Origin of the sequence: Amycolatopsis sp. NPDC049252, from assembly GCF_043197175.1 — a bacterium.
Taxonomy (GTDB): Bacteria; Actinomycetota; Actinomycetes; order Mycobacteriales; family Pseudonocardiaceae; genus Amycolatopsis.
Genome location: NZ_JBICSQ010000019.1, coordinates 56,238 through 109,793 on the forward strand (window position 1 = coordinate 56,238; position 53,556 = coordinate 109,793).

General features: G+C 72.2%; 63 protein-coding genes (2 of these 63 running past the window's edge). 36 read left to right on the forward strand and 27 right to left on the reverse strand.

Annotated features, from left to right (window positions below; translation table 11 throughout):
* From ACGFMK_RS21930 to ACGFMK_RS21945, 4 genes are all read left to right on the forward strand, one after another.
* Positions 1-320 carry the final stretch of an FAD-binding oxidoreductase gene (locus ACGFMK_RS21930; protein WP_392765988.1) on the forward strand. 1,063 nt of this gene lie to the left of the window's left edge, so the window shows 320 of its 1,383 coding nt (coding positions 1,064-1,383); its start codon lies beyond the left edge, outside the window; its stop codon occupies positions 318-320.
* Positions 317-1,756 carry a carboxylesterase/lipase family protein gene (locus tag ACGFMK_RS21935; RefSeq protein ID WP_392765990.1) on the forward strand — a complete coding sequence of 480 codons (1,440 nt, stop codon included), beginning with the start codon at positions 317-319 and terminating at the stop codon, positions 1,754-1,756. Before ACGFMK_RS21930 ends, ACGFMK_RS21935 begins: the two co-directional genes overlap by 4 nt.
* Before the next feature lie 133 nt (positions 1,757-1,889).
* A complete protein-coding gene (locus ACGFMK_RS21940) occupies positions 1,890-3,173 on the forward strand; it encodes a sensor histidine kinase (protein WP_392765993.1) in 1,284 nt (427 codons plus the stop codon).
* Between the two features lie 170 nt (positions 3,174-3,343).
* Entirely contained in the window at positions 3,344-3,778 is a 435-nt protein-coding gene (locus tag ACGFMK_RS21945; protein WP_392765995.1) for a hypothetical protein, read from the forward strand.
* 1 nt (position 3,779) lies between these two features.
* Here the strand turns inward: ACGFMK_RS21945 and ACGFMK_RS21950 are convergent, their stop codons facing one another.
* The 5 genes from ACGFMK_RS21950 to ACGFMK_RS21970 all read right to left on the reverse strand — a co-directional run bounded on the left by ACGFMK_RS21950 (position 3,780) and on the right by ACGFMK_RS21970 (position 7,558).
* A complete protein-coding gene (locus ACGFMK_RS21950; protein ID WP_392765998.1) occupies positions 3,780-4,457 on the reverse strand; it encodes a GNAT family N-acetyltransferase in 678 nt (225 codons plus the stop codon).
* A gap of 93 nt (positions 4,458-4,550) precedes the next feature.
* A complete protein-coding gene (locus ACGFMK_RS21955) occupies positions 4,551-5,198 on the reverse strand; it encodes a hypothetical protein (RefSeq protein WP_392766001.1) in 648 nt (215 codons plus the stop codon).
* Between the two features lie 88 nt (positions 5,199-5,286).
* Positions 5,287-5,691 (reverse strand): VOC family protein, encoded by a 405-nt coding sequence (locus tag ACGFMK_RS21960; RefSeq protein ID WP_392766004.1) that lies wholly within the window; start codon positions 5,689-5,691, stop codon positions 5,287-5,289.
* Between the two features lie 70 nt (positions 5,692-5,761).
* Positions 5,762-6,319: a hypothetical protein gene (locus ACGFMK_RS21965; protein WP_392766006.1), complete on the reverse strand. Its 558-nt coding sequence runs from the start codon at positions 6,317-6,319 to the stop codon at positions 5,762-5,764.
* 234 nt (positions 6,320-6,553) lie between these two features.
* A complete protein-coding gene (locus ACGFMK_RS21970; protein ID WP_392766009.1) occupies positions 6,554-7,558 on the reverse strand; it encodes an NAD(P)-dependent alcohol dehydrogenase in 1,005 nt (334 codons plus the stop codon).
* Positions 7,559-7,648: 90 nt separating this feature from the next.
* On the opposite strand from ACGFMK_RS21970, the gene ACGFMK_RS21975 reads away from it, so the two are divergent.
* From ACGFMK_RS21975 to ACGFMK_RS21995, 5 genes are all read left to right on the forward strand, one after another.
* Positions 7,649-7,975: an ArsR/SmtB family transcription factor gene (locus ACGFMK_RS21975; protein ID WP_392766012.1), complete on the forward strand. Its 327-nt coding sequence runs from the start codon at positions 7,649-7,651 to the stop codon at positions 7,973-7,975.
* A 79-nt stretch (positions 7,976-8,054) separates the two neighbouring features.
* Complete coding sequence (locus tag ACGFMK_RS21980; protein ID WP_392766015.1) at positions 8,055-8,495, forward strand: MarR family winged helix-turn-helix transcriptional regulator; 441 nt, start codon at positions 8,055-8,057, stop codon at positions 8,493-8,495.
* Positions 8,492-9,295, forward strand: coding sequence for an ABC transporter ATP-binding protein (locus ACGFMK_RS21985; RefSeq protein WP_392766018.1), 804 nt, complete (start codon positions 8,492-8,494; stop codon positions 9,293-9,295). The genes ACGFMK_RS21980 and ACGFMK_RS21985 overlap by 4 nt, the downstream gene beginning before the upstream one ends.
* Positions 9,255-10,076 (forward strand): ABC transporter permease, encoded by an 822-nt coding sequence (locus tag ACGFMK_RS21990; protein ID WP_392766020.1) that lies wholly within the window; start codon positions 9,255-9,257, stop codon positions 10,074-10,076. The genes ACGFMK_RS21985 and ACGFMK_RS21990 overlap by 41 nt, the downstream gene beginning before the upstream one ends.
* A 36-nt stretch (positions 10,077-10,112) precedes the next feature.
* The gene (locus tag ACGFMK_RS21995; protein ID WP_392766022.1) at positions 10,113-12,233 is read left to right on the forward strand and encodes a transglycosylase domain-containing protein; all 2,121 of its coding nucleotides are present in this window, start codon (positions 10,113-10,115) and stop codon (positions 12,231-12,233) included.
* A gap of 343 nt (positions 12,234-12,576) precedes the next feature.
* On the opposite strand, the gene ACGFMK_RS22000 is transcribed toward ACGFMK_RS21995, so the two are convergent.
* Positions 12,577-13,005 (reverse strand): nitroreductase/quinone reductase family protein, encoded by a 429-nt coding sequence (locus ACGFMK_RS22000; protein ID WP_392766025.1) that lies wholly within the window; start codon positions 13,003-13,005, stop codon positions 12,577-12,579.
* A gap of 160 nt (positions 13,006-13,165) precedes the next feature.
* Between ACGFMK_RS22000 and ACGFMK_RS22005 the strand changes: the two genes are divergently transcribed.
* Entirely contained in the window at positions 13,166-13,576 is a 411-nt protein-coding gene (locus tag ACGFMK_RS22005; RefSeq protein WP_392766028.1) for a zinc-ribbon domain-containing protein, read from the forward strand.
* 16 nt (positions 13,577-13,592) lie between these two features.
* Here ACGFMK_RS22005 and ACGFMK_RS22010 read toward each other — a convergent pair whose 3' ends face one another.
* Positions 13,593-14,186, reverse strand: a complete 594-nt coding sequence (locus ACGFMK_RS22010; RefSeq protein WP_392766031.1) for a phosphate uptake regulator PhoU — start codon at positions 14,184-14,186, stop codon at positions 13,593-13,595.
* A gap of 126 nt (positions 14,187-14,312) precedes the next feature.
* Between ACGFMK_RS22010 and ACGFMK_RS22015 the strand changes: the two genes are divergently transcribed.
* The 3 genes from ACGFMK_RS22015 to ACGFMK_RS22025 all read left to right on the forward strand — a co-directional run bounded on the left by ACGFMK_RS22015 (position 14,313) and on the right by ACGFMK_RS22025 (position 16,283).
* Positions 14,313-14,753, forward strand: coding sequence for a single-stranded DNA-binding protein (locus tag ACGFMK_RS22015; RefSeq protein ID WP_392766034.1), 441 nt, complete (start codon positions 14,313-14,315; stop codon positions 14,751-14,753).
* Positions 14,754-14,937: 184 nt separating this feature from the next.
* Entirely contained in the window at positions 14,938-15,228 is a 291-nt protein-coding gene (locus tag ACGFMK_RS22020) for a hypothetical protein (RefSeq protein ID WP_392766037.1), read from the forward strand.
* Positions 15,229-15,293: 65 nt separating this feature from the next.
* Complete coding sequence (locus ACGFMK_RS22025; RefSeq protein ID WP_392766038.1) at positions 15,294-16,283, forward strand: pirin family protein; 990 nt, start codon at positions 15,294-15,296, stop codon at positions 16,281-16,283.
* Positions 16,284-17,098: 815 nt separating this feature from the next.
* Here ACGFMK_RS22025 and ACGFMK_RS22030 read toward each other — a convergent pair.
* Positions 17,099-17,776: a GntR family transcriptional regulator gene (locus ACGFMK_RS22030; protein WP_392766040.1), complete on the reverse strand. Its 678-nt coding sequence runs from the start codon at positions 17,774-17,776 to the stop codon at positions 17,099-17,101.
* Between the two features lie 2 nt (positions 17,777-17,778).
* On the opposite strand from ACGFMK_RS22030, the gene ACGFMK_RS22035 reads away from it, so the two are divergent.
* Complete coding sequence (locus ACGFMK_RS22035) at positions 17,779-19,446, forward strand: thiamine pyrophosphate-dependent enzyme (RefSeq protein ID WP_392766043.1); 1,668 nt, start codon at positions 17,779-17,781, stop codon at positions 19,444-19,446.
* Here ACGFMK_RS22035 and ACGFMK_RS22040 read toward each other — a convergent pair.
* Together ACGFMK_RS22040 and ACGFMK_RS22045 are read right to left on the reverse strand one after the other, a co-directional pair.
* Positions 19,443-20,828, reverse strand: a complete 1,386-nt coding sequence (locus ACGFMK_RS22040; RefSeq protein ID WP_392766046.1) for a pyridoxal phosphate-dependent decarboxylase family protein — start codon at positions 20,826-20,828, stop codon at positions 19,443-19,445. The genes ACGFMK_RS22035 and ACGFMK_RS22040 overlap by 4 nt on opposite strands.
* Before the next feature lie 256 nt (positions 20,829-21,084).
* Complete coding sequence (locus tag ACGFMK_RS22045; RefSeq protein ID WP_392766049.1) at positions 21,085-21,990, reverse strand: phosphatase PAP2 family protein; 906 nt, start codon at positions 21,988-21,990, stop codon at positions 21,085-21,087.
* A 110-nt stretch (positions 21,991-22,100) separates the two neighbouring features.
* On the opposite strand from ACGFMK_RS22045, the gene ACGFMK_RS22050 reads away from it, so the two are divergent.
* From ACGFMK_RS22050 to ACGFMK_RS22060, 3 genes are all read left to right on the forward strand, one after another.
* Positions 22,101-22,790, forward strand: coding sequence for a response regulator (locus ACGFMK_RS22050; RefSeq protein WP_392766054.1), 690 nt, complete (start codon positions 22,101-22,103; stop codon positions 22,788-22,790).
* Between the two features lie 65 nt (positions 22,791-22,855).
* Positions 22,856-24,196 (forward strand): ATP-binding protein, encoded by a 1,341-nt coding sequence (locus ACGFMK_RS22055; protein ID WP_392766190.1) that lies wholly within the window; start codon positions 22,856-22,858, stop codon positions 24,194-24,196.
* Complete coding sequence (locus ACGFMK_RS22060) at positions 24,193-24,681, forward strand: hypothetical protein (RefSeq protein ID WP_392766057.1); 489 nt, start codon at positions 24,193-24,195, stop codon at positions 24,679-24,681. The genes ACGFMK_RS22055 and ACGFMK_RS22060 overlap by 4 nt, the downstream gene beginning before the upstream one ends.
* A 50-nt stretch (positions 24,682-24,731) precedes the next feature.
* Here the strand turns inward: ACGFMK_RS22060 and ACGFMK_RS22065 are convergent, their stop codons facing one another.
* The gene (locus ACGFMK_RS22065) at positions 24,732-25,322 is read right to left on the reverse strand and encodes an NADPH-dependent FMN reductase (protein ID WP_392766060.1); all 591 of its coding nucleotides are present in this window, start codon (positions 25,320-25,322) and stop codon (positions 24,732-24,734) included.
* A 98-nt stretch (positions 25,323-25,420) separates the two neighbouring features.
* Here ACGFMK_RS22065 and soxR point away from each other — a divergent pair, with 98 nt between their 5' ends.
* Entirely contained in the window at positions 25,421-25,900 is a 480-nt protein-coding gene (gene soxR, locus ACGFMK_RS22070) for a redox-sensitive transcriptional activator SoxR (RefSeq protein ID WP_392766063.1), read from the forward strand.
* On the opposite strand, the gene ACGFMK_RS22075 is transcribed toward soxR, so the two are convergent.
* The 3 genes from ACGFMK_RS22075 to ACGFMK_RS22085 all read right to left on the reverse strand — a co-directional run bounded on the left by ACGFMK_RS22075 (position 25,888) and on the right by ACGFMK_RS22085 (position 27,898).
* A complete protein-coding gene (locus ACGFMK_RS22075) occupies positions 25,888-26,403 on the reverse strand; it encodes a DUF664 domain-containing protein (RefSeq protein ID WP_392766193.1) in 516 nt (171 codons plus the stop codon). The two genes, soxR and ACGFMK_RS22075, sit on opposite strands and share 13 nt — an antisense overlap.
* Positions 26,404-26,477: 74 nt before the next feature.
* A complete protein-coding gene (locus ACGFMK_RS22080; RefSeq protein WP_392766065.1) occupies positions 26,478-27,107 on the reverse strand; it encodes a hypothetical protein in 630 nt (209 codons plus the stop codon).
* A 2-nt stretch (positions 27,108-27,109) separates the two neighbouring features.
* Positions 27,110-27,898 (reverse strand): hypothetical protein, encoded by a 789-nt coding sequence (locus ACGFMK_RS22085; protein WP_392766068.1) that lies wholly within the window; start codon positions 27,896-27,898, stop codon positions 27,110-27,112.
* Between the two features lie 256 nt (positions 27,899-28,154).
* Between ACGFMK_RS22085 and ACGFMK_RS22090 the strand changes: the two genes are divergently transcribed.
* A complete protein-coding gene (locus ACGFMK_RS22090) occupies positions 28,155-28,895 on the forward strand; it encodes an SDR family oxidoreductase (protein WP_392766071.1) in 741 nt (246 codons plus the stop codon).
* 29 nt (positions 28,896-28,924) lie between these two features.
* The gene (locus ACGFMK_RS22095; protein WP_392766073.1) at positions 28,925-29,818 is read left to right on the forward strand and encodes an SDR family oxidoreductase; all 894 of its coding nucleotides are present in this window, start codon (positions 28,925-28,927) and stop codon (positions 29,816-29,818) included.
* On the opposite strand, the gene ACGFMK_RS22100 is transcribed toward ACGFMK_RS22095, so the two are convergent.
* A complete protein-coding gene (locus tag ACGFMK_RS22100; RefSeq protein WP_392766076.1) occupies positions 29,799-30,239 on the reverse strand; it encodes a DUF6314 family protein in 441 nt (146 codons plus the stop codon). The genes ACGFMK_RS22095 and ACGFMK_RS22100 overlap by 20 nt on opposite strands.
* Positions 30,240-30,321: 82 nt before the next feature.
* On the opposite strand from ACGFMK_RS22100, the gene recQ reads away from it, so the two are divergent.
* Complete coding sequence (recQ, locus tag ACGFMK_RS22105) at positions 30,322-32,160, forward strand: DNA helicase RecQ (RefSeq protein WP_392766079.1); 1,839 nt, start codon at positions 30,322-30,324, stop codon at positions 32,158-32,160.
* A 1-nt stretch (position 32,161) separates the two neighbouring features.
* Here the strand turns inward: recQ and ACGFMK_RS22110 are convergent, their stop codons facing one another.
* The 3 genes from ACGFMK_RS22110 to ACGFMK_RS22120 all read right to left on the reverse strand — a co-directional run bounded on the left by ACGFMK_RS22110 (position 32,162) and on the right by ACGFMK_RS22120 (position 33,551).
* Positions 32,162-32,386, reverse strand: coding sequence for an antitoxin (locus ACGFMK_RS22110; RefSeq protein WP_392766082.1), 225 nt, complete (start codon positions 32,384-32,386; stop codon positions 32,162-32,164).
* Between the two features lie 377 nt (positions 32,387-32,763).
* On the reverse strand, positions 32,764-33,099 hold the full coding sequence (locus tag ACGFMK_RS22115; protein ID WP_392766085.1) for an ArsR/SmtB family transcription factor: 336 nt from the start codon (positions 33,097-33,099) through the stop codon (positions 32,764-32,766).
* On the reverse strand, positions 33,096-33,551 hold the full coding sequence (locus tag ACGFMK_RS22120) for an SRPBCC family protein (protein WP_392766088.1): 456 nt from the start codon (positions 33,549-33,551) through the stop codon (positions 33,096-33,098). The genes ACGFMK_RS22115 and ACGFMK_RS22120 overlap by 4 nt, the downstream gene beginning before the upstream one ends.
* A 132-nt stretch (positions 33,552-33,683) precedes the next feature.
* Here ACGFMK_RS22120 and add point away from each other — a divergent pair, with 132 nt between their 5' ends.
* Positions 33,684-34,658 carry an adenosine deaminase gene (gene add / locus ACGFMK_RS22125; protein ID WP_392766091.1) on the forward strand — a complete coding sequence of 325 codons (975 nt, stop codon included), beginning with the start codon at positions 33,684-33,686 and terminating at the stop codon, positions 34,656-34,658.
* Here add and ACGFMK_RS22130 read toward each other — a convergent pair.
* Both ACGFMK_RS22130 and ACGFMK_RS22135 read right to left on the reverse strand, forming a co-directional pair.
* Complete coding sequence (locus tag ACGFMK_RS22130; protein ID WP_392766093.1) at positions 34,636-35,997, reverse strand: VWA domain-containing protein; 1,362 nt, start codon at positions 35,995-35,997, stop codon at positions 34,636-34,638. The two genes, add and ACGFMK_RS22130, sit on opposite strands and share 23 nt — an antisense overlap.
* Positions 35,994-36,875, reverse strand: coding sequence for a MoxR family ATPase (locus ACGFMK_RS22135; RefSeq protein WP_323331340.1), 882 nt, complete (start codon positions 36,873-36,875; stop codon positions 35,994-35,996). Before ACGFMK_RS22135 ends, ACGFMK_RS22130 begins: the two co-directional genes overlap by 4 nt.
* A 78-nt stretch (positions 36,876-36,953) precedes the next feature.
* Between ACGFMK_RS22135 and mgrA the strand changes: the two genes are divergently transcribed.
* The 4 genes from mgrA to ACGFMK_RS22155 all read left to right on the forward strand — a co-directional run bounded on the left by mgrA (position 36,954) and on the right by ACGFMK_RS22155 (position 39,896).
* A complete protein-coding gene (gene mgrA, locus ACGFMK_RS22140) occupies positions 36,954-37,982 on the forward strand; it encodes an L-glyceraldehyde 3-phosphate reductase (protein ID WP_392766097.1) in 1,029 nt (342 codons plus the stop codon).
* Positions 37,983-38,071: 89 nt separating this feature from the next.
* Positions 38,072-38,770 (forward strand): TetR/AcrR family transcriptional regulator, encoded by a 699-nt coding sequence (locus tag ACGFMK_RS22145; RefSeq protein ID WP_392766100.1) that lies wholly within the window; start codon positions 38,072-38,074, stop codon positions 38,768-38,770.
* Entirely contained in the window at positions 38,752-39,621 is an 870-nt protein-coding gene (locus tag ACGFMK_RS22150) for a TIGR03564 family F420-dependent LLM class oxidoreductase (RefSeq protein ID WP_392766103.1), read from the forward strand. The genes ACGFMK_RS22145 and ACGFMK_RS22150 overlap by 19 nt, the downstream gene beginning before the upstream one ends.
* On the forward strand, positions 39,618-39,896 hold the full coding sequence (locus ACGFMK_RS22155) for a cyclic-phosphate processing receiver domain-containing protein (RefSeq protein WP_392766106.1): 279 nt from the start codon (positions 39,618-39,620) through the stop codon (positions 39,894-39,896). Before ACGFMK_RS22150 ends, ACGFMK_RS22155 begins: the two co-directional genes overlap by 4 nt.
* A 62-nt stretch (positions 39,897-39,958) precedes the next feature.
* Here ACGFMK_RS22155 and ACGFMK_RS22160 read toward each other — a convergent pair whose 3' ends face one another.
* The gene (locus ACGFMK_RS22160; protein ID WP_392766108.1) at positions 39,959-40,516 is read right to left on the reverse strand and encodes a sigma-70 family RNA polymerase sigma factor; all 558 of its coding nucleotides are present in this window, start codon (positions 40,514-40,516) and stop codon (positions 39,959-39,961) included.
* A gap of 58 nt (positions 40,517-40,574) precedes the next feature.
* On the opposite strand from ACGFMK_RS22160, the gene ACGFMK_RS22165 reads away from it, so the two are divergent.
* Positions 40,575-41,273: a zf-HC2 domain-containing protein gene (locus tag ACGFMK_RS22165; protein WP_392766111.1), complete on the forward strand. Its 699-nt coding sequence runs from the start codon at positions 40,575-40,577 to the stop codon at positions 41,271-41,273.
* Between the two features lie 496 nt (positions 41,274-41,769).
* Here the strand turns inward: ACGFMK_RS22165 and ACGFMK_RS22170 are convergent, their stop codons facing one another.
* A complete protein-coding gene (locus ACGFMK_RS22170; RefSeq protein ID WP_392766114.1) occupies positions 41,770-42,282 on the reverse strand; it encodes a PadR family transcriptional regulator in 513 nt (170 codons plus the stop codon).
* Positions 42,283-42,357: 75 nt separating this feature from the next.
* Here ACGFMK_RS22170 and ACGFMK_RS22175 point away from each other — a divergent pair, with 75 nt between their 5' ends.
* Positions 42,358-42,933 (forward strand): hypothetical protein, encoded by a 576-nt coding sequence (locus tag ACGFMK_RS22175; protein ID WP_392766117.1) that lies wholly within the window; start codon positions 42,358-42,360, stop codon positions 42,931-42,933.
* A 4-nt stretch (positions 42,934-42,937) separates the two neighbouring features.
* Complete coding sequence (locus ACGFMK_RS22180) at positions 42,938-44,236, forward strand: carotenoid oxygenase family protein (RefSeq protein WP_392766120.1); 1,299 nt, start codon at positions 42,938-42,940, stop codon at positions 44,234-44,236.
* A gap of 4 nt (positions 44,237-44,240) precedes the next feature.
* Here ACGFMK_RS22180 and ACGFMK_RS22185 read toward each other — a convergent pair whose 3' ends face one another.
* Positions 44,241-44,981, reverse strand: coding sequence for a DUF427 domain-containing protein (locus tag ACGFMK_RS22185; RefSeq protein WP_392766122.1), 741 nt, complete (start codon positions 44,979-44,981; stop codon positions 44,241-44,243).
* 87 nt (positions 44,982-45,068) lie between these two features.
* Between ACGFMK_RS22185 and ACGFMK_RS22190 the strand changes: the two genes are divergently transcribed.
* On the forward strand, positions 45,069-46,268 hold the full coding sequence (locus ACGFMK_RS22190) for an ROK family protein (RefSeq protein ID WP_392766125.1): 1,200 nt from the start codon (positions 45,069-45,071) through the stop codon (positions 46,266-46,268).
* Between the two features lie 136 nt (positions 46,269-46,404).
* On the opposite strand, the gene ACGFMK_RS22195 is transcribed toward ACGFMK_RS22190, so the two are convergent.
* Positions 46,405-46,866 carry a pyridoxamine 5'-phosphate oxidase family protein gene (locus tag ACGFMK_RS22195; RefSeq protein WP_392766128.1) on the reverse strand — a complete coding sequence of 154 codons (462 nt, stop codon included), beginning with the start codon at positions 46,864-46,866 and terminating at the stop codon, positions 46,405-46,407.
* On the opposite strand from ACGFMK_RS22195, the gene ACGFMK_RS22200 reads away from it, so the two are divergent.
* Positions 46,865-47,347, forward strand: a complete 483-nt coding sequence (locus tag ACGFMK_RS22200; protein ID WP_392766131.1) for a MarR family winged helix-turn-helix transcriptional regulator — start codon at positions 46,865-46,867, stop codon at positions 47,345-47,347. The genes ACGFMK_RS22195 and ACGFMK_RS22200 overlap by 2 nt on opposite strands.
* 51 nt (positions 47,348-47,398) lie before the next feature.
* Positions 47,399-47,725 (forward strand): nuclear transport factor 2 family protein, encoded by a 327-nt coding sequence (locus tag ACGFMK_RS22205; RefSeq protein ID WP_392766134.1) that lies wholly within the window; start codon positions 47,399-47,401, stop codon positions 47,723-47,725.
* On the opposite strand, the gene ACGFMK_RS22210 is transcribed toward ACGFMK_RS22205, so the two are convergent.
* Positions 47,722-48,222, reverse strand: a complete 501-nt coding sequence (locus tag ACGFMK_RS22210) for a PaaI family thioesterase (RefSeq protein WP_392766136.1) — start codon at positions 48,220-48,222, stop codon at positions 47,722-47,724. The two genes, ACGFMK_RS22205 and ACGFMK_RS22210, sit on opposite strands and share 4 nt — an antisense overlap.
* A 127-nt stretch (positions 48,223-48,349) precedes the next feature.
* On the opposite strand from ACGFMK_RS22210, the gene ACGFMK_RS22215 reads away from it, so the two are divergent.
* The 3 genes from ACGFMK_RS22215 to ACGFMK_RS22225 are packed head-to-tail and all read left to right on the forward strand — an operon-like array spanning position 48,350 to position 51,885.
* Positions 48,350-48,748: an ArsR/SmtB family transcription factor gene (locus ACGFMK_RS22215; RefSeq protein ID WP_392766139.1), complete on the forward strand. Its 399-nt coding sequence runs from the start codon at positions 48,350-48,352 to the stop codon at positions 48,746-48,748.
* A gap of 9 nt (positions 48,749-48,757) precedes the next feature.
* Positions 48,758-49,489: an HAD family hydrolase gene (locus tag ACGFMK_RS22220; protein ID WP_392766143.1), complete on the forward strand. Its 732-nt coding sequence runs from the start codon at positions 48,758-48,760 to the stop codon at positions 49,487-49,489.
* A complete protein-coding gene (locus ACGFMK_RS22225) occupies positions 49,486-51,885 on the forward strand; it encodes a glycoside hydrolase family 65 protein (RefSeq protein WP_392766146.1) in 2,400 nt (799 codons plus the stop codon). Before ACGFMK_RS22220 ends, ACGFMK_RS22225 begins: the two co-directional genes overlap by 4 nt.
* A 108-nt stretch (positions 51,886-51,993) precedes the next feature.
* Here the strand turns inward: ACGFMK_RS22225 and ACGFMK_RS22230 are convergent, their stop codons facing one another.
* Positions 51,994-52,176, reverse strand: a complete 183-nt coding sequence (locus tag ACGFMK_RS22230; RefSeq protein ID WP_392766148.1) for a hypothetical protein — start codon at positions 52,174-52,176, stop codon at positions 51,994-51,996.
* Between the two features lie 48 nt (positions 52,177-52,224).
* Entirely contained in the window at positions 52,225-53,184 is a 960-nt protein-coding gene (locus tag ACGFMK_RS22235; protein ID WP_392766151.1) for a Ppx/GppA phosphatase family protein, read from the reverse strand.
* A gap of 252 nt (positions 53,185-53,436) precedes the next feature.
* Between ACGFMK_RS22235 and ACGFMK_RS22240 the strand changes: the two genes are divergently transcribed.
* A protein-coding gene (locus tag ACGFMK_RS22240) for a class F sortase (RefSeq protein ID WP_392766154.1) crosses the window boundary here: on the forward strand, positions 53,437-53,556 show its beginning. Its footprint extends 486 nt past the window's final position; the window shows 120 of its 606 coding nt (coding positions 1-120); it begins with the start codon at positions 53,437-53,439; its stop codon lies off the right edge, out of view.

Below are 53,556 nucleotides of genomic sequence, written 5' to 3' on the forward strand. Positions count from 1 at the left end.
CGGCGCTGCGCCACGACGTCGTGATCGCCAACATCGCGCACATCGGCGACGGCAACCTGCACCCGCTGCTGGTGACCCCGCCCGGTGACGAAACCGCGCGGAAGAACGCCCAGGCGGCGTTCGAGGACATCATCTCCGACGCGCTCGACCTCGGTGGCACGGTCACCGGCGAGCACGGCGTCGGCCTGCTCAAGCAACCCGGCCTGACCCGGGAGCTCGGCCCGGCGGTGCTCGAGCTGCACCGCGCGGTCAAGCGGGCGCTGGACCCGCAGCAGATCTTCAACCCCGGCAAGGTTTTCCACGAAGGAGCCCCCGCATGACCGAGGCGATCGTCCCCACCACGTCCGGCGCGGTCCGCGGGGAGCTCACCGCGGACGGCGTCGCCCGGTTCCGCGGCATCCCGTACGCCGCCGCGCCCGAGGGCGAACTGCGCTTCGCCGAGGCCGTGCCGGCCCCACCGTGGGAGGACGTCCGCGACGCGCGGAGACCCGGGCCGACCGCCCCGCAGCGCCACCGTGACCTGCCGGGCTTCGACCTCGACCCGATCGTCGGCCCCGGCTGGCGACCGGGGCCGGAGTACCTGACGGCCGACGTCTGGACGCCGGACCCGGGCGCGGCCGGGCTGCCGGTGCTCGTGTTCGTGCACGGCGGGGCGTTCATCGGCGGCACCGGCTCGGCTTCGGTCTACGACGGCACGGCGTTCGCGCGGGCCGGGGCGATCCTGGTGACCGTGCAGTACCGGCTCGGGATCGACGGGTTCCTGCCGCTGGAGGGCGGCGCGACGAACCTGGGCCTGCGCGACCAGCTGGCGGCCCTGCGCTGGGTGCGGGAGAACATCGCGGCGTTCGGCGGCGATCCGGAGAACGTCACGCTCTTCGGCGAGTCCTCCGGCGCGGTGAGCGTCGCGTGTCTGCTCGGCTCCCCGCTCGCGACCGGGCTGTTCCGCCGGGCGATCGTCCAAAGTGGACATCCGGACATGGTCCGGGGCGTCGTCGAGGCGAAGCGGCTCGCGCGCGTCATCGCCGACGAGCTGCACGTCGAGGCGACGGCGGAGGCGTTCCGCAAGGTGTCGACCGAGCAGCTGCTCGACGCCCAGGACGCGGTGCTGCGCCCCGGCGGCGCGCCCGACCTGCGTGACGCGCTGGGCTACGACCGCGGTTACGGGCTCAGCCCGTTCCTGCCGATGGTCGGCGACGACGTGCTGCCGCAGCACCCGGGCAAGGCGATCAAGGCGGGCGCGGGCGCCGCCGTCGACCTGATCGTCGGCAGCTGCCGCGAGGAGATGCGGCTCTACCTGGTGCCGACCGGCGTGCTCGAAGCCGTCACCGACGACCAGGCCGTCGCGTCGCTGGCCGTGTCGCACCCCGACCCGGCCGGTGTCCTGCACCGCTACGGCCTCGGCGGGGAGCGCGTGGCCGGCGAGGTGCTCGTCGACGCGCTGACCGACCTGGTCTTCCGCGACTCGGTGCGTGACCTGGCCGAGAACCACGCCGGCCGCACCTTCCGCTACGAGTTCGAGTGGCGCTCCCCGCTGCTCGACGGCCGGATGGGCGCCTGCCACGGCCTCGAGCTGCCCTTCGTCTTCGACGCGCTCGACGTGCTGTCCGGGCCGCGCGGCCTGCTCGGCGAGGACGCGCCGCGGCGGCTGGCCCACGACCTGAACGGCGCCTGGTACCGCTTCGCCACCACCGGCTCGCCGGGCTGGCTGGAGTACACCGGCGAGGACACGACGTTCCACGCGGGGGCCACCTACTGATCACCTCCCGGCCGTCCGCCCGTACGGCGGGCTTTGGTCCACCAGGGCAGACTTGTCACCCTGGCGGTTGACCTTGCCCCTGCCGCGCTGCGAGGCTCAGACCGCCCGGACGGCCGGATGAATGGGGACACCGATGCCCGAGGCGGGCTTTGGCGCGCCGCCGCGCGCGTTCGTCCGCACGCTGTTGCGCCGCGGCACGCCCGCGGAGGCCCCCGAACCGGACGGCGACGACGACGACGGTGACCTCACCGCGGTCGGCGACGCGACGCTCGCCCGTGCCGCGCGCTACTGGGTGGTCGTGCCGCTGGCCTACCGGATCGCGGCGTTCATCAAGGTCTTCATCGGGTTCACCGCCGCGAACGGCAGCCTCGGGCTGGGGCCGGTCCTCGCGGCCACGGTGTTCGCCGTCGCGGCCAACACCGTGGCGGCGGTCTGGGTGCTGCGGAGCGGCGGCCTGCGGGCCCGGTTCACCGGCCGCGCGCTGGCGCTGGACCTGGCCGTCGGCGTCGCGCTCAACTTCGCCGTCGCGGCCACGGCCCCGGCCGCGGTGCAGCCGTTCGCCGTCGACGTCACCTGGACCTGGCTGGTCGGCGCGGTCGCGATGTGGGCGGGCACGTCCGGCGTGCCGTCGGCGCTGTGGCTGTTCGCCGCGGCCCTCCCCCTCCGCTCGGCCCTCACCCTCGCCGGTGGCCTCCCGCTCGACCACCAGCTCGCCCTGACCCGCTCGGTCGGCTGCATGGTCGCGCTCGCCGTGGCCATCGTGCTCGCCGCGGGCATCCTCATCCTGCTCGGCGTCGGCACCCGGTTCGCCCTCGACATCGGGCTGCGGCGCGGGCGTGAGGCCGAGCGCCGCCGGACCCGGCGCATCATGCACGACAGCGTCCTGCAGACGCTCGAAGCGCTGGCGATCTCGGCTCCCGGCGACGACGCCCAGGCCGTCGCCCGGCTCAAGGAGCTGCGCTCGATCGCCAAGGCCGAGGCGGGCGAGCTGCGCCGCAAGATCACCGAGCCGGTCGAGACCGGTTCCGTGCGCGGCTTCGCCGTCGAACTCGCCGACGTCGCCACCGAGATGACCCGCGACGGCCTGCGCACCCAGCTCGTCGCCGCGGACTTCGCCGACGACGACAAGCTCTCGCAGGACCGGCGGACCGCGATGTGCGAGGCGGTCCGGGAAGCGTTGCGCAACACCGTGAAGCACTCCGGGACCAAGCAGGTCGTGCTGCGGGTGGAGGAGCGCGACGGCGGGATCGCGGTGGTCGCCCGGGACCAGGGCCAGGGCTTCGACGTCCGCGACCGGCCGCCGGGCTTCGGCATCAGCCAGTCGATCAAGGCGAGACTGGCCGAGGTCGGCGGCCACGGCACGGTCGACTCCCAGCCGGGCCGCGGCACCCGCGTCACCCTGTGGGTACCGAGCTAGCCGTTCCCCGCGTCGCAACCGTCCGACGCTGAACCGGCCCCTCCGCAACGAACAGGCGACGGACCCGGGACGGTGGAAGCCGCTGGCCGGATCCCGGCGCTATCTGGCATTCCAGCCACTCCCGGCGCCGCGGCCGAGCCGATAGCTTCCTCCTCGAGGAGAGGAGTTCCGTGTCGAAGTTCCTGCTTTCGGTGCACGTCCTGGCGGCGATCCTGGCCGTCGGCCCGGTCGCCGTCGCGGCCAGCATGTTCCCCGCCGCGGCCCGGCGGGTGGCGGCGGGCGGCGACGTCACCACCGTGACCGTGCTGCACCGCATCTGCCGCGGCTACGCGCTCGTGGCCATCGCCGTGCCGGTGTTCGGGCTCGGTGTCGCGGGCACCATGCACGTCATGGGCGACCCGTGGCTGATCGTGTCCATCGGCCTGACCGCGGTCGCGGCGGCCGTACTGGCGTTCGTGGTGCTGCCGGGCCAGAAGAGCCGGCTCGCCGAACCCCAGCCGGGCACCCTGGGCCGGCTGGGCATGACGACCGGCGTGTTCAACCTGCTGTGGGCCGCGGTCACCGTGCTGATGATCGTGCGGCCCGGCTCGTCGACCGGCGCCTGAGTCAGGCCGGGACCCGCACCGCCACGAAGTTCGGCCGCCGCCGCACGACGAACCCCAGCGACTCGTACAGCCGGATCGCCGAGGTGTTGCCGGCGGCCGCGTGCATCATCGGCGTCTCGCCCCGCTCACGGATGCCCGCCGCGACGGCGTGCACGAGCCGCGTCCCCAGGCCCTGCCCGCGGAAGGCCGGATCGGTGCAGACGGCGCTGATCTCCGTGTGGCCGGGCGGGTGCAGCCGCTCCCCGGCCATCGCCACGAGCGCGCCCTCGCGCCGGATCCCGAGGTAGGTGCCGAGCTCGACGGTGCGCTTCCGGAACGGCCCCGGCTTCGTCCGCGCGACGAGGTCGAGCATCTCCGGCACGTCCGCGGGCCCGAGCCGCACGGCGTCGGAGTCCGGCGCGGCCGCGACCCCCTCGTCGACGAGCTGGACGCCCGGGAGCACCTCGAGCACGTCCCAGCCCGCCGGCGGCCGGTCGGAGCCACCGGCGACGACGACCGTCGCCCCGGGGCCGGCCAGCGCGGCGACGTCCCGCCAGTCCTGCTCGCCGGGGTCGTCGGGCAGGCCCAGGAAGGGCGCGACGTCCTCGGGGTAGCGCAGCACGCGGCCGGCTCGCTCGGCGAACCGGGCGTGCGGCCCGGCCAGCGACGTCCAGGTCGGGTTGTCCAGCGGGGAAGACATGGCGCTACCTCGGGGTCGGCCTCGGGTGATCACCCGCCAGGATGCGTCGAAAGCGCCATCCCGCGCCGCGGCTCCCACATCGTGAGCGGGCGCTCAGCCGGTGGTGGTCAGCTCGTCGTCCGAGAGCACCTGGCCGCCGTCCGACACCACGAGCCTGCCGCCGCCGATCTTGTAGCTGTAGGCGCCGTTCACCGCGACGTAGCCGTCACCCGAAGGCTGCGCGGGCAGCATGATGTGGGTGTCGTCCGAGGCTCCCTGCCCGCGGGCCTGGCCGTCGTAGAAGATCCGGCCGTCGGGGGTCTTGCAGACCGTGATGACGGACTTCGCGGTCTCCCCCACCAGCAGTGCCGTCCCCGTGCCGCCCGGCAGGTACCGGGCGGCGTCCCCCGGGCACGGCTTCTCGGCCGGGGTGGACGACGGAGCCGAACTGGAGGTGGACGTCGGCGGCGCGGCGGGCGGGGTGACGCCGGCCGCCGTCGTGACGACGGTCTTGGTCGTCGGCAGCGCCGGCGTCGTGTACTGCGGGAACGGCCCGGACGCCGCGGGCGGGGACTTCGAGCCCCCGGCGAACAGCACGACCCCGGTCACCGCGACCCCGGCGACCAGCATCAGGGTCAGCAGCACCCACAGCGCCCGCTTGCGGGCCCGGCCCGGGGCCAGGTTCGCGCAGGTGCCGCAGCGCCCGGCGGCGCCGTCGTTGACCGCGCCGCACTGCGCACACGTCCACGGGGAACCCGCCATCGGGCCTCCTTCGGGCCCGGCGCGGTCTCGGTCACGCCGGTCCTCCATCGTCACCGACGGAGGCCGGGGCTGCAACGCCCGGAGCGGGCTAATGGCCGATGTTCACCATCCACGGGATGCCGAACTTGTCGATGCAACACCCGAATTCGTCGGCCCACGCCTGCTTTTCGAACGGAACCGTCACGGTGCCGCCCGCACTCAGTTTTTCCCAGTAGCCCCGCAGGTCGTCGGCGTCGTCCCCGCTGAGGCTGACCGTGATGTTGGTGCCCGGGTTGTGCTCCATGCCTTCGGGGGTGTCGGACGCCATCAGCGTGTAGCCGCTGTCGGTGTCCAGCTGGGCGTGCATGACCTTGTCGGCTTCCGGCCCTTCGGGTGCCCCGAATGACCCGAACGTGTGCACCGTCAGCTTTCCGCCGAAAACGGTCTCGTAAAACTCCATGGCCTGGCGGGCGTTGTCCTTGAAGCTCAGATACGGGTTCAACCGGGAAGCCACAGCGATCTCCTTCGCTCGGACGAGAGCAGCATCCTCGCAGAAGCCCGTGACCACGACAAACGCGGAAATATCAGACGACGAAACGCCGGTGTGCGTCCGGTTCCAACGGCAGCGAGCCGTGCAGCGCCGCGCGGGCCCGCAGCTCCAGTGCCCGGTCCAGGCTGCCGGTGCCGGGCGACGCCGCCGCGTGGAAGGTGCCGCGCCCGAACAGGTACACGAGCATCAGCTTCCCGTCCCGGCGCCCGTCCGGGGCGGCGAACTCCACGCTCGCGAACCGCAGCGCGCCGCCGTAACCGGCCCTCGTCAGCCGGTCGGCGACGTCCACGAGGTCACCGGTCAGCACGCGCAGGTCGCGGTTGCGGCGCCAGCAGCGGACCGTCGAGCGGCCGTAGAGGTCCTGGGTCACCAGCGGGTGCACCGGCAGCTTGGCCGACGTCGCGGCGAGCAGCTCCGCCTCGGTGCGGTCCAGCGCGTCGCCGTCCACCTTGAAACTCAGCGTGCCGCCGCCGGTCGGCGCGAGGCCGAGCGAGGCGCGCACGCGCGGGGCGGCCGCGGCGAGGCTGTAGAGGGACTGCAGGTTCGGGCGGGATGTCCAGCAGCGGACGAGCTTGCTGTCCAGCAGGGTCACGACATTTCCTATTCTCCGGCGTCCGTTCTCCGGTCGAGATGACCGCCGGGCCGGGCACGCTGGCAATGTCCACAGTGGACGTCAGGTGCGGGGACGCGGGGTCGGAAAGGACAGCATGCTCCCGGCCCGGCGATTCCGGACCGGAATCGGCCGATCACGCGGCGAACGGCGCCGGGGTGCCGCCGAACGGTCGACACCACAGCAGTTCAGCCGATCAGCGGTATCCCTTTCGCCTCACGCGGTGATGACGACCTTCCCGAAGTTCCCGCGGCCCCTGAAGTGCCGGAACGCCGCGTCGGCCTCCCCGAACGGGTGAACGCTGTCGATGACCGGTTCGATCGGGCGGACGGTCAGGCGCCGCAGGAGGTCCTCGGTGTCGTCCCGGCTGCCGACCCAGGTCTTGCGCACGGTCGCGCCGCTGCGGAACAGGTCCATGAACTCGATCGGCGCCCCGCCCGCGCCGACGAACCCGACCAGCGCGATCTCGGCGTGGTGCGTCCCGGCCGCGACCAGCGACTGCGCGAACGTGCCGGGTCCGCCGACCTCGACGATCCGGTCGGCACCCCGGCCGCCCGTCGCGTCGAGCACGGCCTTGCCCCACTCGGGCGTCGCGACGTAGTCGACGACGACGTCCGCCCCGAGGTCCGTCAGCTTGGCCGCCTTCTCCGCGCTCGACGTCGTCGCGACCACCCGCGCTCCGTGCGCCTTCGCCAGCTGCAGGGCGAACAACGAAACGCCGCCGGTGCCCAGGGTGAGCACGACGTCCTCCGGACCCAGCGGGCGGCCGCCGTTGAGCGCCGTCCAAGCCGTGACGGCGGCGCACGGCAGCGTCGCGCCCTGCTCGAAGGTAAGCGAATCCGGCAGCGCGGCGAGCGCGTGCTCGGAGACGGCGCGGTACTCCGCGAGCCAGCCGTCCTGGGCGTTGCCGTACCCGCGCAGGGTTTCCGCGGCCGGCAGCCGGCCGCCGATCCAGTTCGCGTGGAAGGTGCCGATCACCCGGTCTCCGGCGGCGAAGCGCGTGACACCCTCGCCCACCGCGGCGACCTCGCCGGCGGCGTCGGACACCGGGATCAGGTTCCCGGGCCCGTTGGTGAAGTGGTCGCCGTCGAGGATGAGCAGGTCGCGGTAGTTCAGCGACGTCGCGCGGACCCGGACCAGCACCTCGCCGCGCTGCGGCTCGGGCACGGGTTCTTCGTACTGCACCAGGCTTCCGGCCGGACCGGGACGGTAGACGCGCACTCCGACGCACTCCTTCATGTTAACCAATCAGCTAACATCGACCATGGCACAAGTTCCGGCGAACCCGCAACCACGAGGGATACTCGGCCCATGGCCAGCCGCACCGCGACCCCGCTCGAGCACCCGGCGCTCGAGGACGTCTCGTTCAGCGAGGCACTCGAAGCGCTGCGCGACCCGCACCGGCTGACCATGATCGCCGCGCTGGCCCGCGAACCCGGCCAGTCGTGCGGCGCGATCATGCCACCGGTCAGCAAGCCCGCGGCGTCCCGGCACTTCAAGATCCTCCGCGCGGCCGGCCTGCTGAAGCAGTGGGACAGCGGCACACAGCGGCTGAACGCGCTGCGGCGCGAGGAGTTCGACGCGCGGTTCCCCGGCCTGCTCGACCTGGCCCTCGCCGAGGCCGCGCGCCTCCGCTGATCCGGACCTTCCCGCCACTTTCCCGCCAACCAGACATTTAGCGTTGCTAATAGTTCTGAGTCAGAGCTACCTTGAGGCCATGACCGAACTCGCCGAACGGCTCCTGGGCACCGTCCAGGGCATCCGCCGGGTCGTGCGCCGCCGGGTCCGCGCCGACGTCCCCGGCTTTTCCCTGCCGGGCGCCCAGGTCGAGGTCCTGCGCGTGGTCGCCGACCACCCCGGCGTCGGCGTCGCGGCCGCCGCGCGGGAACTGCACCTGGCGGCCAACTCCGTCAGCACCCTGGTCAACCAGCTCGTCGAGGCCGGGCTGCTGCACCGCGAACCCGACCCCCTCGACCGGCGCGCGACCCGGCTGGAGCTCACCCCCGCGGCCGCCGCCCGGATGGCCGCCTGGCGCCGCGCCCGGACCGGCCTGGTCGCCGACGCCCTGACCGGACTGTCCGAAGAGGACAAGGCCGTGATCGAACGAGCGCTGCCGGCACTGGAAAAGCTCATGGGCATCCTGAAGGAGCAGCCATGACCGAACCCGCGGTGCGGTGCACCGATCTCACGCACTCCTTCGGCGCGACGCGCGCGGTGGACGGCGTCGACCTGGAGATCCACCCCGGCGAGGTGTTCGGCCTGCTCGGCCCGAACGGCGCCGGCAAGACCACCACGCTGCGGATGATCACCACGCTGCTGCCCACCGGACCCGGCCGGATCACCGTCTGCGGGCTCGACGTCGCCCGCCGGAAGATGGCCGTGCGGCGGCTGATCGGCTACGTCCCGCAGCAGCTGTCGGCCGACGGCGCGCTGACCGGCCGCGAGAACGTCTCCCTGTTCGCCCGGCTCTTCGACGTCCCCCGCGCCCGGCGCGCCGAAGAGGTCCGGCGCGCGCTGGACCTGGTCGGCCTGACCGGCGACGCCGACCGCACTGCGAAGGGTTACTCCGGCGGCATGATCCGCCGGCTCGAGCTCGCCCAGGCCCTGGTCAGCTCCCCGCGGCTGCTGATCCTCGACGAGCCGACGATCGGGCTCGACCCGGTCGCCCGCTCGGCGGTGTGGGAGCGGATCTCGCAGATCCGGGCCGAGACCGGCATGACCGTGCTCGTCACCACCCACTACATGGACGAGGCCGAGCAGTACTGCGACCGTGTCGCCCTGATGCACACCGGCAAGATCCGCGCGCTGGGCACACCCGCCGAGCTCGAGGCCGACCTCGGTCCCGAGTCCACTTTGGACGACGTGTTCCGCGCGGTCACCGGTGACCGGCTCGCAAGCGAAGAAGGAGGGATCCGCAGTGTCCGTGCCACTCGCCGCACCGCCCGCCGTCTCGGCTGACCCCGGCCCGCTGCGGCAGCTGCGGATCCTGGCCGCGCGCGTCGGCGCCATGTGCCTGGTGGAGCTGCAGAAGCTGCGCCGCGACCAGACCGAGCTGCTCACCCGGGCCATCCAGCCCGCGCTGTGGCTGCTGATCTTCGGCGAGACGTTCACCCGGATCAAGGCGATCCCGACCGGCTCGACGCCCTACCTCGACTACCTGGCGCCCGGGATCCTCGCGCAGTCGGCGTTGTTCATCTCGATCTTCTACGGCATCCAGATCATCTGGGAACGCGACGCGGGCGTGCTCGCCAAGCTGCTCGTGACACCGACCCCGCGCGCGGCCCTGGTCGCCGGGAAGGCGTTCGCCGCCGGGGTCCGCGCGCTCGTCCAGGCCCTGATGGTGCTGATCCTCGCCGCGGTCCTGGGCGTCGGCCTGACGGTGAACCCGCTGAAGCTGCTCGCGATGGCCGTCGTGCTGGTGCTCGGGTCGGCGTTCTTCTGCTGCCTGTCCATCGTCATCGCGGGCGTCGTGCTGTCCCGCGAACGGCTGATGGGCATCGGGCAGGCGATCACGATGCCGTTGTTCTTCGGCTCGAACGCGCTCTACCCGGTGGACCTGATGCCGGGCTGGCTCAAGGTGCTCAGCCACGTCAACCCGCTGAGCTACCAGGTCGACGCCCTGCGCGGGCTGCTCATCGGCACGCCCGCCCACCTCGGCCTCGACTTCGCCGTGCTCGTGGTGGCGACGGTGGCCGCGATTTCGGTCGCTTCGGCGCTGCTCGGCAGGTTGGCCCGGTGAGGCACATGTCTCACCGAACGGAGGCCTTATCCGGTAATGGCTAATCTCGATTCCGTGAATCGTGGCCGGGGCGTGCTCCCCTTTGTCGGTTTTTGTGTCCTCGCCGGAATTCTGGCGGCCGGCACGGTGGCGCCCGCCGCCATCGGTGCCGGCCTGCTGTCGAATGAGGTCAGCGATTCCGTCGACGCCATTTCCGCGCAGCTCGCCGCCGCCGATCCGCCGCTGACGACGACGGTGACCGACCGCGACGGCGCCCCGATCGCGACGCTCTGGTCGCAGTACCGGCTGCCGGTCACCGCGGCCGGGATCGCGACGACCATGAAGGCCGCGATCATCGGCGTCGAGGACCGCCGCTTCTACACCGAAGGCGGAGTCGACCTGCAGGGCATGGCGCGCGCGGCGGTCAACGACAGCGCCGGCGGCTCGCTGCAGGGCGCGTCGACGATCACGCAGCAGTACGTCAAGAACTACCTCGTGAACGTCGTCGACCGGACCGATCCGGTGGCCCAGCAGGCCGACCGGGAGGATTCGCTGGCGCGCAAGCTGCGCGAGGCGAAAATGGCCGTCCAGCTCAACGACACGATGAGCAAGGACGACATTCTGGCCAGTTACCTCAATGTGGTCGAATTCAGCGGAACCGTGTACGGGGTCGGTGCCGCGGCAAAAGCGTACTTCGGGACGACCGCGGACAAACTGACCGTGCCGCAGGCGGCGCTGCTCGCCGGAATGGTGAACAACCCGAGCATCTACAACCCGTACTCGCACCCGGACAAGGCGACCCAGCGCCGCAACACGGTGATCGACGACATGGTCACCAACGGCTCGATCCCCGCGTCCTACGCCGCGTCGGCCAAGGCGGCTCCGCTCGGCCTCCTCCCCGGCGGCCCGGTGACGCCGTCCGGCACGTGCATGGGCGCGGCCCCGGACGCCGGGTTCTTCTGCGCCTACGCGGAAAGCTACCTCGCGCACGCCGGCTTCACGCCGGACCAGCTGGCGACCGGCGGGTACACGATCAAGACCACTTTGGACCCCCGCGTCTCACAGGTGACGAAGGACGCCGTCGACGCCAACGTGCCGACCACCCAGGACGGCGTGGCCAACACCTTCGCCGTCGTCCAGCCGGGCGCCAGCGGGCACCAGGTGCTCGCCATGGTCGCCAACCGCAACTTCGGCACCGACCCGGCGAAGGGCGAGACGTCGACGGACATCGTCGCCGACGCGAGCAACGAGTTCGGCGCGGGCTCGTCGTTCAAGATCTTCACCTCGGCCGCGGCGCTCGTCACCGGCAAGGCGGGCCTGCAGACGCCGCTGCCGAACCCGGACAGCCAGTGCTTCGCGCCGCCGAACGCGAACAGCCACACGGCTTGCTACACCGTCCACAACGACGGCCACTACGCCGATCCGATCACGCTGGCCGACGGGCTCGCGACGTCGCCGAACGTCGCGTTCGTCGGGCTCGAGAACGAGGTCGGCATGCCGACGGTGCTCGACATGGCGCGGAAACTGGGGCTGCGCACCACTCTCGCGACCAACGACGCGGGCGCCGCGCCCGACCCGAAGTCGCCGAGCCCGCAGTACAACGAGCCGCAGTCGCAGTACTTCCAGAACCTGCTGTCGTTCACCCTCGGCAACAGCCCGGTCAGCCCGCTGGAGATGGCGAACGTCTCGGCGACGCTGATGAGCGGCGGCGTCTGGTGCCCGCCGAACCCGATCCTGTCGGTGACCGACCGGAACGGCAACGCCGTGCCGGTGCCGCAGCAGGCGTGCGAGCAGGTCATCCCGACCGGTGTCGCGAACACGCTCGAAGCGGGCCTGAGCAAGGACACCACGGAGGGCACCTCGGCCCAGGCCGCCCACGCGGCCGGCTGGACCCGTCCGGACATCGGCAAGACCGGGACGACCCAGCAGAGCGAGTCGGTCGCGTTCGTCGGCGGCGTCGACGGCTACGCCGTGTCGTCGATGGTGTTCGCCGACGGCTCGCACCCGCGGGAGATCTGCCCGGGCACGCCCGTGCACCTGGGCAACTGCGGTCACGGCGCGTTCGGCGGCACGGTCGCCGCCCCGCCGTACTTCCACGCGATGAGCCAGCTGCTGGCCGGGGTGCCGGACCAGCCGATCCCCGGGCCGGACCCGGCCTACCTGACCGCGCGGTCGTGAGCTGAAGGGTCAGCGTTCCCGGCGGTGTCCTTCGGCCTACCGCAGGAGATCGTCGTGGGTCCGCTGCTCGCCGTGGAAGAACTCGTCGCGGACGTTCCGGTGGACCGTGCCGACACCGGTGATCGGGCTCAGCCGGTTCCGCACCGGCACCGCGCCGGGCGGGCTCGCGCTCGCCCAGGACCGCCCGCGAGCACACGGCCGACCTCAGGCTGACGCCCGACGCCGGCGTGCGGAGTGTGCTTCTCCGACGCGTCGCCCACCAAGAGCCGCGTCCGGCACGACACACCACAACGTTGCGAAACTCCGAGCCTCCCGAGGCTCCCGGCCCTGGAAGCAGGAGCCGCTACCGCGGTTCGAGGAACACGAGCGGGATCTCCCGCTCGGTCTTCGTCTGGTAGTTCGCGTAGTTCTTGTAGTCGGCCGTGATCTTCGGCCACAGCCGCGCCCGCTCCTCGGCGTCGGCGATCCGGGCGAGCATCGGCCGCCGCGGCGCGCCCTTCACCGAGACCTCGACGTCCGGGTTGTCGCGCAGGTTCAGGAACCACGCGGGGTGCGTGTCGTCGCCACCGCGTGAGGCGACCACGACCAGCGCGTCACCCTCCTGGTGCGGCGAGGTCAGCATGACCGACCGCTGCTGCCCGCTCTTGCGGCCGACGGTCGTCAGCTCCAGGACCGGCATGGCGGCGACGTTCCAGCCCCGCCGCCCGCCGGTGAGCTTGACCAGACCGCGGTGGACGGCGTTCATCATCTTGAGGCTGAAGTCGCTCGGCATGGTCGTGAATCTAGTCCCGTGCACCGTCGCACCCGCAGTACGGGTCGAATGTCCGCTTCGTCCGGAACCTGGCCGGACGGGTTTGCCGAAACCACCACGGATCGGCCCGCCGGTGTGCCACGCTCCCCCGCGAACGCAGGACCGACAGGAGAGATGACCGATGCTGATCTGGGGCTACCGCACGAGGATCTTCGTGCTGGCGATGACGACGTTCCTCTGCGGCCGCTGCGGCAACCCCGCCTCGCACGCCGTCCGCAAGTCGGTCACGAAGTTCACGCTCTTCTTCATCCCGCTGTTCCCGATCCACGTCAAGTACACCGCGCAGTGCACGTTCTGCGGGATCGAGAACCGGATCCCGAAGGAGGACGCCGTCCGGCTGCAGGCGCAGGAGGAGCAGGCGCAGCAGCAGGCCCAGCAGCCCTACCCGCAGCACCCGTCGCAGCCGCAGCACCCGTCGCAGGGGTTCCAGCAGCCGCAGGGCTTCCAGCCGCCGCACCCGTCCCAGCCGCAGGGCTTCCAGCAGCCGGGCCAGTACCCCCAGCAGGGCGAGTTCCCGCAGCAGGGCCGCTGAGCTTTACGCGCGAGATTCAGGCGCTGACGGGCGCGAACCCGCGGACCCGGCGCGCGATCCCGGCGGCGGTCGCGGCGAACCGGCCGTGGACCGCGGCCAGCAGCACGACGTCGACCGCCGCGCCCGCGCCGTAGGGCCGGTCGCGGCCACCAGCCCAGGCGCGCAGTTCCCGCTCGGCCGCCTCGACCTCCGCGACGGCGTCGTCGAGCTCGCTGTCCGCGCCGGGCTCGGCCAGGATCCGCCGCAGTTCCCGGGCGGCGGTCACGGCGTGCGCGCCCAGCCGCGCGAGCGCGGGCCGCGCGTCCGTCGGCACCCGGCCCGTGAGCTCGGCGGCAAGACCACCCATCCGAGTGAGATCCGCGGCGGTGTGCACGGCGGCCACGACCGCCTTCACGTCCGCCTCGTGCGGCGCGTGCAGCGCCAGCAGCGCGCACGCCTGGTCCTCGCACGCGGCACCGAGCGCGGCCGCCGCTTCGGCCTGTTCGCCCAGCGTGCAGCCGTTTTCGAGCAGGGCGCGCGAGGCCTCTTCGAACGCGCTCGCCACCAGGGTGCACAGGTCCGCCAGCCGGTGGGCCAGCGTGACGAGCTCCTTCTCAAACGCCGTCGGCATGGCGGCACCCAACCACCCCGGACCGGCGACGGCATCTCGTCGCCCGGCCCGGAACTGTCGGTCCCCTGTGCTCTCCTCGTCGGCGAGAGCGGTGCACCCCCGCACCCCGAGGAGACGGAGGAACAGATGGCAGGCGAAACGCTGGTCACGGTGGTCGGCAACCTGACGGCGGACCCGGAGCTGCGGTTCACGCCCGCCGGCGCCGCGGTCGCGAACTTCACGGTGGCTTCCACGCCCCGCACGTTCGACCGCGAGTCCGGCCAATGGCGCGACGGTGACGCGATGTTCCTGCGCTGCAGCCTGTGGCGGCAGTACGCGGAGAACGTCGCGGAGTCGCTCGGGCGCGGCACGCGCGTGGTCGTCCACGGCCGGCTGAGACAGCGGTCGTTCGACACGAAGGAGGGCGAGAAGCGCACCGTGCTGGAACTGGAGGTCGACGAGATCGGCCCGTCGCTGCGGTACGCCACGGCGAAGGTGACCAAGGCCGCCCGGGTCACCGGCGGTGACGCGAGCAGCGCCTGGACGCCGGAACCGGTGGCCGCCGGCGTGGGAGAGCCTCCGTTCTGACCCCATCCGCACCCGGTCCCCCTCCGAACGACCGTCGACGCGGGATCGAGCCCGTCTGGACCGGCGCGAGTGACCATGAGGTGAACGCTCTGGCCGGGCCGCCGCCGGACGAGATGTCGAATTCCCGTCATCTGGTTCGACGCGTGAGTGAGACGAGGCCGAACCACGAGCGGGAGGGACCGAGATGGACGGGAACGAGCAGCCACCGGTGACGGTCACACGCCCCTTGGTGAACCACCGCATGCTGGCGATGCTCCGGGCGGTCGGGGCCGGGCGGGGCCTGGTGTCCTGCAGCAGCGAACCCGACCTCTTCATCGACGGGCTGTCGTGCGGTGACCAGTTCGCCGCGCACACGCTCGCCCACCTGGGCCTGGTGCGCGCGGCCGGCCCGGGGCTGCCGGGCGAGCTGGTGCCGGCGGTGCTGACGGCGGCGGGCCAGGCGATCATCAGCGGAGAACAGCGGCCGGCTGCCTGAAGTGGCCGAGGTGTTTGACAACTCCAGAACGCGAAGAATCAGCGGCCGCGACTACCGTGGCGGGCATGAGCAACATCGAGGCCGACCCCGCCGAGCTCGCCTGCGGCGACCGGCCCGCGACGGCCGACCCGGACCGCCCGGCCGTCGAGGTCCTCACCCCGCGCGAGGTGCCGCTGGGCGGCCCGCGGGCGATGCGGGTCCGGCGGACGCTGCCCCAGCGGGCCCGCTCGCTGATCGGCGCCTGGTGCTTCGCCGACCACTACGGCCCGGACGAGGTCGCCGGAGCCGGCGCGATGGACGTCGCCCCGCACCCGCACACCGGCCTGCAGACGGTGAGCTGGCTGTTCGCCGGCGAGATCGAGCACCGCGACAGCATGGGCACGCACGCGATGGTCCGGCCCGGCGAGCTCAACCTGATGACCGGCGGCCACGGCATCTGCCACTCGGAAGTCTCGACGGCGGCCACGAAGACCCTGCACGGCGTCCAGCTCTGGGTGGCACTGCCCGAACGGCACCGCCACACGGCCCGCGACTTCCAGCACTACGTGCCGTCGGTGAACCGGATCGAGGGCGCCGAGATCCGGGTGTTCCTCGGCTCGCTGGCCGGGCGCACGTCCCCGATCCCGACGTTCACCCCGTTGCTGGGCGCGGAACTGGTGCTGAACCCGGACGCCCACATGTCCCTGGGCGTGGACCCCGGCTTCGAGCACGGCGTCCTCGTGGACACGGGCGCGGTGACGGTCGGCGGCACCCCGGTCCGCGCGGCGGAGCTGGGCTACGTCGGCACCGGCCTGCGCCGCCTGACGTTGAGCAACAACGGGTCTGCGCCCGCGCGCTTCCTCCTGCTCGGCGGCACCCCGTTCGACGAAGAGATCCTGATGTGGTGGAACTTCGTCGGCCGCACGCACGAGGAGATAGCGGCTTTCCGCGAAGCGTGGCAAGCGGAATCCGACCAGTTCGGCAGCGTCACGGGCTACACCGGCACCCCGCAGCGCCTGCCGGCCCCGGAACTGCCCGCCGTCCGCATCAAACCCCGCCACAACCCGCCCCGCTGACCGCGGCCCCCGAGGTGGCAGAGGCCCTTGCACCCGCTCGACGCCACCGCCGAAGTCAGCCACCCCGCACCCACCACCGGCCGCCTTCAGCAACATCGTCCAAGCCACAACCGCTGGCCACGGCAAGCATCGTGCTACCCGGCGACCATCGCCTCACCACGGCACCCGCTGCCACAGCCACGGCGAGCTGCACCCGAAGCGACGAGCCGTAACCGCGGCGCCCATCGCCTCACAGGAAGCACAACGGCGTGGCCACCGATGGCAAGCACCGCCCGAAGCAATCACCCGGCCACCTACGGCAAGCACCGCCCGGGGGCACGAGCCCACCGCCCACGGCAATCACCACCAAAGGCAACCCAGCAACCACGGCGAGCACCACCACACGGGCCACCGCCGGCGAGCACTGCCGGAGCAAACACCCGCCGCCCTTGGCGAGCACCGCATCACAGGAAGCACCCGCTGCTGCAGCCCCCCAGGGCGAGCACCCCTCGCCGCAGCCACCCACCACCCAGGCCGAGCCAGCGACCGGACCTGCGTCATGGTGCCCGCCGCGCCCGACTTCACGATCATGGCGATCGGGTTGTCGTCCGGCGGCGCCGTCTCCATGATCTTGTGGACCTCTTCGGTGGCCGCCGCCCCTCGGAGAACACCAGGGCCCGGCCCCCGCGGCGATCCCGCACACCGGCCACCGCCAGACGCGGCGATCACCAGCGCCCCTGCCACATCCCACGACGCAGCGCCACAACCCCCGGCGCCACAACGGAAATCGGCCTCAACGCAGCCCCCACGAGCGCCAGCGCACCGGCCTCCAGCTCTCACCGCTCCCGAGCCAGATAAGCCTCCAGCGTCGCCAGCCGGTGCCCCCGCGCGAACTGCTCGACCTCCGCCGGATCGCCCCCGGTCTCGATCAGGTCCAGCAGCCGGTCGTGCTCCGCCACCGACCGCGGCGCCCGCCCCGGCACGGACGAGAACGTGCTGTCGCGGACCGCGGCGAGCCGGGTCCAGCAGCGCTGCACCAGCTCGACCAGGTTCGGGTTCGGGCAGGCGCTGAAGAGCACCTCGTGGAACTCGGCGTTCAGCGCGGTGAACGCGAGCGGGTCGAACTCGGCGAGGCTGCGGCGCATCCGGTCGTTGAGCACGCGGGCCCGCGCGAGCGTTTCGGGCGTCAGCAGCGGCGCGGCAAGGCCGGTGGCCGCGCCTTCGACGATCGCCACCGTCTGCATGGCGTGCCGGTAGGCGGCCGGATCGATGGCGATCACCCGGGCCCCGACGTTCCGCTCGAACTCGATCAGCTCCTCGGCCTCGAGCCGGCGCAGGGCCTCGCGCACCGGCACCGCGCTGACGTCCAGTTCGCGGCCGATCTGGTCGAGCACCAGCCGGTACCCGGGCCCGTACCTGCCGTCGACGATCCGGGCCTTGATCGTCTCGTAGGCCAGCTGGGACTTGGTGACGGCGGGCCTTCCCGGCGACGCGCTGATCATGTAGGAAACCATATATGGTCCTGCCCACGGACGACGCCCAGGAGGCCGTGCCGATGCCGATGTCCCCGCCTTCCCCGACCGCGGCCGACCTGATCGTCGGCGGGCTGCGCGCCCACGGCGTCGACACCGTGTTCGGCCTGCCCGGCGTGCAGACCTACGACCTGTTCGACAGCCTGGCCCGCACCGGCGGCATCCGGGTGATCGGCGCGCGGCACGAGCAGACCGTGGCGTACATGGCGTTCGGGTACGCGCAGGCAACCGGCCGGACCGGCGTCTACACCGTGGTGCCGGGTCCCGGCGTCCTCAACGCGTCGGCGGCGATGCTCTCGGCGCACGGGGCCAGCGCGCCGGTGCTGTGCCTGACCAGCGAGATCCCGCGCGCCTACCTCGGCCGTGGGCTCGGGCACCTCCACGAGATGCCCGACCAGCTCGCCACCCTCCGGACGATCACCAAGTGGTCGGCGCTGGTCGAGCACCCGGCCGAGGTCCCGGACGCGGTGGCGACGGCGTTCCGGGAGGCCGCCGGCGGGCGACCGCGGCCGGTCGCGCTGGCCGTCCCGTGGGACGTGCTGGGCCTGCGCGCCCCCGCCGAGGTGGCCGGCCCGCTGGCGTTGCCGCGCCCGATCGTCGACCCGGACGCCGTCGACGCGGCCGCCGAACTGCTGGCCGGCGCGAAGAACCCGATGATCATGGTGGGCGGTGGCGCCCGGCACGCGGCCGCCGCGGTCCGGGCGCTGGCCGAGCGGCTGCAGGCGCCGGTGGTGCCGTTCCGGGGCGGGCGCGGCATCGTCGGCGACGACCACCCGCTCGGCTTCACCTGCGTGTCCGGATTCGAGCGGTGGCCCGAGACCGACGTCGTGATCGGCATCGGGTCGCGGATGGAGCTGTCCTGGTTCCGCTGGCCGGAGAAGCCCGCGGGCCTGAAGACGATCCTGCTCGACATCGATCCGCGGCAGGCGACCCGGCTCGAGGCGGACGTCGCGATCGTCGCCGACGCGGGTGCCGCCGCGGCGGCGCTGGCCGGCGCCGTCGGTCCACAACGGACGGACCGGACCGAGGAGTTCACCGCGCTGAAAGCGGCGGTGGCCGAACGGTTCGCCGACGTCGGCCCGGAGCTGGAGTACCTCCGCGCGATCCGGGACGTGCTGCCCCGCGACGGTTTCTTCGTCGAGGAGATCTGCCAGGTCGGCTTCGCGTCGTACTTCGGGTTCGAGGTCTACGCACCGCGCACGTTCGTCACGTGCGGCCACCAGGGCACGCTCGGCTTCGGCTACCCGACGGCGCTCGGGGTGCAGGCCGCGTTCCCCGGCCGTCCGGTGGTTTCGGTGGCCGGTGACGGCGGCTTCATGTTCGCCGCGCAGGAGCTCGCCACAGCCGTCCAATACGGACTCAACGTCGTGGCGGTGGTGTTCGACAACGGCTACTACGGCAACGTCCACCTCGACCAGGAGCGGCTGTTCGAGGGCCGGGCGCTGGGCGGGCGGCTGCGCAACCCGGACTTCGCCCGCCTGGCCGAGACGTTCGGCGCGCTCGGCCTCACCGCCCGCACCCCGGACGACCTGAGGAGCGCGCTCGACAAGGCGTTCGCCTCGGGCCGCCCGGCACTGGTGCACGTGCCGTGCGAGCTGGGCGTCGGCGCTTCGCCGTGGAAGTACCTGATGCCGAAGTCGGACCGCAGCTAGCCGGCGGCCACCCGCTCCAGCGCGCCGAAGACCCGCTCGACGTCGGCCGCGGTCGTCCGCCAGTTGCTGAACGCGGCGCGCAGGGCCGGGCGGCCGTCGTAGACCGTCGGGGTCAGGAAGGTGGTGCCGTCCTCGGCGATCCCGTCGACCAGCGCGTCGATCCGGGCCTGGGTGACGTCCCCGGCCAGGGTGAAGCAGACGACGTTGAGCCGCACCGGCGCGAGCAGCCGCCAGCGCGGCGAGCCGTCGAGCCGCCGGCCGAGGTCGCGGGCCAGTGCGACACAGCGCTCGACGATCTCGCGGTGCCCGTCACGGCCGTAGGCCACGAGCGAGAACCAGGCGGGCAGGGCGCGCAGCCGCCGGGAGTTCTCCGGCGTGAGGTGCAGGAAGTCCGGGGTCTCGCCGATCTCGCCGAGGTAGGCCGCGTTGTTGCTGAACACCCGCAGCTGCAGGTCGCGGCGGCGGGTGAACTGGACGGCCGAGTCGTAGGGCACGTTGAGCCACTTGTGCAGGTCGACGACGACGGAGTCGGCCTGCTCGAGGCCCGCGGTCAGCGCGGCGTGCTCCGGTGCCAGCGCGGCGAAGCCGCCGAACGCGGCGTCGACGTGCAGCCAGAAGGCGTGCCGCTCCTTGAGCGCCGCGATCGCGCGCAGGTCGTCGAAGTCGACGGTGTTGACCGTGCCCGCGTTGGCGACGACGATCGCCGGCCCGTCCAGCGCACCGAGCAGCTCGTCGAGTTTCGCGACGTCGACGGCTTCACGCCCCGGCAGCACCGGCACCTTCCGCAGGGCGGAGCGGCCCATCCCGAGGAACGACAGGGCTTTCGAGATGCTCGAATGCGGCGAGCCGGACAGCACGGTGACCGGCCCGAGCGCCGCGGCCCCTTCTTCCGAAACGACCACCCCGGCCCGCTCGCCGAGCCACTCGCGCGCGATGGCCAGTCCGGTCACGGTGGACATCGTGGCGCCGGTGACGAACGCGCCGGAGAACTCCGCGCCCAGCCCGAAGAGCCCGCCGAGCCACCCGACGGTCTCGCGTTCCAGGTCCTGCGCCGAGGAGTCCATCCCGCTGGCGGGATTCTGGTCGTAGGCCGAGGTGAGCCAGTCCCCCGCGAGCGACGCGGGTGTCGCCCCACCGGTCACGAACCCGAGGTAACGAGGCCCCGCACTGGCGGCGAACCCGGGTTCCCACCGCTGCGCGAACTCCTCCAGCGCGCCCCGGCCCCCGACCCCCGCACCGGGCAACGGCGCCGGCGCCACCGCACCGGGCGGCACGGCAGCCGCCCGGTCCCCTAGCCCGGCCAGCGCCTCTCCGGCGAGTTTCCTGGTGGCATCGAGCAGATCGGGCAGAAAACGCAAGTCGTCGGCAAGCCTCGGGTCCATTCCCCCGACGCTAGGCGTTTCCCGGAACCCCTGTCGCGGACCAATCCCCCGAAACTGGCCCCTCACCCCGCGTCGGCTCCCCCATCACCCGTGTCGACCCTCCAATCACGCGTGTCGGCTCCTCAATCACCTGCGCCGACCCTCCACACACGAGATGCCCGGCCAATCACACGAGATGCCTCTCCAGACACACACGATGCTCCAGCAGCACAGGCGCACAAGATCCGAAACCACCCGGCGCACCGAACCAGAACCGTCAGCGGCGCAGAAGCCGACGAACCCGTCCCTCGGCCGGGTCGAAGGTGACCCGGCGCAACGGCCCGGTCAGCAGCACTACCACCACCATCGCGGCCAGCGCCGCCATCACCATCGCCGCGACGAACTGGGCCGCGCCGGAGGTCGCCGTCGCCAGTACCGCGTAGCCCGCCAGTACCAGCGCGAGCGGGGCCGACAATCCGATCAGCACCGGGACCAGCGGCACGCGGTCACCGTCGGGGCGGCGGGCGGACACCACCGCCGCCCCGGCGCAGGTGACCGCGGCGACCAGGAGACAGCCGCCGACGGTGTCGCTCAGCCGGTGCCAGCCCAGCGCCACGGCCGCGGCCGAGACCCAGGCGACGCCGAGCCCGCCGGCCAGCAGGACCTGGGGGCGGAACCGGCGGGGCAGAACGATCGCGAGCGCCACCAGCACGGCCATCGCCGCGCTGACGTGCCCGCTGGGAAAGCTGTTGTGGCTCGCCACCCCGAACCGGTCACCGGTGAGGGGCCGGTCCAGGACGTACAGCTTGAGCAGCTGCGCCACCACCAGCGGGGCCGCGAGCAGCACCAGGGCCGTCACGCCGAGCGCGAACCGGCGCCGCACCAGGGAGATCACCACGAGCAGCACCGCCACCCCGCCGAGCGCGACCACCAGGTCCAGGTCGCGCAGCGGGGCCGCCCAGGCCACCGTCGCGCCCGCGGACTGGGCGCTGTGGACGACGCCGTTCTCGACGCCGCGGCCGGCTTCGGTGCGGACGAAGAGCAGGTAGGCCGCGACGAAGGCGAGGGCGAACCCGGCCGCGCCCGCGACGAGCACGGCGGTGCGGGACGCGGCCCGCGTCACGAGCGCGTGACGGGCGGAACCGCTGGTGGTCGTGGGTGCCTCGGAGAAGATCACTGCCATGTCTCCGAGTCTGGAGCCGGCATTTCGAGATCCCGTCAGCACGATGTCATGGTTTTGCTACAAGATCGGCCCGGGTCGCCACGACGTGCGCTTTTCCGAATAATGGCGCCGTGGCCGAGGTACTGGTGGTAGAAGACGACGCGGCGGTGCGGGAAGGACTGGAACTGGCCCTGCGCCGGCAGGGACACGTCGTGCACACCGCGGAATCCGGCGAGGCCGGCATCGAGCTGCTCGTGCTCCGCAGACCCGACATCGTCGTGCTCGACCTGATGCTCCCCGGCATGGACGGCTTCGAAACCTGCCGCCGGATGCGGGCGTCGGGGCCGATCCCGATCGTCATGCTCACCGCGCGCAGCGACGACTTCGACATCGTCGCCGGGCTGGAGGCCGGCGCGGACGACTACGTGGTCAAGCCGGTCGAGCCCCGGGTGCTGGACGCGCGGATCCGCGCCGTGCTGCGCCGCGCGGTCAGCGAACGGCCTGCCGAACAGCCCGAACCCGAGGAGCGCCACGGCGACCTGGTGATCGACCGGGCCGGGCTCGAGGTGACGAAGGGCGGCACGCCCGTCTCGCTGACCCCGACCGAGCTGAAGCTGCTGCTGGAGCTGTCCCGCACGCCCGGGCAGGTGTACAGCCGCCAGCAGATCCTCACCGCGGTGTGGGACCACGACTACCTCGGCGACTCGCGCCTGGTCGACGCCTGCGTGCAGCGGCTGCGCGCGAAGATCGAGGACGTGCCCGCCAAGCCCGAGCACGTGCAGACCGTCCGCGGGTTCGGCTACCGGTTCGGCCGGTCGTGACGTCGCGGATCCGGGCGTGGCTCGCCGGGCTGAGACCCCGGCTGGTCGCGTCCTTCGCCGTCATCATGATCATCGGCGCCACCGCGGCGGCGGGCGCCAGCTACGTCTCCGCGCGCAACGCCATCCTGGGCGGCTTCCAGGACCAGACGATGCTGAACCTGCGCGACCAGATCGCCGCGTACCTGCCGACCGTGACCCTGCCGCCGACCCAGGCGACGCTCGACGCGTTCGGCACGGCGCTCAAGTCCAGCAACGCCGTCGTCGTCTACCACGGCATGCGCTCGAGCGTGGGCATCGATCCGCGCAGCGTGCCCGCCGGCCTGCGCCAGGCCGTGGCCGCCAGCACCAGGATCCAGTTCCAGCGGGTCGACGACCAGGGCTACCCGCAGTTCTTCGTCGGGATCCCCGTGCAGACCGGGACGGCCGGCCGGGTGAGCGGCATCGAGGTCTACACGATGGCGACGCTGACCCAGCAGCAGGCCTCGATCGACGCGCTGTCCACCACGGCCTGGCAGACCTCGGCACTCGCGCTCCCGTTCGCGGTGGTGCTGGCGCTGCTCGCCGCGCGCCAGGTGCTGCGGCCGGTGCGCGCGCTGAACAAGGCAGCCGGGGAGCTCGGCCGGGGCAAGCTGGACGTGCGGCTGCGCGTCACCGGGTCCGACGAGCTGGCCCAGCTGGTCACGACGTTCAACAACACCGCCGCGGAGCTGGAGCGCACGGTCGGCACGCTGCGCACCATGGAGGCCGACGCGCGCCGGTTCGTCGCCGACGTTTCGCACGAGCTGCGCACCCCGCTGGCCGCGATGAACGCCGTCACCGACGTCCTCGACGAGGACGCCGAGCAGCTGCCGCCGGACACCGCGGTCGCGGCGCGGCTGGTGTCGGCGGAGACGCGGCGGCTGACCCGGCTGGTGCAGGACCTGATCGAGATCTCCCGGTTCGACGCCGGGCGCGCGGAGCTGCGACGGGAGGAGCTGGACGTCGCCGCCGCGGTCACCGACAGCCTGGCCGCGCGGGGCTGGGCACCCGGCGCCGACGTGGCCGCCGACCTGCCCCCCGGCGTCACAGCACGGCTCGACCGGCGTCGGCTCGACATCGTCGTCGCGAACCTGGTCGGCAACGCCCTGCGCCACGGCGCGCCGCCGGTCGAGGTGCTCCTTCGGGCGGCGGGCGGTGACGTCGTCCTCACCGTCACCGACCACGGGCCGGGCATCCCCGAAGCGATGCTCTCGCAGGTGTTCGACCGCTTCACCAAGGCCGACACGGCACGCGCCCGGTCGGAGGGCAGCGGGCTCGGGCTGTCCATCGCGCGGGAGAACGCGCGGCTGCACGGCGGGAACATCGTCGCCGCCAACACCGGCGCCGGCGCCCGGTTCGAGCTGCGCCTGCCCCGGGAGGCGTGGTGAAGAAGCTCCTCGTCCTGGCCGCGGTGCTCCTGGTGAGCGCGTGCGGGGTCAAGCCGACGCCGGTGGTCGCCGCCGGGCCCGCGCCGACGCTGCGGAACCCCGCGGCCGACGGCCGCGGCGGCGACCTGGTCCTCTACTTCGTCCTCGACGGGCGGGTGGCGCCGGTGTCGCGGACGACCGGCGCCCCGGCGAGCGTCACCACGGCGTTGACGACCCTGCTCCGCGGCCCGTCCTCCGCCGAGTCGTCCGACGGGTACGCGACCATGCTCCCGCCGGAGTCCGGGCCGATCGGGCTGAGTCCCGGGTCCCCGACGGTGATCACCTTCTCGTTCCCGCTGAAACGGCTGACGCCGATCGCGACCAACCAGCTGGTCTGCACGGCGCTCGCGGCGCTGGCCGCCGAAGGCAGCTACGTCGACGGCGGCGCCCTCTCGCTCGGCGGGTCGGACGTCCAGCTCCCGTCGCAGACCTGTCAGGCCTTCTGAACGTCCCCGGCGAGCACGACGACCTGCCCGCCCTTCCGCACGCCGGTGGCTCAGCTCGGATAAGGCCGGGCCGCGCGGGCCTCGGCCAGTGAGCGCGCCCACCACTCGAGCTGGTCCAGCAGCGCCTTCGCCGCGACGGCCGCGCCTTCGCCGGTCGGGACGCCGTCGGCGCCGAACCGCGTGTGCGCGCCGTGGAAGCTGACCGTCTCGCGGATGGTGACCGCGTGCAGCTCGGCGAAGACCGCCCGCAGGTGCTCGACCGCGCGCAGGCCACCGGAGATCCCGCCGTACGAGACGAATCCGACCGGCTTGGCGGCCCATTCGCCCCGGTGCCAGTCGATGGCGTTCTTGAGCGAGGCCGGATAACTGTGGTTGTACTCCGGGGTGACCACGACGAACGCGTCGGCCGCCTCGAGCCGCGGCGTCACCTTCGCGACCTCGGCGACGACCTTCGCCGCGGGCACCGTCCCGAACGCCGGCATCGCCAGCGGCAGGTCGGGTTCCGCGAGATCGACGACCTCGACGTCGAACCCGCCGTGGTCGCGCGCGACGCCGGCCAGCCAGTCCGCCACCACCGGGCCGAACCGTCCTTCGCGGACACTTCCCACGATCACCGCGACCCGTACGGGGGCTTCGGACACGCGTCCTCCTTGACACAGCGGCGTTGTCACCGTCCGGGCCAGGATGGGACTTCAAGCTCGCTTGAAGTCAAGCGCGTGGCTGTGGTTGGCTGGAGCGCATGGTGAACGCCACGGCCAGGAAGCTGCCCGACCTCACCGTCGGCGAACTGTCCCGGCGCAGCGGAGTGCCCGCGTCGGCTCTGCGGTTCTACGAGGACGAGGGGCTCATCCGCAGCCGGCGCACCGCCGGCAACCAGCGCCGCTACTGCCGCGACGCGCTGCGGCGGGTGACCTTCATCCGGATGTCCCAGCGGGTCGGGATGCCGCTGTCGGCGATCCGTGAGGTGCTCGCCCTGCTGCCCGACGACCGCACCCCCACGCGCGCCGACTGGGCTCGCATCTCCCGCTGCTGGCAAGAGGACCTGAACGCGCGGATCCGCCAGATGGAACAGCTGCGCGACCAGCTCGGCGACTGCATCGGCTGCGGCTGCATGTCCCTGTCGAAGTGCCGGCTCGCCAACCCCGGCGACCGGCTGGGCGCCGAAGGTCCGGGGCCGCAACGGCTCCCGGACCACCGCGGTGACGGCTACGCGGACTGACGCTCCAGCACCCCTCGGACGAACAGGGCCTGCCCGGCGTGCTGGATGTCGTCGTCGATCACGCTGACCAGCCGTACGCCGAGCGTGACGGGCGGGTCCCAGGCCTCGTCGACGACCCGGTCGAGCGCCTGGCCGTCGAGCCCCTGGACGTACTTGAGGGTCTGCTCGTGCACCGCGTCGTAGTACCCGGTGAGCAGCTCGGCGTTGGCGACCCGGACCGCTTCGACGTCTTCCGGGCGGTGCCCGTAGCCGGTGTCGCCCGCCGGGAACGGCAGGCCGAACCGGGTGACCCAGTCCTGGCCGGTCCACACCTGCTCGACCCCGGCCACGTCGGCGACGTGGTCGTCCTGGACCCGGGTCAGGTGCCAGACGAGCCAGGCGATCGAGTTGGCCCCCTCGTCAAGGCGGGCCCCGAGCTGCTCGGCGGTGAGACCCTCCACCGCCGCGTGCACGGAGCCCTGGACCCTGCTGAAGCCGTCTGTGAGCAGATCGGCCACGTTCATCGGCTTGCCCTCCACGTTCGCGGACACCGGTGTGCCGGCGTGCCATCGATCATGCACGCCGGCACCGGTGGTGGCTAGCGGGGCAGCAGCTGGTCGAAGAACGAGCGGTACCGCCGCAGCGCGAGGCGCAGGTCCTCGGTGGCCGGCTCGCCGTGCCGCCACTGGCCTTCCAGCTCGCTCTTGTGCTCGGCGAACGTCGTGGCCAGCGCGCTGATCACGCCGGCGACCAGCTCGTCGGCCTCGCGGACCGCCTTCTGCGGGTCGTCGACGAACCCGACCTGAACGCTCTGCCAGCGATCGCGGAAACCGGTGACCTTCTCCTCGTCGATCAGCGGCTGCTCGTCGTCGCCGGTGTCGTTCGACGGCCGGGCAGACTGGGGAGCGGCACCGGTGTCCACTGTGTCCGTGGTGGCGCTGGTGTCGGCGTCGGCGTCCGTGGCGGTGCCGGTGTCCGTGACGGTGTCCGTGTCCGTGTCGACGGCGGTGTCTGTGTCGTCCGTGCCGTACGCCGGCCGGCTCGAGGCCGACGCCAGGTCGGCGGTGCTCAGGGCGTGGTCGCCTTCGTGCTCCCCGGCCACCGGCTCGCGGAAGTCCGCGCCGCCGTCGTGCTCGGGGAGCCCGCCGGTGTCGGTCTCGCGCACGTCACCCTCGTGGGCGAAGTCGTCATCGTGTTCGGCGCTGTGCCGGGTCAGGTGTTCGGTCATGGTCAGCGTCCTCCGTTCCACTCGGTCCGCGGCTGCGCGGCTGCTTCACGCTCGGGCAGTACGCCGTCGCGGTCTCGTACCTTGTCGCCGCGGACGTGCTCGCGGTCGTGCTCAGTGCTGTCGTGCGCGGCGCTCTCGTGCTCGGCGCGCTCGCTGTGGTCGTGACCGTTGGTGTGGTCGTGACCGTTGCGGCGGTCGTGGTGGTCCTCGTCGCGGCGGACGTCGTCAGTGCTGTGAGCGCTGTCGGTGCGGTCGGCGCCGTCCGAGCCGTCGGTCAGCAGGTCCTCGAACACGGTGCGGTAGTGCACCATCGCGTCGCGAAGCTCCTCAGTGGACGCTCCGCTGCGCTCGTGCTGCGTCGCGTGGGCGGCGCGGTAGTGCTCGAGCGTCTTGGCGTGCCGGACCGAAAGGTCGGACAGCTGCTGCTCGTAGCCTTCGGTCGGGTAGCCGCGCTCGGACATCAGGGCGACCAGGAGCTGGTCGGCCTCGGTGACCGCGCTGGACGGGTGGTCGACGAACTTTTCCTGTACCTGAGCCCATTCCCGGGTGTACCGCTCGCGCGCCGACGCCGAGAGGGGCCGGATGTCGAGCTCCTTGTGGCGGCGTTCCCGCTCGGCCAGTTCACGCTGGGCGGCCCGCGGGCTGTCCTTCTCCTCGACCGTCCGGTCGTACTCCGGTCCGAACCGCTGCTGCAGGCGTTTCCGCTGCATCTCCTGCGTCACCAGCCAGATCACGGCGCCGAGCACCGCGACGGCCACGACGACGATCACGACGATCAGCCATGTGGGCATCGCACAAAACTCCTTAAAGGATGTCGAGCTCCCCGATAGGCCAAGGGTTCCCGCCCGCAGAGCTCCGAAACCCGTTGGCACGCCCGGACTTCCGGATTCGGCCGTCCGGCGGTGCCGGTACCGCCGGATGCCGCCCAGCCCGGATGTAACGCCGATAACACAAGCCCACTAGCGCCGTTAACGCCATGGTGCTATCGTCGATAACAGCAAGACGGAAGCGGCGCTACTAGCGCCACCCGAGAGGAAGAAGGCACCGATGAGCACCACCGAACCCCGCGTCGCGATCGTCACCGGCGGCTCCCGTGGCATCGGCCGCCAGGTCGCCGAGCGCCTGGCCGCCGACGGCATGGCGGTCGTCGTCAACTACGCGGGCAACCAGGCCGAGGCCGACGCCGCCGTCGCGGCCGTCACCGGGCGCGGTGGCCAGGCGATCGCGGTCCGGGCCGACGTAGCCGACCTGGACGCGGTCGCGAACCTGTTCGACACGGCGGAGCGCACCTTCGGCGGCGTGGACGTCGTCGCCCACCTGGCCGGCGTGATGACCGCGCCGACGCCGATCGCGGACACCGACTTCGACGTCCTGGACCGGGTGCACCGCACCAACATCCGCGGCACGTTCGCCGTGGCCCAGCAAGCCGCGAAGCGGGTGCGCGACGGCGGCGCGGTGATCACGACCTCGACGTCCGTGCTCGGGCTGAACCTGCCCGGCTACGGCGTCTACAACGCCACCAAGGGCGCGGTCGAGGCGATCACCATGATCCTGGCGCGCGAGCTGCGCGGCCGCGACATCACCGTGAACACCGTCGCCCCCGGGCCGACCGCCACCGCGCTGTTCCTCGACGGCAAGGACCAGGAAACCATCGACCGGATGGCCAAGCAGCCGCCGCTCGAGCGCCTCGGGCAGCCCGAGGACATCGCCGAGGTCGTCGCGTTCCTCGCCGGCCCGGCCCGCTGGGTCAACGGCCAGGTGCTGCGCGCCAACGGCGGAATCGTCTGAGAAACCCCTGTCCCGGAAGGAAAGCAACCATGTCCAAGATCATCGTCGTCACCGGCGCCTCCAGCGGGATCGGCGCACTCTCCGCCCGGGCGCTGGCCCGCGCCGGCCACACCGTCTACGCGGGCATGCGCGCCACCGCCGGCCGCAACGCGCCGCAGGTCGAAGCCGCCGCCGCGTTCGCCCGCGAACACGACGTGGACCTGCGGTCGGTCGAGCTGGACGTCTCCAGCCAGGAATCGGCCGACGCCGCCATCGCGTCGATCGTCGACGAGCACGACCGGCTCGACGTCGTGGTGCACAACGCCGGGCACATGGTGCTCGGCCCGGCCGAGGCGTTCACCCCGGAGCAGTACGCGCAGCTGTACGACACGAACGTGATCGGCACCCAGCGCGTCAACCGCGCCGCCCTCCCCCACCTGCGGGCCCGGCGCGACGGGCTGCTGGTGTGGGTGTCGAGCAGCAGCGTCCGCGGCGGCACACCGCCGTACCTGGCGCCGTACTTCGCGGCGAAGGCGGCGATGGACAGCCTCGCCGTCTCCTACGCCGCCGAGGTGGCCCGCTTCGGCATCGACACCGCGATCATCGTGCCCGGCGCGTTCACCTCGGGCACCAACCACTTCCCGAACTCCGGGCACCCGGCCGACACGGACGTCGCGGCCGCCTACGAAGAGCGCTACGCGGGCCTGACCGACCACGTCGCCGGGAAGCTGGCCGAGATCACCCCGGCCGACGCCGACGTCGCGACGGTCGCCGAAGAGCTGGCGCGGGTCGTGGACCTGCCCAAGGGCGGGCGGCCGTTCCGGACGCACATCGACCCGTCCGACGACGGCGGCCGGCTGGTCGCGGAGGTCGGCGACCGGATCAGGAGCGAGTTCCTGCGCCGGATCGACCTGGCCGACCTGCTCAGCCCGGCGGCCGGCTGAACCGGGTGACGATCACGTGGTCCTTGGCCGGGCCGCGGACCGCCCACTCCTGCCGCCAGCGAAGCGCGTCCAGCACGCGGTAACTGCCGCGGTAGAGGTCGTCGCGGCAGGGGTGGTCGGTCCGCCAGTGCCCGGAGCGCAGGTCGAGCTCGTGGAAGAACCCGCCGTGGTCGAAATGGACGTCGGCGCGGCCGGGCGCGGCGGGCCGGTAGTGCAGCGTGCGCGTCACGGGGCCGGTGTAGCTGCCGAGGCGCATCTCGCCCTCCTCGCGGTAGACGAGCACGCCGCCCTCCTCGGTGAAGGTGGCGGTGCCGGTCACCTCGCCCGCCGGTTCACCGTCGGCCGTACGGATCTCGCGGTCGAGCCGCCAGTCGCCGGTGAAATACGCGGCCAGGTCGGTCACCGGGAAGTATTCGTCCATCCCCTCCAGTGTCGCACCGGCGCGGCGGCACGCCGGAGAGGGCGCACGGAACTTGTCGGACCCCCGCTCTAGACTCGGGCGGGTGGCAGAGACCGAGTTCGCGACCGTGTCCGACGCGCTGGAGACCCTCCGGCGCGTGTTCGGCTACGACAGCTTCCGCGGCGACCAAGCGGAGATCGTCGAGCACGTGATCGCCGGCGGCGACGCGCTCGTGCTGATGCCCACCGGTGGCGGGAAGTCGCTGTGCTACCAGATCCCGGCGCTGGTGCGGCCGGGCGTGGGCGTGGTGGTCTCGCCGCTGATCGCGCTGATGCAGGACCAGGTCGACGCGCTGCGCAACGCCGGGGTCCGGGCGGGTTTCCTCAACTCCACCCAGGACTACGCGGCGCGGCAGGAGGTCGAAACGGCGTTCCTGTCCGGCGAGCTCGACCTGCTCTACCTTGCGCCCGAACGGCTTTCGGTGGAATCCACCGTGCGGCTGCTCGACCGCGGCAAGATCTCGCTGTTCGCGATCGACGAAGCGCACTGCGTCGCCCAGTGGGGCCACGACTTCCGGCCCGACTACCTGCAGCTGTCCGCGCTGCACGAGCGCTGGCCCGACGTGCCGCGGATCGCGCTCACCGCGACCGCCACCGAGGCCACGCACAAGGAGATCGCGGCCCGGCTGAACCTCGACGAGGCGCGCCACTTCGTCGCGAGCTTCGACCGGCCCAACATCCAGTACCGGATCGTCGGCAAGAACTCGCCGCAGCGCCAGCTGCTGGAACTGCTGCAGACCGAGCACAAGGGGGACGCGGGGATCGTCTACTGCCTGTCCCGGAACTCGGTGGAGAAGACCGCGGAGTTCCTGGTGCAGAACGGGATCCCGGCGGTGCCCTACCACGCGGGGCTGGACGCGCGCGTGCGCGCGCGCCACCAGTCGCGGTTCCTGCGGGAAGACGGGCTGATCGTGGTCGCCACGATCGCGTTCGGGATGGGCATCGACAAACCGGACGTCCGGTTCGTCGCGCACCTCGACCTGCCCAAGTCCGTCGAGGGCTACTACCAGGAGACCGGGCGCGCGGGCCGTGACGGGCTGCCGTCGACGGCCTGGCTGGCCTACGGGCTGCAGGACGTGGTGCAGCAACGCAAGATGATCGACACGTCCGAGGGCGACGACGCGCACCGCCGGCGTCTCGGCGCGCACCTGAACGCGATGCTCGCGCTGTGCGAAACCGTCGAATGCCGCCGCGTGCAGATCCTCAACTACTTCGGGCAGAAGGCCGAGCCGTGCGGCAACTGCGACACGTGCCTGAACCCGCCGGAGAAGTGGGACGGCACGATCCCGGCGCAGAAGCTGCTGTCGACCATCGTGCGGCTGCGCAACGAACGGCGGCAGAAGTTCGGCGCCGGCCAGGTGATCGACATCCTGCTCGGCAAAACCACGCCGAAGGTCACGCAGTTCCAGCACGACACGCTGAAGACGTTCGGCATCGGCACCGAGCTGCGCGAGCCGGAGTGGCGCGCGGTGGTGCGGCAGCTGCTGGCCCAGGGCTGGCTCGCGGTCGAGGGTGACTACGGCTCGCTGGTGCTCACCGAGGCGAGCGCCGAGGTGCTGGGCGGTGACCGTGAGGTCATGCTGCGCCGCGAGCCCGAACGGGCGGCCGCGGCCAAGGCGGCGCGCGGCACCAGGAAAGCCGCCCCCGCGGTGGACATGCCCGCGGAGGCGGCCCCGCTGTTCGAACGGCTGCGGGCCTGGCGGGCCGGCGTCGCGAAGGAACAGGGCGTGCCGGCCTACGTCGTCTTCCACGACGCCACCCTGCGCCAGATCGCCACGCAACGGCCGTCGTCACTGGCGGACCTGGGCACGGTCAGCGGGGTCGGCGAGAACAAGCTCGCCAAGTACGGCGAAGGCGTGCTCGAGGCCCTGAGCGCCGGGTGACCTAGCGGGTGGCCGGGCCCGGCCCCGGCTGCGGCCGGCCGTCCGGCCCGGTCACCGAGCTGACCTTGCGGACGACGCCGGCGATCTGCTGGTGGTACTTGCCCTTGGTCTTGTCGTCGGCGAACTTGGCGGCCTTGCCGACGGCCTGGTTCACCTTCTCGGGGTTCTTCTTGGCGTAGGCGCGGGCGGCGCCGGCGGCCCCGGCGAGCACGGTGAGCTTGCGCATGAAAGCCACGGTGGTCCTCCCTCATCGGTAGCGGTCATCCTGACAACGCGGACGAACCCCCCAGAGGTTCCCCGTGTGACCGCCGCCAAACCCCCGGCCACCCGCCTTCCCTCGGCCGCGTTCGGCCCCGATCCCGCGTGACCGGCCCGTGACCAACGTGATAAGGCCCGGAACTCGCGAGTTCCGGCTTCAGTCACGCGAGTTCCGGGCCCGGTCACGCGAGTCCCGGCCCCAGTCACGCGAGTCCCGGCCCCAGTCACGCGAGTTCCGGCTTCAGTCACGCGAGTTCCGGGCCCGGTCACGCGAGTCCCGGCCCCAGTCACGCGAGTCCCGGCCCCAGTCACGCCCGTGGCGGCAGGCGGCCCGGCCCGTCGGCGTCAGTCCCGCTCGGCCTGTTCCGCCAGCCGCTTGATCGCCGTCAGCCGGGAGGACCACTGCGCCGCCACCTGGTTCATCCAGCGGGCCGTGGCCGCCAGGGCGTCCGGGCGGACCTGGTAGCGGCGCTCGCGGCCGTCGCGGCGGCCCTTCACCAGGCCCGCCCCGTCCAGCACCACCAGGTGTTTCACCACCGCCTGCCGGCTCACCGGGAGGTCGCCGGCCAGCTCCGTGGCCGTCGCGTCGCCCCGCTGGGACAGCAGTTCCAGCAGCCGGCGCCGGGTCGGGTCGGCCAGGGCCGAAAAGACGTCTTCGGCGGCAACGGGCTCCGTCGTCATACCGCCAGTTTCTCGGACAGCTCCCCGAGCTTCGCGACCACCGCCGTCCAGCCCTTCTCGTGGCTCTCGCGGGTGTCGTCCGGCGACGGGTTCGGCGACGGCGCCCGCGTCGTGAAGCCGCTCTCGACCACCTTCAGCCGCGTGCTGCCACCCTCCGCGGCCAGCGTGAACTCGACCAGCGTCGAGTTGGCCTCGTCGGCGACCACGCCCGGGAACCCGCTGGCCCAGCGGTACGACAACGCGCGCGGCGGGTCCAGCGAGACGATCTTGGTCGGGAACTGGCCGTGGTCGCCGTGGTCGAGCTGGATGATCCCGCCCGGCCGCAGGTCCACCGGCGCCGGCGTGCCGTCGCCGAACCACTGGCCGACGTACTCCGATTCGGTGAGCACCGCCCACACCCGCTCGATCGGCGCGTCGATCACGATCTCCTGCTCGACCTGGTCCTGGTTCATCGTTTCCCCTTGCTTCGGTTTCCGGTGCAACCACAGAGTTGCACGAGACAGCATCAGACGCAACCCCCTGGTTGCGTCTGACGCCGGAAAATTGCGAGCGCAGGCCCGGCCCCGGCACCTAGGCTCGCGATCATGCGCGACCTGGCCGCCCTGCCGAAGGCTCACCTGCACGTCCACCTCGAGAGCACGATCCGGCCGGGCACGCTCCGCGAACTCGGCGCGGCCAACGGCGTCGACGTCCCGGCCGAGCAGCCCGTCTTCGACGGCTTCCGCGCCTTCGCCGACTACAACGCGCTCATCCGGTCCTGCCTGCAGCAGCCGGAAGACTTCGAGCGGATCGCCCGCGAGTACTGCGCCGACGAAGCCGCGCAGGGCACGCGCTACGCCGAGATCACGTTCACCGCGGCCGCGCACGGGGAACGCCTGGGCGACCTCGACATGCCGCTCGCGTCCGTCCTCAAAGGACTCAAAGACGGTGGTGAGATCGAATGGCGCCTGCTGCTGGACCACTCCCGCCGCCGCTCGGTCGAACGCGCCGAGCGCACCCTCGACCTCGCGCTGAAGTACGACGACGTGTTCGCGATCGGCATGGCGGGCGAGGAAAACCACTCGCTCCGGCCGTTCGCGGCGCTCTTCGAGAAGGCCCGCGCGGCCGGGATCCACCTGCTGCACCACACCGGCGAGGACGCCGGGCCGGACAGCATCCGCGAAGCCCTCGAAGTCGGCCGGACCGAACGGCTCGGCCACGGCATCCGCGTCCTCGACGACCCTGAGCTGACCGCCGAGGTCCGCGACCGCGGGCTCGCGCTGGAGGTCTGCCCGTCGTCGAACGTCACGCTCGGCCTGGTGCCGTCGCTGCCCGAGCACCCGCTCCCCCGGCTGCTCGACGCGGGCCTGCGGGTCACCCTGAACACCGACGTCCCGTCGGTCACCGGCGCTCAGCTGGCCGGGGAATACGCCCGCGTACAACAGGCTTTCGGCTACGACGACGCGGTGATGGCGGACTTCGCACGAGCGGGCGTGCACGCTTCGTTCGCCCCCGAAGCGACGAAAACCCACCTGCTGCGGGACATCGACGCCTGGCTCACACCGGCAGCAAGCGGGTGACCAGCGTCGAAAGCTGGTGCACCGTGCGGCATTCGTGCATCTCCACGAGGTCGGCGTACTCCAGCGCCGCCGAGTCGCCCGTCGACCACAGGGACCGGCGCTCCGGGTTCAGCCAGTAGACGTGCCGGGCGCGGGACTTGATCGCGCGGACGGCGTCCAGGTTCGGGTCGCCGCCGTTGGTGCGGGCGTCGCCGAGGATCAGCACCGACGTGCGCGGGCCGACCGCGTCGAGCCAGTTCGCGGTGAACCCCGCCAGCGCGCCGCCGTAGTCGCTGTGCCCGTCCCAGCGCACCACCGCGGCTTCGGCGAGCATCCGCGCGCCGAGCTGCTCCGGGTCGGCGACGCCGGTGGTGACCAGGTGCGTGACCTCGTCGGTGCTGTCGACGAAGGCGAACACGCGGATCTTGCTGAACTGGTCGCGCAGCGCCTGCACCAGCAGCATGGTGAAGTTCGCGAACCCCGCCACCGAACCGGAAAGATCGCACAGCAGCACGATTTCCGGGCGCCCGGGCCGCCGGTGGCGGTAGGCCGGGCGCAGCGGCACGCCGCCGGTCGAGAGTGAGCGCCGGAGCGTGCGGCGCAGGTCGATCTGCCCGCGCGTCGTGCGCTTGCGGCGGGCCGCGAGGCGGGTCGCCAGCTTGCGGGACAGCGGCTGGATCGTGCGCCGCAGCTCGGCGAGCTGGCTGCGGCTGGCGATGAGGAAGTCGACGCGGTCGGCCGCGGGCGCGATGGCGTGCTTGGCGACGCGCTCCCGGCCGCGGACCTCGGCCGCGCGGCGGCGGGCCTCGGTGCGGACCCGGCCGCGGAAGCCTTCGACGCGGCGGCGGATCTCGTCGCGGTCGAGCCGGTCGGTGAACTCGCCGCGCGCGCCGCCCCCGCGCATCGCCGCGAGCACGCGGGCGATGAGCGTCTGCGGCTGGAGCCGGTCGAGCGTCTGGTGGGCCGAGAAGCCGCCACCCGGGCCGGACGCCGAGCCGTACTGGCCCAGCAGGTCGACGGCGAGCCCGGCCAGCTGCGCGAGCGCCTGCTCGTCACCGGCGGTGAGAGCCGCCGCGAGCTGCTCCCGCAGTTCTTCGAGGGTGGTTTCAGCGCGAGCCCGTTCGGGCGTGCCGATCCCGGCCGGGAAGTACAGGTCGAACGCGGCGTCGAACACCCCGCGCTGCCCGCCGCGGCGGACCAGGGCCGCGGCCAGGCCCTCGCGGACCAGCTCGCGGTCGTCGAACCCGAGGACCTCCAGCGCCGCGGCGGCGTCGACCGTCTCGGCGGGGCCGGCCGGGATGCCCTGCACCCGCAGTGCCTTCACGAACGACGCGAGTCGCTCCGGCACGCCGCCGGTCACGACGCGTCCAGGACCTGTTCGAGCTGGAGCCCGGCGCCGGCCTTGGTGATGTCGTCCTGGTGCTTGAGCACGACGCCGAGGCTCTCCCGCACCACCTGTTCGCTGAGCGTGGACGCACCGAGCGCGAGCAGCGTGCGCGCCCAGTCGATGGTCTCGGCGACCGACGGCAGCTTCCGCAGGTCCATCGCCCGCAGCGCGGCGATCACCCGGACGACCGAATCCGCGAGCGCGTCGTTGATGCCGGGCACCTTGAGCCGGACGATCTCGCGCTCCAGCTCCTCGTCCGGGAAGTCGATGTGCAGGAACAGGCAGCGGCGGCGCAGCGCCTCGGACAGCTCGCGGGTCGCGTTGGACGTCAGCACGGCGAACGGCGCGCGCGTGGCGGTGATCGTGCCCAGCTCCGGCACGGTCACCTGGAAGTCGCCGAGCACCTCCAGCAGCAGGCCCTCGACCTCCATGTCGGCCTTGTCGGTCTCGTCGATGAGCAGCACGGTCGGCTCGTCCGAGGAGATCGCGGTGAGCAGCGGGCGACGCAGCAGGAACTCCTCGCCGAAGATGTCGGTGCGGGCCTCTTCCCACGTCTCGTCGCGGCCGGCGGTGATCCGCAGCAGCTGCTTCGCGTGGTTCCACTCGTACAGCGCGCGGGCCTCGTCGATGCCCTCGTAGCACTGCAGGCGCACCAGCCGCGAGCCGCTGACCTGGGCGACGGCCTTGGCCAGCTCGGTCTTGCCGACGCCGGCGGGGCCTTCGACGAGCAGCGGCTTGCCGAGCTGGTCGGCGAGGAACACCGTGGTCGCCACCGCCGTCGACGCCAGGTAGCCGGCCTCGGCCAGTTTCGCCGACACGTCGTCGACGGAGGTGAAGAATCCGGTGCCCACCGATGGCCTCCTAAGCGCTCGCTCACCCCGGACTGTACCGGACCGCCGGGTCCGTCCCGGACGGTTAGCATCGGCCGCGTGACCTACGTTGCGGCTTCCGGCCGATACGAATCGATCCCTTACCGGCGCTGCGGGCGGTCCGGGCTGAAGCTGCCCGCGATCTCGCTCGGGCTGTGGCACAACTTCGGCCACGACAAGCCCCTGCAGACCCAGCGCGACATCACCCGCCGCGCCTTCGACCTCGGCATCACGCACTTCGACCTGGCCAACAACTACGGCCCGCCCTACGGCTCGGCCGAGGAGAACTTCGGGCGGCTGCTGGCCACCGACTTCAAGCCCTACCGCGACGAGCTGGTGATCTCCAGCAAGGCCGGCTACGACATGTGGCCCGGCCCGTACGGCGAGTGGGGCTCCCGCAAGTACCTGCTGTCGTCGCTGGACCAGTCGCTCGGCCGGCTGGGCCTGGACTACGTCGACATCTTCTACTCCCACCGGTTCGACCCCGAGACGCCGCTGGAGGAGACGGTCGGCGCGCTCGACAGCGCCGTCCGCGCCGGGAAAGCGCTGTACGTCGGGATTTCCTCGTACAACTCGGAGCGGACCGCCGAGGCGGCGCGGCTGCTGCGGGAGCTCGGCACACCGCTGCTGATCCACCAGCCGTCGTACTCGATGCTGAACCGCTGGATCGAGGAGGACGGCCTCCTCGACACCCTGGACGAGGTGGGCGCGGGCTGCATCGCGTTCTCGCCGCTGGCCCAGGGCCTGCTGACGGACAAGTACCTGACCGGCGTCCCGGCGGACTCGCGCGCCGCGCAGGGCAAGTCCCTCGACCCGGACACCCTCGACGACGACCGCCTGGGCCGCGTCCGCGCCCTCAACGAGATCGCCGGCCGCCGCGGGCAGTCGCTGGCCCAGCTCGCGCTGGCCTGGGCGCTGCGCGACCACCGCGTGACGTCGGTGCTGATCGGCGCGAGCAGCGTCAAGCAGCTCGAGGACAACGTCGGCGCGCTCGGCAACCTCGACTTCAGCTCCGAGGAGCTGACCGAAATCGACGGCCACGCGACCGACGCGGACATCAACCTGTGGAAGCGGTCTTCGGACGGCTGACCTGCCCGGGACGGCGGGGTGCCTGCGCGCCTCGCCGTTTCCCGGCCCGACGTTTGACCAGATTTCGTATTTGGTCATACGATGGCTTCGTGCCCCCTGCCGAAGACCGCGCCGAACGAGCCGAGCGGATCCTCGACGCCGCCGCCGAGCTGCTGCTGCGCGCCGGGTACCGCCGCACCACGATCGAGGACGTCGCCGAGCGGGCCGTCACCGGCAAGGGGACCGTCTACCTGCATTGGAAGAACCGCGAAGAGCTCTTCCTGGCCGTGCTGCTGCGGGAGTCCGTGCGCGCCATCGAAGACCTCGTCCGGGCCATGGAGGCCGACCCGCTCGCCACCCGGCTCGCCACGCTCACCCGGATCCAGTACACGAACGTGCTGGCCCACCCCCTGCTGCGCGCCGGGCACGCCGACGACGCCGGCACGCTCGGCAAGCTCCTGCCGAAGCTGCACGACCAGCTGGACCCACGGCACGACGAGGCCTTCGTCGAGTACCTCGAACTGCTGGCGGCCCACGACCTGCTCCGCACCGACCGGCCGGCCGGCGAGCTCGCGATCGCCTACCGGGCGGTGCTGCACGGCTTCCTCGTCGGCAACCCCCCGCCGGAGCCCGCGTTGATCGCCGACACCGTCGCCCACGCCTTCGAGCCGTTGGCCGTCTCGACGACGCAGCTGCGTGCCGTCGCGCCGCGGGCCATCGCGCTGTTCAGCGAATCCGTCGCGCTCGACCGGAAGCGGCTCGAGCGGGCTTACCAGAACCGGGGACACAGATGCGCACCGGAATCCTGATCGACGAACTCGGCGTCGGCTTCGACGCCATGACCACGCAAGCGCGCGAAGCGGCGAAGCTCGGCTACCAGACCCTTTGGCTGGCGCAGCGCGGCGGCTGGGACGCGCTCACGGCGTTGCCGGCGCTCGCCGCCGCGGCGCCCGGGATCGAGCTGGGCACGTGCGTCGTGCCCACCTACCCGCGGCACCCGATCACGATGGCCGCGCAGGCGCTGACCGTGCAGGCCGCCACCGGGGTGCCGGTCCACCTCGGTGTCGGGCTGAGCCACCGCCACATCGTCGAGCACGAGTTCGGCTACTCCTACGACCGCCCGCTGCGGCACCTGCGCGAGTACCTGGAGGCGCTGAACCCGGTGCTGCGCGGGGAAACGGCGGACGTCCACGGCGAGACGCTCACCGCGGCGGGCGGGGTCAACGCCCCGGGCGCCGGGCGGCCGTCCCTGCTGGTCGGCTCGGTGAGCCCGAAGTCGACCCGGCTGGCCGGCGACCTGGCCGACGGCGTGATCACGACCTGGGCGGGCCCGCGGGCGATCGGCGAGTTCGTGGCGCCGTCGCTGGGTGCGGAGTCGCGCGTCGTCTCCGGGCAGCTGATCTGCGTCACGTCCGAAGTGGACGAACGCCGCGCCTGGGTCGAGGAGACGTACGGCGCGGCCGCGAGCGTCCCGGCGTACCGCGCGATCCTGGACCGCGACGGCTACGCCCGGGCCTCCGACAGCGCGATCATCGGCGACGAGGAAACCGTGCGGCGCCAGGTGAAGGCGCTCGAAGACGCGGGTGCGACCGAGCTGCTGGTGATGCCCTTCGGCCCGGCCGGGGACCAGGCCCGCACCCGCGAGCTGCTGGCCTCGTGAGCCGCCTCTGGGTCGACGACCTCCGCCCCGCGCCGCCCGGCTGGACCTGGGCGAAGACGAGCGCGGAAGCGATCGAGCTGCTGGCCGGAGGCGAGTTCGCCGCGATCTCGCTGGACCACGACCTCGGTGGCGACGACACGACCCGCCCGGTCGTGCGCTGGCTGTGCGAGCACGACCGCTGGCCGGCGGTGGTGCACGTCCACACGGCGAATCCCGTCGGCCGCGAGTGGCTGACCGGGATGGCGCGGCGCTACGGCCCCGGCGTCCGCCCCTGACTTCGCGCCCCGCGGCGTGGTCGTGTCGGTGCCGGACGGCGCAAGCGATTGCGCCGTGCGGGTCAGCCGGCGTCGGAGCCGCGGGCGCGGCGCGCCTGGACCAGGTCCTCGCGGGCCCGGGCGACGCGGGAGCGGACGGTGCCGACCGGGCAGCCGCAGACGTCGGCGGCCTCGGCGTAGGACAGGCCGAGGACCTGGGTCAGCACGAGCACCTCGCGCCGCTCGGGGTCCAGGCCGTCGAGGAGCAGGCCCAGCTCGACGAGCTCCTCGAAGCCGGCCGCGGTGTCGCGGGTGCGTTCGGCGGCGGCTTCCCAGTCGGTGTCGGCGATCTTGGGCCGGGCGCCCGCGGCCCGGATCTGGTCGACGACGACCCGCCGCGCGATCGACAGCAGCCAGGTCCGCGAAGACGAACGCCCGGCGAAGCGGCGAAGGCTGCCGAAGGCGCGAAGGTAGGTTTCCTGCGTCAGGTCGTCGGCTTGGGACGCGTCGGTGAGGTGCGCGAGGAAGCGCCAGACGTCGGCCTGCGACGCGCGGACCCACTCCTCCAGCGCCCGGCGGTCGCCGCGCCCGGCGGCCAGCGCGAGGGCCGTGACGCGCTCGTCGTCCTCACCACGGGTCATGACGGCGACGCTAGCAGTGACCGGGAACCTTCCGCCCCGGCCTTCCGACTACTGGGAGGTGAGGTGCGAAGAATGCCGCGAAGGGCTGTCGGCGAGGCTCGACGGCGAGGCCGAGCCGGGTCCGCCGGGCGCGGTCGACCGGCATCTCGACGGCTGCGCGGCGTGCCGCGAGTGGTTCACCGGCGCGGAACGGCTGCGGCGCGCGATGCTGCTGCGCCCGGCACCGGCGGTCCCGGACCTCACGGCGTCGATCCTCGAGCGCACACCCGCCCCGGCCGGTGAAGGCTGGGGCCTGCGGATCGCGCTGGCCGTGGTGGCGATCGCCCAGCTCGGGCTGGCGTTCGCCCAGCTGCTGGGCACGACGCACGACGCGATGCCGGGACATCTGGCCCACGAGAGCGGCGCGTGGAACCTGGCGGTGGGCATCGGCCTGCTGACGGCGGCCCTGCGCCCGCGCCTGGCGGGCGGTCAGCTGCCGCCGCTGACGGGATTCGTCGGCGTGCTGTTCGCGCTGTCGGCGGGCGACCTGGTGACAGGCCAGGTGACAGTGGCCCGCCTGGCGACGCACGTGCTGGTGGTCCTCGGTTTGGTGCTGCTGTACGCGGTCCACCGTGGTCACCGAGGCCGGCAAGCCCCACGTCCGGCGGCGACGGCCGACAACTCCACCGCGACGTCGGGCGCCGCGCCGGAGGGTCCCGCGGCCCGCCCGCGCCCCCGCCCGTTCCGGCGGCAGGCACACGGCCACCACGCGGCTTGAACATCGGCCCGGACGGAACGGTTCTTGCATCCGGAGGGTCGGCTCGCGTACCCGGAGGGTCGACTCGGGTACTTGGAGAGCCGGCTCACGAACCCCCGGGTCGACCCGCGCATCCGGAGCGTGGGTTCACGAGCCACAGGGTCGACCCGCATACCTGGAGAGTCGGCTCACGGAGCCACGAGGTCGGCCCGCGTACCTGGAGGTCGGCTCACGCACCTGGAGGGTCGGCCCACGCAGCTGGAGAGTCGGCTCACGAAGCCCAGGGTCGACCCGCGCACCTGGAAGGTCGGCTCACGGAGCCACAAGGTCGGCCCGCGTGCCTGGAGGGTCGGCTCACGTGATTGCGGAGCCGACACGTGTGGTTGCCGAGTCGACTCGCGTGATGAGCGGGTCGACGCTGGTGATTACCGAGTCAACTCGCGTGATTAGCGGGTCAACTCGTGTGGTTGCGGGGGCGGCGGAGCCGAGCGGGGCGGTATAGGGCGTTATACGCTGCTCACTCGATCTGCTTGACCGCCCACTCCGACCATTCGCGGCTCATCGCGGAGAAGCGTTTGCCCCATTCCAGGACCAGGCGGCCGTACTGCGCCGCGTTGTCGTCGCCCCAGTCGATCGATGCTTCCAGCTCCGTGAGGCGTTCTTCGCGCTCGCGGCTGTTCTCGCCCATGTACTCGATGAACTTCCGCGCCTCGCCGGGCGGGACCGAGCCCAGGAAGTAGACGCGCAGCAGCACCTCGTTGCGCGGGGACCGGTTGGGCTTGACCTCGACCAGCCAGTGCCGCAGCTCCACGCGGCCGGCGCCGGTGATCTCGTACTCCTTGCGCCCGCGCGGGCCTTCGGCGAGCACGCGGATCAGGCCCGCCTTCTCGAGTTTGCCGAGCTCGCCGTAGAGCTGGCTCTGCGTCGCCGCCCAGACGTTGGACATCGCCTGCTCGAAGCGCCTCAGCAGGTCGTAGCCGCTGGCCGGCGCCTCGTCCAGCATCCCGAGGACAGCGTGTCGAAGGCTCATAGCGCCACTCTACCTTCCACTATTGACATGTCAAAGCAGGAGCCTCTACGTTCGACCTGTCACAGTTGGAACGTCATGGGGAGACCACTCGTGAACTACCTCAAGAGCTTCGTCCCGTGGATCGCCTTCGCGATCGTCGCCACGCAGTTCGACTGGCGCTGGTCGGGCCTGACCGGGCTCGTGCTGGCCGCCGCCCTGCTCGTGCTGGCCCGCCGCGACGGGCGCAAGGCGGACACGCTGATCATCGAATGGAGCGCACTCGCCTTCTTCGTGCTGCTCACCGCGGTCGCGTTCGGCTTCCCGGCCTCGCCGCTGAAGACCTACACCGGCGCGCTCACCGACGCCTGGCTGGCGCTCACCGCCTGGGGCTCGATCCTCCTGCGGCACCCGTTCACCCTCGGCATCGCGCGGACCATGACCCCGCCGGAGCTGTGGGACAACCCGGTCTTCAAGCGCGTCAACCTGGTCATCACGCTCGTGTGGGCCGCGAGCTTCACCATCACCGGCCTCGCCGGCATCGCGCTGCTGAACTTCGCCCCGCACGCGACGGCCGCGCTGATCGCGCTCAAGGTCCTCGGCTTCGCCGTGCCCGTCGCCTTCACCATCCGCTACCCGCGCATCGTCCGCGCCCGCGCGCAGAAAGCCGCGTGACACCGTGACCACCACCGACTTCCACCTCACCGGGGCCTACGCGCCCGTCCACGACGAGCTGACCGCGTCCGACCTGCCGGTGACCGGCGCGCTGCCGCCCGAGCTGACCGGCTGGTACCTGCGCAACGGCCCCAACCCGCGGACCGACAGCCGGCACTGGTTCACCGGCGACGGCATGGTCCACGGCGTCCGCCTCGAAGGCGGCCGGGCCGCCTGGTACCGCAACCGCTGGGTGCGCACCGAAAGCTTCGACGACCCGGATTCGACGCTCTACAACGCCGACGGCACCCGGAACCTGCGCACCAGCGTCGCGAACACCCACGTCGTCAACCACGCCGGCCGGACGCTCGCGCTCGTCGAATCGTCGCTGCCGTACGAGATCACGACCGAGCTGGACACCGTGGGCGCGTACGACTTCGGCGGCGCACTGGCCGACTCGATGACCGCGCACCCGAAGATCTGCCCGGCGACCGGGGAGCTGCACTTCTTCGGCTACGGCAGCATCACCGCGCCGCACGTGAGCTACTACCGCGCCGACGCGAGCGGGAGGCTGGTCGTCCGGCAGCCGATCGACGTGCCGGGCCTGACGATGATGCACGACTTCGCGCTCACCGCGTCCCACGCGGTGTTCTACGACCTGCCGGTGGTGTTCGACCGGGCGTCGGTGGGCCGGGGCATGCCCTACCGCTGGGACGCCGGCTACGGCGCGCGCCTCGGCGTGCTGCGCCGCGACGACCCGGCCGGCGGCGTCCGGTGGTTCGACGTCGAGCCCTGCTACGTCTTCCACACGCTGAACGCCCACGACACCGACGGCGGCCGGATCGTGGTGACCGTCGTCCGGTACGACCACCTGTGGTGGGAGGGCCACGACCCCGCGCGCGGGGTGCTGTGGCGCTGGACGCTCGACCCGGCGACCGGCCGCGTCGCCGAGGAGCGGCTCGACGACCGCCCCGCGGAGTTCCCGCGGATCGACGACCGGTTCGCCGGTTCCGACGTCCGCTTCGGGCACGTCACGCAGTCCGGGAAGGACGGCCGGCCGAGCTTCCTGCGCCGCCACGACCTGCACACCGGCACGTCCGCGGAGCACGTCTTCGCGCCCGGCCACGTCCCCGGCGAGGCCGTGTTCGTCCCGGCCGAAGACGGCGAAGGCTGGCTGCTCACCTACGTCTACGACGCCGCGGAAGACCGCAGTGACCTCGTGGTCTTCGACGCCGGGAACGTCACGGGCGCGCCCGTCGCCACCGTCCGCCTGCCGCAGCGCGTGCCCGCGGGGTTCCACGGGAACTGGCTGCCGGACGCGTGAGCGGTCAGGCGAACTTGGTCTTGGGCCGCTCCTGCAGGACGTCGTCCACGTAGACGTCGACCTTCTCGTCGAGGAAGGCCACCAGCCCGGCGACACGGGTGCTCTCCGGCAGCGGCGTCGGGTAGCTCCAGGCGAGATCCTCGTGCCCGGCCACCGAGAAGTACTCCGTCGCCCCCTTGTACGGGCAGTGCGTGACGGTCGCGGTCTTCTCGAGCAGGTCCATCCGGACGTCCACGCGCGGCAGGTAGTAGCGGGTGGGCAGGTTGGTCTCGAACAGCAGGTGCGCGCGGACCGTGTCGGCCACGGTCACGCCGCCCACCTCGATCCGGATGTGCCGCGAGCTCGGCAGGATGTCGACGCGCACCCCGGGATCCCGCGGGTGCGTGAAGATCTGTTCGTCCTCTTCGAACCAGTCAAAGGCGGCGAAGTCGAACCGCACGTGGCCGCGAAGCTCCTCGATGGGCGAATCCGGGTACTCCAGCGCGCCGTCCACCGCCTCGGACCCGGCAGCCTTTATCGTCGACAGAACACCTTCTCCCCGGCTGGGCGAGTGCGACGTCCGGCCGGAGGGGGTGAGAAGACCGCTCTCCACGTCCGCGCGTGGGAAGTAGTACGTGGGGTAGTACGGAACTTCCCACACCAGGAGGGGGTGCACCGTGTCCGCGACGACCTGCCCGCCGAGGAACACCCGTACCCGCTTCGCGCCTTGTGCCACGCGGACCCGCCCGCGCACCGGAGTGCTCATGTGCCGGTCAACGGGCGCCGGCCTGGGCGTATTCCTCCCGGCCATTAAGTTGGCAGGGAGGACGAGGAAGACTGGAGGCGGGCACGGGTGGCCGGCGTAGAAACACCCACGGTCGGGACCCCCGCCGGGATGCGCAAGATCAACCAGCGGGCGGTGCTGGACCTGCTGCGCCGCAGCGGCCCGGCGACCCGGCCGCAGGTCGCGAAGGACACCGGGCTGTCGAAGCCGACGGTCAGCCAGGCGCTGCTGGCGCTCGAGGCGGCCGGGCTGGCGCGCCCGACCGGGCACACGTCGACCGGCACCGGGCGGTCCGCGGTGCTGTACGAAGCCGACCCGACCGCGGGGTACGTGCTGGGCGTCGACATCGGCCGCGAGCACATCCGGGTCGCCGTCTCGGACCTCGGCCGGACGCTCGTGGCGCGCCGCGACGAGCGCAACTCGGCGCGCTCCGGCGCGGCGCTGGTCGCCGCGGTGGGCCGGATCGCGGCCGACGCCGTCGCCGAAGCGGGCCTGACGGCCGGCGACATCGTTGTCCGCGTCGTCGGCTCCCCCGGCGTCGCCGACCCGGACAAGCGCTGCTTCCGGCACGCGCCGAACCTGCCGGGCTGGGGCCGGGCCGGGCTGCTCGACGACCTCGAGGCCGCGCTGGGCCCGGACCTGATGGTGGAGAACGACGCGAACCTCACCGCCGTCGGCGAGGGCGAGAGCGGCGCCGCGCGGGGTGCGTCCGTGTTCGGCTGCATCACGATCGGCACCGGTGTCGGCATGGGCCTGATGGTCGACGGCCGGGTGTTCCGCGGCGCCACCGGCGCGGCGGGCGAGATCGGCTACCTCCCGTACGGCCGCACGCGCGCGTCCGACTCCCCGGGCCTGCCGCCGACCCGCGGCCACCTGGAGGAGGCGACGGCGGCCCAGTCGGTCGTCCGCGGCGCGCGCGAACTCGGCCTGGGCACGGCGAAATCGGCCCGCGAGGTGTTCCGCCTGGCCCGCGAAGGCGACGAACTCGCCCGCCGCGCGGTCGAGACCGAGGCGGACCGCCTGGCGTACACGGTGGCGTCGGTGGCGGCGGTGATCGACCCGGAACTGATCGTCCTGGGCGGCGGCATGGGCACGGCGGCCGACCTGCTGCTGGAACCGATCGACAGGGCGCTGCGCGCGTTCACGCCGCTGGTCCCGAAGGTGGTCCAGGGCGAACTGGGCGAGGACGCGGTGCTGACGGGCGCGATCAGCGTGGGACTGCGGGCGGCCGAAGGCCTGGTCTTCGACCGCCGGGTCGGGGCTGCCTGACTTTCCAAGCCGTGAGGGGCACCTTTAGCCATGAAGGTATCCCTCACGGCCATGCGGCGGCCTCCGAGCCGCGCGCTCGGCCGGTGCGCCGCACGCGATGCGCGGAACCGGCCGCCGCAGGGCGGTTGAAGCTGTTCTAAGCCGCGCGCCAGGCTTCGCCGCCCGTGGAGACCCGCCACGGGGTCAACCTCAGCACCGTGATCTTCGGATCCAGGTGGTCCTCGCCGCCCAGGATCTTCGGGTCGTAGCCCAACGGTTCCGGGGTCGACTCGAACAGGTCCCACAGGTACTTGCGCGTTGCCTCGTCGTCGGCGAAATCCGCCCGGCACTCCGCCACCGCCACCTCGTGCTGCGGGTCCCAGTACGAGCAGGACACGTACGGCGACGCCGTCAGGTGCGCGACCTTCAGCGGCGTCGGACGGGTGAACAGCCAGCCGGACAGGCCTTCCGGCGTCCGCTCCCAGATCGGGTGGACGACCCGGGAGCGCGGCCGGCCGCGGCGGTCGACCGTCACCAGCGTGCACCACACGATGCGGTGCGCCACGCGCACGAACTCCCCGGCCAGCTCGGCCGGCACTCTGCTAGATTCCACAACCATGGTTGTGCATCCTACGGCAGACTCCCTCGATCTGTCACTCACCGCCCTCTTCGCGGGCTGGGCGATGACCGACGAGGTCCAGCGACGGCTGGGCGAGCAGGGCTTCGGGGACCTGCGCTTCAACGACGGCGTCGTCATCCAGCACGTCCTGGCCGCGCCGCCGTCCATCACCGCGCTGGCCGAGCGGATGGGGGTGACGCAGCAGGCCGCGTCGAAGGCCGTCGCCGACCTCGAACGCCGGAACCTCGTCCGCCGCGAGCCCGATCCGGACGACGCGCGGACCAAGCTGCTGCACCTCACCGAGCACGCCCGCGACGCCGTCGACGCGACGCGCACCCTCCGCAAAGACCTCCACGAAGAACTGCTCGCGGAGTACGGCACCGCGGGCGTCGAGAACGCCCGGAAACTCCTGGCCTCGATCATCGGCCGCTACGGCGGCGGCGACGCCGTACGCGGCCGCCGGGTCCGCCCGCCGCGGTGATTACCTACGACGTAATCGACGGCCACGCCCGGAAAGCCGACCATGAACGCCATGAGCGAAACCCGCGAAATCGTCGTCGACTGTCTCGAGAACCTGTTCGTGCACAAGGACATCGACGCCGCGAAAGCCGTCCTGCACCCCGATTTCGTGACCCACAGCCCCGGCCTCCCCTCCGGCCGTGACGCGTTCGCCGACGCCGTGAAGAACTCGCCGCTCATGGGCGGGACCACGACGATCGAGCACGTCGTCGCCGAGAACGACCTCGTCGTGGCGCACCTGCGCGTGCAGCTGCCGGGGAGCACCTACGCCGTCGTCGACATCCTGCGTGTCGAAGACGGCCTGCTCGTCGAACACTGGGACGTCAAGGAAGCTCGCTAGCGCGTGATGACGCAGGTTCCCGACGCCGTCGCGAGCAGCTTGCCCTCGGCGTCGCGGATCTCGCCCTCGGCGAAGGCGATCCGCGAGCCCTCCTTCACCACGCGGCCGGTCGCCCGGATCTCGCCGCGGCCGGCGTGGATCGCCCGCAGGTAGCTCACCTTGAGCTCCACCGACGAGTAGCCGACCCCGGCCGGCAGCGTCGAATGCACCGCGCAGCCGACCACCGAGTCCAGCATCGTCGCCGCGACACCGCCGTGGACCATCCCGATCGGGTTGTACATCGACTCGTCCGGCTCGATGACCGCGACGACCTCGCCGTGCCCGATGCTTTCCCAGCGCATGCCGAAGTGCGCGGCGATCGGCGGGCCGGGGATGCGGCCCTCGGCGATCGCCGTCAGGTACTCGAAACCCGTCATCGTCAGGCCGAGCCGGGCGGTCGCCAGCGGGTCCTGCCAGGTGATCGTCTTCGAGCGGGTCTCGGCGGCGACATCGGTCATCTTCGGCTCCCGGGAACTATGACAAGCGTCTTAACGTCAGCCTCGCCCGGACACCCCGGCGCCGTCAAGCGGCGCGTGACCCAGGCCACCGGTGGTCGGCCCGGGCCCCGGGTGGAATCATCCGGGGGTGAGCACCGACCCCGCCCGCAGGCTGATCGACCCGGAACGGGTGGCCGCCGCGGTCGACGGACTCGGCGACCGCGGCGTCATCGAGGAGTGGGCCCAGCGCTTCTCCGTCGTCGCCGACCCCTCGCGGCTCGCACTGCTCGTCTCGATCCACTACGCGCGGGAAATCAGCGTCACCGACCTCGCCGCGGTCACCGGCATGACGGACACGGCGGTTTCGCAGGCCCTGCGGCTGCTGCGGGCGCACGGCCTGGTCACCACCCGGCGCGACGGGCGGGTGGTGCGCTACCGGCTCGCGGACGCGACCGTGCACGAACTGATCCACCGCGTGCGGCCCCACCCCGAAGAGCACCCGGAAAAGCACCAGGGGGAACCCACCGGCCCCGGCGAGGACCGGTAGCGTGCGGGCATGACGGGATTGCCGGAAACCATCACCGCGTGCCTTTTCGATCTCGACGGGGTGCTGACCGGAACAGCGGTTCTCCATCGTGAGGCCTGGAAACGGACATTCGACGAATTTCTCCGCGCGCGTGACGGCGCCGGGTTCCGGGAATTCACGGACAAGGACTACGCGACCTATGTGGACGGCCGCCCGCGCGCCGACGGGGTGCGTGAATTCCTGAAGTCGCGCGGCATCGAGCTGCCGGAAGGCAACCCGGACGACGCGGTCGACGCCCCGACGATCAACGGCGTCGGCAACCGGAAGAACGAACTGGTCCTGAAAATCATCGACGAGCGCGGCGTGAGCCCCTACCCCGGCTCGATCCGCTACCTCGAAGCGGTCAAGGCCGCCGGGCTCCGGATCGCCGTCGTGACGTCGTCGGCGAACGGCGCCAAGGTGCTCGACGCGGGTGACCTGAGCAAATACGTCGAAGCCCGCGTCGACGGCATCACCATCCGGGAACGGCACCTCAGGGGCAAGCCCGCCCCGGATTCGTTCCTGGCGGGCGCCGAAGCCCTCGGCGTGAAACCCGAAAACGCCGCCGTGTTCGAAGACGCCCAGTCCGGCGTCCAGGCCGGGAAGGCCGGCGGGTTCGGGTACGTCGTCGGCGTCAACCGGGCCGACCAGGCCGAAGAACTGCGCGCGCACGGCGCCGACGTCGTCGTCGACGACCTCGCCGAACTGCTGGAGGACCGATGACGGAGCCGCACGGCTACGAATGCTCGCCGTGGGAGCTGCGGTGGCGCGGCATGGACGTCGACGCCCTGCAGCGCACCGAATCGGCGTTCGCGGTGTCGAACGGCCACATCGGGCTGCGGGGCACGCTCGAGGAGGCCGAGCCGCGCGGCCTGCCCGGCACCTACCTCAACGGGTTCTACGAAGAACACGGGCTCCCCTACGCCGAGGCCGGCTACGGCTACCCCGAAGAGGGCCAGACCGTCGTCAACGTCACCGACGGCAAGATCATCCGGCTGCTGGTCGAGGACGAGCCGCTCGACATGCGCTACGGCGCGGCCACCGCGCACGACCGGGTGCTCGACTTCCGCAGGGGCACGCTGACCCGGACCACGGAGTGGTCGTCGCCGACCGGGCGCCGCGTGCGGGTGCGCACCGAACGGCTGGTGTCCTTCACCCAGCGCGCGATCGCCGCGATCCGCTACGAGGTCGAGCCGCTCGACGAGGACCTGCAGCTGGTCGTCCAGTCCGACCTGCTGGCCAACGAGCCGATCGAGTCCGACACCCGGGACCCGCGGGTCGCCGCGGCGCTGGAGTCGCCGCTGGTGGGCGAGTTCCACCGCGCCACCGACTACAACGCCGTGCTGGTGCACCAGACCCGCCGCTCCGGGCTGCGGATGGCCGCGGCGATGGACCACAAGATCGAGGTGGACGACGGGATCCGCGCCCGCATCCACTCCGAGGAGGACCTCGCGCGGCTCACCGTCGCGGTCGACGTCCCCCGGGGCGGCAAGCTCCGCATCACGAAGTTCCTCGCCTACGGCTGGTCGGCGCAGCGTTCGGTGCCCGCGCTGCGCTCGCAGGTGGAGGCCGCGCTGGCGGGCGCCCGCCAGACCGGCTGGAAGGGCCTGGTCACCGAGCAGCGCGCGTTCCTCGACGAGTTCTGGGCCACGTCGGACATCGAGATCGAGGGCGATCCGGAGCTGCAGCAGGCCGTCCGGTTCGCGCTGTTCCACCTCCTGCAGGCCGGCGCCCGCGGGGAGAGCCGGGCGATCGCCGGCAAGGGCCTCACCGGTCCGGGGTACGACGGCCACGCGTTCTGGGACACCGAGTCGTTCGTGCTGCCGGTGCTCACCTACACGATGCCGGACGCCGCACGCGACGCGCTGCGCTGGCGTCACTCCACAATGGACAAGGCCAGGGAACGCGCGCACCAGCTGGGGTTGCGCGGCGCGGCGTTCCCGTGGCGCTCGATCAACGGCGCCGAGTGCTCGGCCTACTGGCCGGCGGGCACGGCGGCGTTCCACGTCAGCGCGGACATCGCCGACGCCGTGCTGCGCTACCTCAACGCGACCGGCGACGAGGAGTTCGAGCGCGCGTACGGCGTCGAGCTGCTGCTGGAAACCGCGCGGCTGTGGGCGTCGCTGGGCCACCACGACCGGCACGGCGCGTTCCGCATCGACGGCGTCACCGGGCCGGACGAGTACTCGGCGGTGGCGGACAACAACGTCTACACGAACCTGATGGCGCGCCGGAACCTGCTGGCCGCCGCGGAGTCGTGCACGCGGCACCCGGACATCGCGGCCCGCTTCGAGGTCGACACCGTCGAGCTCGACACGTGGCGCGCCGCCGCCGCGGCGATGTACCTGCCCTACGACCCGGAGCTCGGCGTGCACCCGCAGTCGGAGGGGTTCCTCGACCACGACGAGTGGGACTACGAGGGCACCGACATGGCGCACTACCCGCTGCTGCTGCACTTCCCGTACTTCGACCTCTACCGCAAGCAGGTCGTGAAGCAGGCGGATCTGGTGCTGGCCCTGCACATGTGCGGGGATTCGTTCAGCATGGAGGAGAAGGCGCGCAACTTCGCCTACTACGAGGCGCGGACCGTGCGCGACTCCTCCCTGTCGGCGGGCACGCAGGCGGTGGTGGCGGCCGAGGTGGGCCACCTGGAGCTGGCCTACGACTACCTCGCCGAGGCCGCGCTGACCGACCTGCACGACGTGCACAACAACGTCCGCAACGGCCTGCACATGGCGTCGCTGGCCGGGGCGTGGCAGGGCGCGGTGGCCGGGTTCGGCGGGCTGCGCGACCACGGCGGCACGCTGGCGTTCGCGCCGCGGCTGCCGCCGCAGCTGGACCGGATCACCTTCCGCCTGATGTTCCGCGGCACGCGGTTCCAGGTCGAGATCGATCCCGACCAGGCGACCTACCACGTGCTGGCCGGCGAGCCCCTCGAGGTGCTGCACCACGGCGAGCGCGTCACGGTCACGGCCGAACCCCGGCGGTTCGCGATCCCGAAGATCGACGCGGGCGACCCGCCGCACCAGCCCCCGGGCCGCGCGCCGATGCGCCGCGACGCGGCGAAGGTGCGTCAGTTCGCCGAGCCGTCCAACCCGATCACCGCCGAAGGCCGCTGAAGGGGCGTTGAGGGGGCGCTGACGTCGAAGTCCGTGAATGGCCCATTGAGGGACTCAGAGTCCCTCAATGGGCCATTCACGGATCTGGGGCGGTCACCTTGCGGGCGGTCACTGCGGGAGGTCGTCCGCGAGCGACCGGCCCGGTGGGTCCGGGATCTCCTCCGTGCCGGCCGGCTGCACGTCCGGGTCCGGCGCGGTGGGTACGTCGTGCGTCAGCTGCCCGGCGGTGGGCAGCTTGGGGAGCTCGTCGTCTTCGTCGTCCTTGCCGTGGGATCGCTGCGTCTGGCTCATGTCTTCCGGGATACCCGGTTTTCCCGGCCACGACCAGGGGCGGCGGCCTCAGGCGACCTTCCCGGGACCCCGGCGGCGGTGCTTGGCGGCGTCGTCGCGCAGGGCGAGCAGCAGGCCGTCGCGGGTGGACCACGGGCAGATCGTCAGCTCGCCACCGGCGACCGTCAGGAGTGCCTCGGCCACGATCGCGCCGGCCAGCGCCTGGTGGGCGCGGTTGCGGGAGATGCCCGGCAGTTCGGCCCGCTTTGTCGTCGGCATCGCGGCCAGCCGCGGGATCCAGGCGCGCAGGTCCTCGAGCCGCAGGTCACGGGACTTGCCCGGTCGCGCGCCCGCCAGCCGCGCGAGCTGCTGGAGCACCTTCGAGCAGCCGACCGTCCGGTGCTCGGCGATGTCCGCGGCTCCGAGCGCCGTGGCCGCCTGGTCCAGCGCGTACGCCCGCAGCGCCTTCACCTGCTTGCCCGTGACCCGCTCGGTCGGCAGCCAGTCGCGGGTCAGGGAACGTGCTCCCATCGGCAGTGACCGCGCGAACGTCGCCTGCTCGCCGCAGCCCGCCGCCAGTTCCACCGTCCCGCCCCCGATGTCGAGGATCAGCAGCGGACCGGCCTTCGGGCCGTACCAGCGGCGCGCGGCCAGGTAGGCCAGCTCCGCCTCCCGGCGGCCGGACAGGAACTGCAGCTCGACCCCGGTCTCCCCGGCGACGTGCCGGACGACGGCGGCCGAGTTGGCCGCGTCGCGGATGGACGACGTCGCCAGCGGGTACACCCCGGTGACACCGTGGCGGTAGGCAGTGGTCATGCCGGCCGCGACGGCGGCGGTCACGGCGGCGACACCGCGGTCGGTCAGCCGGCCGCGCCCGTCGAGCTCGCGGTCCAGGCGCAAGCGCGTCTGGTGGTTCAGCACCGGCTCGAGCGTGGTGCCGCCGACCGGCACCACCACCAGCCGGGCGCTGAACGATCCGACGTCCAGCACGCCCACGGTGTCCGATCCAGGCTCTTCGATTTTCCGCACAGTCCGGCGCACCTCACTTCCACCTTGGTGACTATCCCCAGTTCGACCGGTCGAAACCACCGATTCTGGCGGATCTCACGCCGGTTTGCCGCTGATTTGCGGGTTTACCCCCTCCGGGCGTGCCTTTCTGACGCGCAGATCACAGACCGATAACCCGATCGAGTGAACCTCGCCACTGCTGGACACGATTCGGTAACGCCACTCAGCCTAATCCGACTCTTGAGACATCGGAACGGTGTGGAGCAGGCGGAAGTGACCAAGCGACCCGAGCGGCGATCCCAGCTCGTGCGGCCGGCCGGTGCCGTGCTCGCGGTGGTGGCCGGGCTGGCCGGCGTGCTCGTCGGCGTCACCTTCGTGCTCGCGCCGGTCACC

Coding starts and splice junctions, on each gene's coding strand:
- ACGFMK_RS22090 (WP_392766071.1), top strand. CDS start 28,155: ATGAGCACCACCGAACCCCGCGTCGCGATCGTCACCGGCGGCTCCCGT.
- ACGFMK_RS22200 (WP_392766131.1), top strand. CDS start 46,865: ATGGTTGTGCATCCTACGGCAGACTCCCTCGATCTGTCACTCACCGCC.
- ACGFMK_RS22175 (WP_392766117.1), top strand. CDS start 42,358: ATGGGGAGACCACTCGTGAACTACCTCAAGAGCTTCGTCCCGTGGATC.
- ACGFMK_RS22040 (WP_392766046.1), bottom strand. CDS start 20,828: ATGGACCCGAGGCTTGCCGACGACTTGCGTTTTCTGCCCGATCTGCTC.
- ACGFMK_RS22085 (WP_392766068.1), bottom strand. CDS start 27,898: ATGCCCACATGGCTGATCGTCGTGATCGTCGTCGTGGCCGTCGCGGTG.
- ACGFMK_RS22100 (WP_392766076.1), bottom strand. CDS start 30,239: ATGGACGAATACTTCCCGGTGACCGACCTGGCCGCGTATTTCACCGGC.
- ACGFMK_RS22005 (WP_392766028.1), top strand. CDS start 13,166: ATGCTGATCTGGGGCTACCGCACGAGGATCTTCGTGCTGGCGATGACG.
- ACGFMK_RS21980 (WP_392766015.1), top strand. CDS start 8,055: ATGACCGAACTCGCCGAACGGCTCCTGGGCACCGTCCAGGGCATCCGC.
- ACGFMK_RS21950 (WP_392765998.1), bottom strand. CDS start 4,457: ATGTCTTCCCCGCTGGACAACCCGACCTGGACGTCGCTGGCCGGGCCG.
- ACGFMK_RS21955 (WP_392766001.1), bottom strand. CDS start 5,198: ATGGCGGGTTCCCCGTGGACGTGTGCGCAGTGCGGCGCGGTCAACGAC.
- add (WP_392766091.1), top strand. CDS start 33,684: ATGCGCGACCTGGCCGCCCTGCCGAAGGCTCACCTGCACGTCCACCTC.
- ACGFMK_RS22170 (WP_392766114.1), bottom strand. CDS start 42,282: ATGAGCCTTCGACACGCTGTCCTCGGGATGCTGGACGAGGCGCCGGCC.
- ACGFMK_RS22115 (WP_392766085.1), bottom strand. CDS start 33,099: ATGACGACGGAGCCCGTTGCCGCCGAAGACGTCTTTTCGGCCCTGGCC.
- ACGFMK_RS21935 (WP_392765990.1), top strand. CDS start 317: ATGACCGAGGCGATCGTCCCCACCACGTCCGGCGCGGTCCGCGGGGAG.
- ACGFMK_RS22205 (WP_392766134.1), top strand. CDS start 47,399: ATGAGCGAAACCCGCGAAATCGTCGTCGACTGTCTCGAGAACCTGTTC.
- ACGFMK_RS22025 (WP_392766038.1), top strand. CDS start 15,294: ATGAGCAACATCGAGGCCGACCCCGCCGAGCTCGCCTGCGGCGACCGG.
- ACGFMK_RS21995 (WP_392766022.1), top strand. CDS start 10,113: ATGGCTAATCTCGATTCCGTGAATCGTGGCCGGGGCGTGCTCCCCTTT.
- ACGFMK_RS22230 (WP_392766148.1), bottom strand. CDS start 52,176: ATGAGCCAGACGCAGCGATCCCACGGCAAGGACGACGAAGACGACGAG.
- ACGFMK_RS22220 (WP_392766143.1), top strand. CDS start 48,758: ATGACGGGATTGCCGGAAACCATCACCGCGTGCCTTTTCGATCTCGAC.
- ACGFMK_RS22035 (WP_392766043.1), top strand. CDS start 17,779: ATGGTCCTGCCCACGGACGACGCCCAGGAGGCCGTGCCGATGCCGATG.
- ACGFMK_RS21975 (WP_392766012.1), top strand. CDS start 7,649: ATGGCCAGCCGCACCGCGACCCCGCTCGAGCACCCGGCGCTCGAGGAC.
- ACGFMK_RS22120 (WP_392766088.1), bottom strand. CDS start 33,551: ATGAACCAGGACCAGGTCGAGCAGGAGATCGTGATCGACGCGCCGATC.
- ACGFMK_RS22225 (WP_392766146.1), top strand. CDS start 49,486: ATGACGGAGCCGCACGGCTACGAATGCTCGCCGTGGGAGCTGCGGTGG.
- ACGFMK_RS21940 (WP_392765993.1), top strand. CDS start 1,890: ATGCCCGAGGCGGGCTTTGGCGCGCCGCCGCGCGCGTTCGTCCGCACG.
- soxR (WP_392766063.1), top strand. CDS start 25,421: ATGGTGAACGCCACGGCCAGGAAGCTGCCCGACCTCACCGTCGGCGAA.
- ACGFMK_RS22185 (WP_392766122.1), bottom strand. CDS start 44,981: ATGAGCACTCCGGTGCGCGGGCGGGTCCGCGTGGCACAAGGCGCGAAG.
- ACGFMK_RS22045 (WP_392766049.1), bottom strand. CDS start 21,990: ATGGCAGTGATCTTCTCCGAGGCACCCACGACCACCAGCGGTTCCGCC.
- ACGFMK_RS22015 (WP_392766034.1), top strand. CDS start 14,313: ATGGCAGGCGAAACGCTGGTCACGGTGGTCGGCAACCTGACGGCGGAC.
- ACGFMK_RS22095 (WP_392766073.1), top strand. CDS start 28,925: ATGTCCAAGATCATCGTCGTCACCGGCGCCTCCAGCGGGATCGGCGCA.
- ACGFMK_RS22010 (WP_392766031.1), bottom strand. CDS start 14,186: ATGCCGACGGCGTTTGAGAAGGAGCTCGTCACGCTGGCCCACCGGCTG.
- ACGFMK_RS22030 (WP_392766040.1), bottom strand. CDS start 17,776: ATGGTTTCCTACATGATCAGCGCGTCGCCGGGAAGGCCCGCCGTCACC.
- ACGFMK_RS22160 (WP_392766108.1), bottom strand. CDS start 40,516: ATGACCCGTGGTGAGGACGACGAGCGCGTCACGGCCCTCGCGCTGGCC.
- ACGFMK_RS22075 (WP_392766193.1), bottom strand. CDS start 26,403: ATGAACGTGGCCGATCTGCTCACAGACGGCTTCAGCAGGGTCCAGGGC.
- ACGFMK_RS22150 (WP_392766103.1), top strand. CDS start 38,752: ATGCGCACCGGAATCCTGATCGACGAACTCGGCGTCGGCTTCGACGCC.
- ACGFMK_RS22110 (WP_392766082.1), bottom strand. CDS start 32,386: ATGCGCAAGCTCACCGTGCTCGCCGGGGCCGCCGGCGCCGCCCGCGCC.
- ACGFMK_RS21985 (WP_392766018.1), top strand. CDS start 8,492: ATGACCGAACCCGCGGTGCGGTGCACCGATCTCACGCACTCCTTCGGC.
- ACGFMK_RS22020 (WP_392766037.1), top strand. CDS start 14,938: ATGGACGGGAACGAGCAGCCACCGGTGACGGTCACACGCCCCTTGGTG.
- ACGFMK_RS22000 (WP_392766025.1), bottom strand. CDS start 13,005: ATGCCGAGCGACTTCAGCCTCAAGATGATGAACGCCGTCCACCGCGGT.
- ACGFMK_RS22210 (WP_392766136.1), bottom strand. CDS start 48,222: ATGACCGATGTCGCCGCCGAGACCCGCTCGAAGACGATCACCTGGCAG.
- ACGFMK_RS22080 (WP_392766065.1), bottom strand. CDS start 27,107: ATGACCGAACACCTGACCCGGCACAGCGCCGAACACGATGACGACTTC.
- ACGFMK_RS22055 (WP_392766190.1), top strand. CDS start 22,856: ATGATCATCGGCGCCACCGCGGCGGCGGGCGCCAGCTACGTCTCCGCG.
- ACGFMK_RS22195 (WP_392766128.1), bottom strand. CDS start 46,866: ATGGTTGTGGAATCTAGCAGAGTGCCGGCCGAGCTGGCCGGGGAGTTC.